Annotated in this window: 45 protein-coding genes and 1 riboswitch (2 of these 46 only partly in view); of the genes, 12 read left to right on the top strand and 33 right to left on the bottom strand. The window is 64.3% G+C overall.

Annotated features, from left to right (window positions below; all coding sequences use genetic code 11):
* Window positions 1–5,672: the 5' portion of a peroxidase family protein gene (locus tag ACN0X6_RS08780; RefSeq protein WP_417703238.1), read on the bottom strand. Its footprint begins 421 nt before the window's first position; only the first 5,672 of its 6,093 coding nucleotides appear in the window; its start codon is at window positions 5,670–5,672; its stop codon lies off the left edge, out of view.
* A 558-nt stretch (window positions 5,673–6,230) separates the two neighbouring features.
* Between ACN0X6_RS08780 and ACN0X6_RS08775 the strand changes: the two genes are divergently transcribed.
* Window positions 6,231–7,703 carry a sensor histidine kinase gene (locus tag ACN0X6_RS08775; protein ID WP_417703237.1) on the top strand — a complete coding sequence of 491 codons (1,473 nt, stop codon included), beginning with the start codon at window positions 6,231–6,233 and terminating at the stop codon, window positions 7,701–7,703.
* Between the two features lie 11 nt (window positions 7,704–7,714).
* On the opposite strand, the gene ACN0X6_RS08770 is transcribed toward ACN0X6_RS08775, so the two are convergent.
* Together ACN0X6_RS08770 and ACN0X6_RS08765 are read right to left on the bottom strand one after the other, a co-directional pair.
* Window positions 7,715–8,383, bottom strand: a complete 669-nt coding sequence (locus tag ACN0X6_RS08770; RefSeq protein WP_417703235.1) for a response regulator — start codon at window positions 8,381–8,383, stop codon at window positions 7,715–7,717.
* 75 nt (window positions 8,384–8,458) lie between these two features.
* Complete coding sequence (locus ACN0X6_RS08765) at window positions 8,459–20,806, bottom strand: peroxidase family protein (RefSeq protein ID WP_417703233.1); 12,348 nt, start codon at window positions 20,804–20,806, stop codon at window positions 8,459–8,461.
* 668 nt (window positions 20,807–21,474) lie between these two features.
* Between ACN0X6_RS08765 and ACN0X6_RS08760 the strand changes: the two genes are divergently transcribed.
* The 3 genes from ACN0X6_RS08760 to ACN0X6_RS08750 are packed head-to-tail and all read left to right on the top strand — an operon-like array spanning window position 21,475 to window position 25,912.
* The gene (locus tag ACN0X6_RS08760; RefSeq protein ID WP_417703231.1) at window positions 21,475–23,214 is read left to right on the top strand and encodes a type I secretion system permease/ATPase; all 1,740 of its coding nucleotides are present in this window, start codon (window positions 21,475–21,477) and stop codon (window positions 23,212–23,214) included.
* Window positions 23,215–23,220: 6 nt separating this feature from the next.
* A complete protein-coding gene (locus ACN0X6_RS08755; RefSeq protein WP_417703229.1) occupies window positions 23,221–24,567 on the top strand; it encodes an HlyD family type I secretion periplasmic adaptor subunit in 1,347 nt (448 codons plus the stop codon).
* Window position 24,568: 1 nt separating this feature from the next.
* Window positions 24,569–25,912, top strand: a complete 1,344-nt coding sequence (locus tag ACN0X6_RS08750) for a TolC family outer membrane protein (protein WP_417703227.1) — start codon at window positions 24,569–24,571, stop codon at window positions 25,910–25,912.
* A gap of 39 nt (window positions 25,913–25,951) precedes the next feature.
* Here ACN0X6_RS08750 and ACN0X6_RS08745 read toward each other — a convergent pair whose 3' ends face one another.
* The 4 genes from ACN0X6_RS08745 to ACN0X6_RS08730 form a co-directional block, all read right to left on the bottom strand.
* Window positions 25,952–26,476, bottom strand: a complete 525-nt coding sequence (locus tag ACN0X6_RS08745; protein ID WP_417703225.1) for a DUF2937 family protein — start codon at window positions 26,474–26,476, stop codon at window positions 25,952–25,954.
* Between the two features lie 4 nt (window positions 26,477–26,480).
* Entirely contained in the window at window positions 26,481–27,254 is a 774-nt protein-coding gene (locus tag ACN0X6_RS08740) for a class II glutamine amidotransferase (RefSeq protein WP_417703224.1), read from the bottom strand.
* 4 nt (window positions 27,255–27,258) lie between these two features.
* Complete coding sequence (locus tag ACN0X6_RS08735) at window positions 27,259–27,705, bottom strand: HIT family protein (RefSeq protein WP_417703259.1); 447 nt, start codon at window positions 27,703–27,705, stop codon at window positions 27,259–27,261.
* 63 nt (window positions 27,706–27,768) lie between these two features.
* Entirely contained in the window at window positions 27,769–28,242 is a 474-nt protein-coding gene (locus tag ACN0X6_RS08730; protein WP_417703222.1) for an MFS transporter, read from the bottom strand.
* Between the two features lie 105 nt (window positions 28,243–28,347).
* Here ACN0X6_RS08730 and ACN0X6_RS08725 point away from each other — a divergent pair, with 105 nt between their 5' ends.
* On the top strand, window positions 28,348–30,390 hold the full coding sequence (locus tag ACN0X6_RS08725) for a S9 family peptidase (RefSeq protein WP_417703220.1): 2,043 nt from the start codon (window positions 28,348–28,350) through the stop codon (window positions 30,388–30,390).
* 33 nt (window positions 30,391–30,423) lie between these two features.
* Here ACN0X6_RS08725 and ACN0X6_RS08720 read toward each other — a convergent pair whose 3' ends face one another.
* On the bottom strand, window positions 30,424–30,738 hold the full coding sequence (locus ACN0X6_RS08720) for a hypothetical protein (protein WP_064494547.1): 315 nt from the start codon (window positions 30,736–30,738) through the stop codon (window positions 30,424–30,426).
* Window positions 30,739–30,822: 84 nt separating this feature from the next.
* Here ACN0X6_RS08720 and ACN0X6_RS08715 point away from each other — a divergent pair, with 84 nt between their 5' ends.
* Complete coding sequence (locus tag ACN0X6_RS08715; RefSeq protein WP_417703218.1) at window positions 30,823–31,164, top strand: YajD family HNH nuclease; 342 nt, start codon at window positions 30,823–30,825, stop codon at window positions 31,162–31,164.
* A 143-nt stretch (window positions 31,165–31,307) separates the two neighbouring features.
* A complete protein-coding gene (locus tag ACN0X6_RS08710; RefSeq protein WP_003461669.1) occupies window positions 31,308–31,778 on the top strand; it encodes an RNA methyltransferase in 471 nt (156 codons plus the stop codon).
* A 35-nt stretch (window positions 31,779–31,813) separates the two neighbouring features.
* Here the strand turns inward: ACN0X6_RS08710 and ACN0X6_RS08705 are convergent, their stop codons facing one another.
* The 5 genes from ACN0X6_RS08705 to rnd all read right to left on the bottom strand — a co-directional run bounded on the left by ACN0X6_RS08705 (window position 31,814) and on the right by rnd (window position 36,133).
* Window positions 31,814–33,040, bottom strand: coding sequence for a hypothetical protein (locus ACN0X6_RS08705; RefSeq protein ID WP_417703216.1), 1,227 nt, complete (start codon window positions 33,038–33,040; stop codon window positions 31,814–31,816).
* Between the two features lie 100 nt (window positions 33,041–33,140).
* Window positions 33,141–33,590: a YcgN family cysteine cluster protein gene (locus ACN0X6_RS08700; protein WP_417703215.1), complete on the bottom strand. Its 450-nt coding sequence runs from the start codon at window positions 33,588–33,590 to the stop codon at window positions 33,141–33,143.
* 183 nt (window positions 33,591–33,773) lie between these two features.
* Window positions 33,774–34,706 carry a D-2-hydroxyacid dehydrogenase gene (locus ACN0X6_RS08695; protein ID WP_417703213.1) on the bottom strand — a complete coding sequence of 311 codons (933 nt, stop codon included), beginning with the start codon at window positions 34,704–34,706 and terminating at the stop codon, window positions 33,774–33,776.
* A gap of 3 nt (window positions 34,707–34,709) precedes the next feature.
* Window positions 34,710–35,003 carry a YcgL domain-containing protein gene (locus ACN0X6_RS08690; protein ID WP_160018322.1) on the bottom strand — a complete coding sequence of 98 codons (294 nt, stop codon included), beginning with the start codon at window positions 35,001–35,003 and terminating at the stop codon, window positions 34,710–34,712.
* Window positions 35,000–36,133 (bottom strand): ribonuclease D, encoded by a 1,134-nt coding sequence (rnd, locus tag ACN0X6_RS08685; protein WP_417703211.1) that lies wholly within the window; start codon window positions 36,131–36,133, stop codon window positions 35,000–35,002. The genes ACN0X6_RS08690 and rnd overlap by 4 nt, the downstream gene beginning before the upstream one ends.
* A 268-nt stretch (window positions 36,134–36,401) precedes the next feature.
* Between rnd and ACN0X6_RS08680 the strand changes: the two genes are divergently transcribed.
* Window positions 36,402–37,463 (top strand): SMP-30/gluconolactonase/LRE family protein, encoded by a 1,062-nt coding sequence (locus tag ACN0X6_RS08680; RefSeq protein WP_417703258.1) that lies wholly within the window; start codon window positions 36,402–36,404, stop codon window positions 37,461–37,463.
* Between the two features lie 165 nt (window positions 37,464–37,628).
* Here the strand turns inward: ACN0X6_RS08680 and ACN0X6_RS08675 are convergent, their stop codons facing one another.
* Window positions 37,629–38,309 (bottom strand): spermidine synthase, encoded by a 681-nt coding sequence (locus ACN0X6_RS08675; protein ID WP_417703210.1) that lies wholly within the window; start codon window positions 38,307–38,309, stop codon window positions 37,629–37,631.
* A gap of 134 nt (window positions 38,310–38,443) precedes the next feature.
* The gene (gdhA, locus tag ACN0X6_RS08670) at window positions 38,444–39,781 is read right to left on the bottom strand and encodes an NADP-specific glutamate dehydrogenase (RefSeq protein WP_417703208.1); all 1,338 of its coding nucleotides are present in this window, start codon (window positions 39,779–39,781) and stop codon (window positions 38,444–38,446) included.
* A gap of 332 nt (window positions 39,782–40,113) precedes the next feature.
* On the opposite strand from gdhA, the gene ACN0X6_RS08665 reads away from it, so the two are divergent.
* The 4 genes from ACN0X6_RS08665 to ACN0X6_RS08650 all read left to right on the top strand — a co-directional run bounded on the left by ACN0X6_RS08665 (window position 40,114) and on the right by ACN0X6_RS08650 (window position 43,358).
* Entirely contained in the window at window positions 40,114–40,968 is an 855-nt protein-coding gene (locus ACN0X6_RS08665) for a sulfurtransferase (RefSeq protein WP_417703206.1), read from the top strand.
* 200 nt (window positions 40,969–41,168) lie between these two features.
* A complete protein-coding gene (locus tag ACN0X6_RS08660) occupies window positions 41,169–41,648 on the top strand; it encodes a hypothetical protein (protein WP_417703204.1) in 480 nt (159 codons plus the stop codon).
* Between the two features lie 150 nt (window positions 41,649–41,798).
* Window positions 41,799–43,058 carry an OmpP1/FadL family transporter gene (locus ACN0X6_RS08655; RefSeq protein ID WP_417703202.1) on the top strand — a complete coding sequence of 420 codons (1,260 nt, stop codon included), beginning with the start codon at window positions 41,799–41,801 and terminating at the stop codon, window positions 43,056–43,058.
* A 63-nt stretch (window positions 43,059–43,121) separates the two neighbouring features.
* The gene (locus tag ACN0X6_RS08650; RefSeq protein ID WP_417703201.1) at window positions 43,122–43,358 is read left to right on the top strand and encodes a response regulator; all 237 of its coding nucleotides are present in this window, start codon (window positions 43,122–43,124) and stop codon (window positions 43,356–43,358) included.
* 45 nt (window positions 43,359–43,403) lie between these two features.
* On the opposite strand, the gene ACN0X6_RS08645 is transcribed toward ACN0X6_RS08650, so the two are convergent.
* From ACN0X6_RS08645 to glp, 18 genes are all read right to left on the bottom strand, one after another.
* Window positions 43,404–43,955, bottom strand: coding sequence for a glutathione peroxidase (locus ACN0X6_RS08645; RefSeq protein ID WP_417703199.1), 552 nt, complete (start codon window positions 43,953–43,955; stop codon window positions 43,404–43,406).
* 62 nt (window positions 43,956–44,017) lie between these two features.
* Window positions 44,018–44,143, bottom strand: a complete 126-nt coding sequence (locus tag ACN0X6_RS08640) for a hypothetical protein (protein WP_417703261.1) — start codon at window positions 44,141–44,143, stop codon at window positions 44,018–44,020.
* Complete coding sequence (locus ACN0X6_RS08635; protein ID WP_417703197.1) at window positions 44,140–45,345, bottom strand: MFS transporter; 1,206 nt, start codon at window positions 45,343–45,345, stop codon at window positions 44,140–44,142. The genes ACN0X6_RS08640 and ACN0X6_RS08635 overlap by 4 nt, the downstream gene beginning before the upstream one ends.
* A gap of 52 nt (window positions 45,346–45,397) precedes the next feature.
* The gene (locus tag ACN0X6_RS08630; protein WP_417703195.1) at window positions 45,398–45,802 is read right to left on the bottom strand and encodes a MarR family winged helix-turn-helix transcriptional regulator; all 405 of its coding nucleotides are present in this window, start codon (window positions 45,800–45,802) and stop codon (window positions 45,398–45,400) included.
* Window positions 45,803–45,875: 73 nt separating this feature from the next.
* Window positions 45,876–46,607: an adenosylcobinamide-GDP ribazoletransferase gene (locus ACN0X6_RS08625; RefSeq protein ID WP_417703193.1), complete on the bottom strand. Its 732-nt coding sequence runs from the start codon at window positions 46,605–46,607 to the stop codon at window positions 45,876–45,878.
* Window positions 46,604–47,176 (bottom strand): alpha-ribazole phosphatase family protein, encoded by a 573-nt coding sequence (cobC, locus tag ACN0X6_RS08620; protein WP_417703191.1) that lies wholly within the window; start codon window positions 47,174–47,176, stop codon window positions 46,604–46,606. Before cobC ends, ACN0X6_RS08625 begins: the two co-directional genes overlap by 4 nt.
* Window positions 47,176–48,231: a nicotinate-nucleotide--dimethylbenzimidazole phosphoribosyltransferase gene (gene cobT / locus ACN0X6_RS08615; RefSeq protein WP_417703190.1), complete on the bottom strand. Its 1,056-nt coding sequence runs from the start codon at window positions 48,229–48,231 to the stop codon at window positions 47,176–47,178. Before cobT ends, cobC begins: the two co-directional genes overlap by 1 nt.
* Window positions 48,228–48,749, bottom strand: coding sequence for a bifunctional adenosylcobinamide kinase/adenosylcobinamide-phosphate guanylyltransferase (cobU, locus tag ACN0X6_RS08610; protein ID WP_417703189.1), 522 nt, complete (start codon window positions 48,747–48,749; stop codon window positions 48,228–48,230). Before cobU ends, cobT begins: the two co-directional genes overlap by 4 nt.
* Window positions 48,750–48,827: 78 nt before the next feature.
* Window positions 48,828–50,279, bottom strand: a complete 1,452-nt coding sequence (locus ACN0X6_RS08605; protein WP_417703187.1) for a cobyric acid synthase — start codon at window positions 50,277–50,279, stop codon at window positions 48,828–48,830.
* A complete protein-coding gene (gene cobD, locus ACN0X6_RS08600; RefSeq protein WP_417703186.1) occupies window positions 50,279–51,289 on the bottom strand; it encodes a threonine-phosphate decarboxylase CobD in 1,011 nt (336 codons plus the stop codon). The genes ACN0X6_RS08605 and cobD overlap by 1 nt, the downstream gene beginning before the upstream one ends.
* Window positions 51,282–52,190, bottom strand: coding sequence for an adenosylcobinamide-phosphate synthase CbiB (gene cbiB, locus ACN0X6_RS08595; protein ID WP_417703185.1), 909 nt, complete (start codon window positions 52,188–52,190; stop codon window positions 51,282–51,284). Before cbiB ends, cobD begins: the two co-directional genes overlap by 8 nt.
* A 3-nt stretch (window positions 52,191–52,193) precedes the next feature.
* Entirely contained in the window at window positions 52,194–52,847 is a 654-nt protein-coding gene (gene bluB / locus ACN0X6_RS08590; RefSeq protein ID WP_417703183.1) for a 5,6-dimethylbenzimidazole synthase, read from the bottom strand.
* Window positions 52,844–54,136 carry a cobyrinate a,c-diamide synthase gene (locus tag ACN0X6_RS08585; RefSeq protein ID WP_417703181.1) on the bottom strand — a complete coding sequence of 431 codons (1,293 nt, stop codon included), beginning with the start codon at window positions 54,134–54,136 and terminating at the stop codon, window positions 52,844–52,846. Before ACN0X6_RS08585 ends, bluB begins: the two co-directional genes overlap by 4 nt.
* Window positions 54,136–54,747 (bottom strand): cob(I)yrinic acid a,c-diamide adenosyltransferase, encoded by a 612-nt coding sequence (gene cobO / locus ACN0X6_RS08580; RefSeq protein WP_417703179.1) that lies wholly within the window; start codon window positions 54,745–54,747, stop codon window positions 54,136–54,138. The genes ACN0X6_RS08585 and cobO overlap by 1 nt, the downstream gene beginning before the upstream one ends.
* A gap of 189 nt (window positions 54,748–54,936) precedes the next feature.
* Window positions 54,937–55,146: riboswitch (cobalamin riboswitch) on the bottom strand.
* A gap of 33 nt (window positions 55,147–55,179) precedes the next feature.
* Complete coding sequence (locus tag ACN0X6_RS08575) at window positions 55,180–55,500, bottom strand: hypothetical protein (RefSeq protein ID WP_417703178.1); 321 nt, start codon at window positions 55,498–55,500, stop codon at window positions 55,180–55,182.
* Between the two features lie 6 nt (window positions 55,501–55,506).
* On the bottom strand, window positions 55,507–56,031 hold the full coding sequence (locus ACN0X6_RS08570) for a C40 family peptidase (RefSeq protein WP_417703176.1): 525 nt from the start codon (window positions 56,029–56,031) through the stop codon (window positions 55,507–55,509).
* Window positions 56,032–56,115: 84 nt separating this feature from the next.
* Complete coding sequence (locus ACN0X6_RS08565) at window positions 56,116–56,736, bottom strand: C40 family peptidase (RefSeq protein ID WP_417703174.1); 621 nt, start codon at window positions 56,734–56,736, stop codon at window positions 56,116–56,118.
* A 148-nt stretch (window positions 56,737–56,884) separates the two neighbouring features.
* Window positions 56,885–57,671: the 3' portion of a gephyrin-like molybdotransferase Glp gene (gene glp, locus ACN0X6_RS08560; protein ID WP_417703172.1), read on the bottom strand. Its footprint extends 428 nt past the window's final position; only the last 787 of its 1,215 coding nucleotides appear in the window; its start codon lies beyond the right edge, outside the window — the gene reads right to left on this strand; it ends in the stop codon at window positions 56,885–56,887.

Here is a 57,671-nt window from a genome sequence, read left to right as displayed (position 1 = left end):
CCAGCACCGCCATACAGCAGGTCATCGCCCTCCATGCCGTTGAGCACATCGTTACCTCCCAACCCTCTGAGGGTATCGTTGCCCACGCCCCCCACCATCATGTTGGCCAGGCCATTACCACTGGCTACCACGGCGTTGCTGCCAACCTGGACGAACATCTCCACGTTGGCACCCAGGGTGTAGCTGGAGGCAGTGGAGTACAGGGTATCGATCCCCGCGCCAGCTGCCTCGACCACCACATCGCCAGGCTGGTCGACATAGTAGCTGTCGTTTCCCGCCCCACCGACCAGACGGTCGACGCCGGCGCCGCCATCGAGCACATCGTTGCCTGCACCGCCGGTGATGGTGTTGGCCAACGCGTTGCCGTAGCCGACGAAGTTGCCGCTGCCGATAAAGGTCAGGTGCTCGACGTTCTCGCCCAAGCCATAGCTGAGCAGCGTGGTGCGCACGGTATCGGTGCCGGAGCCGACGGCCTCGATCACCTGATCACCGAGGTCGTCGACGACATAGATGTCGTTGCCCAGACCGCCGAGCATGACATCGGCACCGAGACCGCCATTCAGGGTGTCGTTGCCTGCGCCACCGTCGAGGATGTCGTTACCGGCAAGACCGTTGAGCACGTCATTGCCGCCCAGGCCGAGGATATGGTCGTCCAGCGCGGTGCCATTGAGCGTATTGGCCGCATTGGTGCCCATGATCACCGCACTGGCCACCACAGCGGTGGCCGCCGAGGTCAGCGACTCGACGGTGCCGCGGTTGTCGGTGTAGCTGACCTGCACCCGCACCTGCTGGCCGGCCTGAGCCGCCGTCAGGGTGAAGGACTGCGCGGTGGCGCCAGCGATAGCGCTGAAACTATCGCCGCTGCCGACCTGCCACTGGTAGGCGAAGGTCACCCCGACCAGACCATCGGCATCGGCGATCTGCGCGGCGGAAGCGATCAGCACCTGGCCGACGCTGGGCGAGGCGTTGCTGAGTTGCGGCAACCCGGTGGGTGCATCGTTGACGTTGAGCACCGGCGCGGTGACCTCAGACACCAGGCTTTCCGGGTTACCCCAGTCGTCGTTGAAGCTGACCACCACACGCAGCGCCAGCCCAACCTGGGCGTCACCGGGCTGGAAGCTCTGCCCCGTGCCGACCTGCACCCACTCACCGGCCACCAGCGCCTGCCAGGCGTAGCTGAGCACGGCGAACTCGGTGCCATTGGGGTCGCTGACGGTGGCGGCTGCCAGCAACATGTCGTCCTCGGCCGGCGCCATGTTGCTGATCGACACCGTGCCCTCGGCCGGCCGATCGATCAACCAGACCACCTGGTCGGCGAACTGCAGCCGTTCGATGTTGCGGATCAGGTCGGAGCCGTCGGTGCCGACGTTGTCAACCACCAGATAGCTGCCAGTGCCGTCGAACGTCTCGATCATCTCGTAGTTGGCGAACGCGCCGCTGAACACTGCGGTGTCGATATCGCCCTGCTGATTGCCGTCGAGAATCTCGCGCACGATATGCAGCTGGCTCGGGTTGATCTCACCGCTGAACAGCCGTGCCTGGATGTCCTTCATGCTATCGGCGCTGAACAGCTCGATACTCGGGTCGAGCGTGCTGCGCACGCTGATGCGTACGTTGAGCCAGGCGTCACCATCGATCACATCGTTGCCGGCACGGCCCTCGATCACGTCGTTGCCACCGCCGCCGAGGATGATGTTGCCGCCGCTGAATACCACCGGGTCGTTGGCATCATTCGGGTTGTCGCGTGGCTCGGCCATCATCCCGAGCACGGCCTCCAGCCCGGCGATACGGTTCATCCCGGAGAGGGTCAGCTCGTGGTTGAACAACGAGTTCTCGCCGGCCGTGGTGGCCTCCACGCGGTCGTCGCCGAACAGCTGATCGTCGTGAATCCAGCCGGACAGGCCTTCGACCTGATCGAAGCGGTCACGCAGAATGTCCTCGAAGTCGGTGGCGAATATCGGCGTGTTCAGATCGGAATAGGCCGCCAGGCCATTGCCCTTGTGGATGGCCCAGTCGAAGCCCCACATGCCCTCGTTACGATGGACGCCTGGGCCCTGGACCATGATGTCGTCGCCGGACTCGCCGTCGTAGTCGTTGTCGTTGCCGCCCCCCATCATCACGTCATGGCCGATGATCGGGCTGTTGAAGAACAACTCCGAGTTGTCGCCGGCCAGGGTGTCGAAACCGGCACCGCCCTCCAGCCAGTCGTCGCCCTCGTTGCCGAGGATGAAGCTCGGCCCGTCGCCGCTGAAGACGAAGTCATCGTCACGCCCGCCGAAGATCTCCTTACCGTCCGGCCCGCCATAGATGAAGTCCTTGCCGGCGCCACCGAACACCAGGTCGAGGCCGGGGCCGGTGTGGATCACGTCGTTGCCATCATCGCCATGGATCACATCGGCATCGCCGATATCGGTGATGATGTCGTCACCGGTGCCGCCGAAGATATGGTCGATGCCGTAACCGCCTTCCAGCCGGTCGTTACCGCCGTCGCCCCAGAGGGTATCGTCACCGGCCCCGCCGACCAGGATGTCATCACCGTTGGTGCCGCCCAGCACTACATGGGCATCGCCGGTGTAGCGCAGGTAATTGCCATCCGGTCCGGCTGTGCCTGGATTGTCACGTATCACCAGTGGCGCCAGGGCGTCGAGGACCGGATTGCTGCCCACCGGGTCGGCCTCCTGCTGACGGTTCATGTCCAGTTCGAGGATATGATCGACGCGCTGGAACAGCGTCCCCGGCAGGTGCGAGGCATTGGGATCGCCCAGGTCGGTGTTGCGCATCACCAGCGCGGCGAAGCTGTTGGCCTCCAGTTCGTTGAGCAGGTTCATGCCCTGGGTACGGCTGAGGTAGTAGAACCGGTCGCCGTTCTGCAGGTTCTCCATCTGCACTTCGAAGACGAAGTTGAAGGTGGAGCCGAGAATGCCGCCGAACGGCATGTTCTGCTCGGCCAACCCGCCGATCCAGAAGTCCACCAGATCCAGCCCGCCCTTGTTCACGGCATACTCGCCGCGCGCGTTGAGGAAGTCATCGCGGTCCGCCGGTGCGCCCGCTCCTCCCAGTACCAGTGCCATGGCGGCATCGCGCTTGGCCTCCAGGGTGGTGGCCGAGGTGATGCTGCTGTGTGTGCCGTAGGCGGCGATAAAGTTGATGATCGAAGCCGGCGTCTTGATGTTCAGGGTGAAGTCGATCCAGCTGTCGTAAGGCTTGAGCTGGCTATCGCCGGTCATTTCGTAGAACTGCGCACGGGCGTTGTTCAGCGAGGGAACCCCGGTGTCGCGACCACGGGCGATATTGATCGCCGCCAGGTCCAACGGCAGGCCCACCAGGTTGTTGCGCAGCGCCTCGGTGACGAATTCGTCGATCTCGTTGCCGGTCTGCCGGGTCATGCCGCGGATGATCGAGCCTGCGGCCTGATCGGCGCTGAGGGTACCGCCCTGGGTGAACTCGATGGGATTGAGGAAGGCCTCGATCAGGCCGATGTCGCTGGACTGCATGCTGTTGTCCAGACGCGCCACCGTCTCGTTGAGCATGGAGTGACCGAAGCGGTACACCACATGGGCAAACTCGGCAACGATGGCCGGATCGATATCCGCCGTGTTGGAGAATACGAACACATCCACCAACGGCTGCACGGTGCGGGCGAATTCCTCGAACACCAGGTGCTGGTACTGCATCTCGTTGACGAAACGCGCGGCCTGGAACAAGCGCTCGCCATTCCAGATCAGCCCGTCGACGCTTTCCGGCACAGACTCCACCGGCAGCAACAGCCATTCGTTGATAAAGGCCAGATCGCCGCTGTCGATAATGCTCTGCTTGTTGGCCTCGACCAGGCGATTGTGCTCGGAGTGGAACACATGGTGCACCGCAGTCAGGCCGATGTTCTCGTTGCCGCGGCCGTCACCCGTGATGAAGTGGGCATCGAGCAGTTCGTTGTCGTATTCGAGGTTGCGTCCGGTCATGGGGTTGACTGCCACGGCATTGCCGGCCACCTCATCGGCATCGGCCAGCAGTTGACCGCCGACTACTACCGGTACCGCGTTATGGGCGATATCGTCGAGGAAGGCATGGCCGGTGCGCACGGCCCCCTGGGTGCTGACGGGATTGTCCGGGTCGCCTTCCACCTGAACAGGCGGATTGCCCGGCATGATCAGCATGGCGAAACCATTCTCGCCACGGATGAACTGACCGTACTCGTCAGTGGCCAGCAGCGGCACGTTGGTCACGTCGGCATCGGTGAGTTCGATGCCGAGCATCTCGCGGGCCTGCGCCTTGATATCGGCCCAGGTAGCCAGGCCACCATTCTGGCCGTCGAGCATGTGCCCGGTAGCCACCGGCTTGCCGTCTACCATCACGTACTCGCGCAGGAACACCTGGTGCGAGGCGTGCGAGGTGTAGGTCTGGTTCTGGTCGATGAAGGGCGTGGTCTGGTTGGTGTGTTCGCGAATATCGTCAGCCGTGCCGAGAACGCCATCGGCACCGGGTTGGTTGGTAGCGCGAGTGAGCACCATGAAATTGCTCTGCGAACCCTCGACGTACAGCGGATCGTCCGGCTGCAGCGGGATGTATACAGTGCCACTGCCGCCCTTGTTGACCAGATCCAGGCCATGGTCGAAGAACTGGCCGAACAGGGTCATCCACGAGTTGAACGGCGCGGTCAGGCCTTCGTCCGGAGCGATATTGGGGATCAATACCGTGCCGTTCTCCACCACGATGCCAAACTCGTCCAGCAGCGTATCCAGCGCCGCCGAAGCGGCAACCACCGCAGCATCGTCGGCGGCAGCCTCGGCCAGTACGGCCTGGTGGGCAGCCGTGTCGCTGGCCAATTGCGTGGCAGCTTCCTGTGCCTGCTGGTTGGCGGCCTGCGCGGTAGCAGCAGATTCGGCGGCCACCGTGGCTTTGGCATTGGCATCAGCCTGGGCCTGGGCGGTGGCGATCGCTGCACTGAGGAAGGCCGCCTGGGCAGTGCCTTCGTCCGGCGTACCAATGGCCGCCATGTAGGCCTGCAGGGCCAGGCTCTGCACCTCCACCGCGCTGGCGACCACAGCCAGCGCATCGCTGTAGACCTGGGCATCCTGATCAGCCAGCGTTTGGGCGTCCGCGGCCGTGGCACTGGCGTCCTGAGCCGCAGCCGTGGACGTGGCCAACGTAGCTGCGCTGGCCTGTACCTGAGCGTTGTTGCCAGCTGCGGCGCTTTCGGCCGTTTTCAATGTGTTGTGCGCCTGCATGACCAGCAACGCATCGGCATAGGAGTTTTCCGCGCCTGCGTAATCCAGCGCCGCAATCACCGCCGCCATGTTGCCCAGGCTCTGGTCGACGATCAGGTTGCTGATCGTGCGCGGCTGCGAGTCGACCACATAGCCGTTGGTCTGGGCATAGCTGGTGCTTTGGCTGCCAGTGGGGAAACCGGGAGGAGCGCCCGGCCCATCGATACCATTTTCGGCATCGCGGAACACCGGATCGAGCAGGCGGGGCATCAGTTGGTCGGCCGCGCCATAGTACTGTTGGCCCGGCACCAGGTTGTTGTAGGTGCCATCGACGGTGCGCAGCCCCCAGGGCAACAGGGGGTTGCCGACCAGGTCATAGAGCGACTCGCCGGCGGCGTGGGCTTCGGAAATCTTGATCTGCTGGAGAATGAAAACAAGATCGGCTTGATTGACGGTTAGAGTGGCCATCTTTGTTCCCTCAATGCTGAGTACGACTGACGTTCAGGTCAGGAAAACCACATGCATACGGCAACATTGCAACGGCGTGGTCGGACGTTGGCGGACAAGTTCGGAAGTGAGAGGGGATGTGGCAGCTAACAGCTGCCACATCCCCCGCGACAGGTGACAAGCTTCGAGCTCGCCGATCATTCAGGGTGGTGGTGGGCCGTGAAAACGCAGCGCGAACGGATCGGCTGGGCTGTCCACCGAGCGACTTCTGACAATGAGGCGCAAAGCCATGGTTTACCTTCCCGGATGAGCAGGCTCGACGTTGCGCGCCCTCTCCTGCGCGACGACTCCAGCACGCTCACACTCGACTGCAAGGGCCCTGCGGGGGGCCTGGTCAAGCTAAGGTCCAGCCGATGCCTGCACCGCTCTACGGGCATCGTCGCTACTCCAGTCGAGGCGGCAACCGCTATAAAAGCCACCCTGCAGCGCATCCTGGACTAGCTTGTTGAGACAGGCGTCGACTGATTGCGTCGATTGCCTGCCCACAGCGCTTGTCAGCATCATCGGGGAGCACGGCGAATGGCCACAGAGGCAAAGGTCGAATCAAATTCGAAGACTTTCGTCGAGCCTGCCGACCAGACCATGGTCGAATCGCCCGACACCTGGCCCAAGCGCCTCTGGCATCCCCTGGCCGGGCTCAACCGCTCGACCCAGTTCATCCTGCTCGCCGCATTGATCCTGGGCCTGAGCATGGCCTTCGTCGGCAGCCTGGTCAGCCAGCAGGTCAAGCTGGCGGCCGCGCACAGCGCCGGCGAAGGCGCGGCCATCTACATGGAGGCGTACCTGGACGAATACGTGCAGGAACTGGCCTCGGCCAGCACGCTGAAAGCCGAGAGCGTGCAAGCCATCGACAACCTGATGAGAGACACTTCGCTCAAACAGCACATCCTCTCGGTGAAGATCTGGCTGCCCGATGGACGCAACGTCTACAGCACCAGCAAGCGACCGGTGTTCTACTATCACCCCGCCGGGCCCATTGCCGAGGCCATGCAAGGCAAGGTGGTAACCCGCCTGAGCCCGCTGGATCATGACGAGCATGCCTATGAGCGCAGCTTCGACCGGCCGCTGTACGAAACCTACGTACCGCTGCGTGAGTTCGGTAGCAGCAAGATCATCGCCATCGGCGAGTTCTACGAGATGGAGCACGAAATCGGCAGCATTCACCTGCAGGTCTGGGCGATCATCGCCGCTGCGACCCTGGCCATGCTGGTGCTGCTGTTTCTCATCGTCCGCCACGGTGACCGCATCATCAGCAAACAGCAGACGGCTCTGCGCCAGCAGATGCATGCACAGCTGGCGCTGCATCAGCAAAATGCCACCCTGCAACGACGCATTGCCACTGCCAGCCAGGAATTCGCCACGATCAACGAGCTGACCCACAGACGCCTGGGCGCCGACCTGCACGACGGTCCGGCGCAGCTGCTGACCCTGATTCTGCTGCGCCTGGATGAACTGGCGGCGTTGTCGACTGGCATGACCAGCGAGCCTCTGGAGACCATCCGCAATGCCGCCCAGGAAAGCCTGCGCGAGATTCGCGGTATTTCCCGTGGCCTGGCCCTGCCGGAAATCAACGAACTGAATATGGAAGAGCTGCTCAAACTGGTGGTGCAACGCCATGAGCAACGCAGCGAAACCAAGGTGCAGCTAGAACTTGGTGAGTTGCCCAAGACGTTGAGTCTGCCCTACAAGATCTGTGTCTACCGTCTGGTACAGGAGGCGTTGAACAACGCCTTCCACCATGCCGGCGGCCAGGGCCAGTTGCTCAGCGCCGAGTGCAGACAGGGCGTGCTGGAAGTACAGGTGGCGGACGCTGGCGCGGGCATCGATCAGGGACTTCAGGCCGCGACAGGGTCACATCGCTCGCGCCTGGGACTGGTGGGCATGCGCTATCGAGTGGAGTCTCTGGGCGGGACGTTCGAACTCGAATCGGCCCCCGGGCAAGGCACCCGGGTCACGGCCAGGTTCGATTTACGCGACGACGATAACCGCTAGGGTCTGTGCCTTCACGGCGCACCGATGCCCAGGGTCCAGGTCTTGTGGCTTTCCCAATAGCGGCGCACAGCTGCCACCGCCTCGACGCGATTGCGCGCATGCAGCTTCTGCATCACGTTGGTCATGTAGTACTTCACCGTCTTCTCGCTCAAGCCCAGCTTGGCCGCCACCTCGCGATTGGTCAGGCCGTTGGCGACCTCACGGATGATCTGTTCTTCGCGGTGGGTGAGGTCTACCCCGCGCTGCTCGGTCTGGTGCTTGCGAAAGTTGCTCAGCAGGCGTGTCGCCAGCGCCGGGGTGATAAAGGTCTCCCCCCTGGCCACGGTACGGATCGCCTGAATCAGCTCGGGACCACTGACGCCCTTGAGCACATAGCCCTGGGCACCACCCTCCAGGGCCGAGTACGCATCGTCCTCAGACTCCGACACCGTCAGCATCAACACCTTGACCTTCGGCTGCGCCTTGCTGATGGCACGCACCGCAGCGAAGGTATCGCCGGGCATGTTGACATCCATCAGCAGCACATCGGGCTGACAGCGCGCGGAAATTTCCCGCGCCTCGTCGGCGCAACCGCCCTGCTCCACCACCTCGAAGTCCTCGACCCGGCCCAGGGTCGCAGCGACCCCCTGACGCAGCATTGGATGGTCGTCGACTATGCCTACCTTGATCTTGTCGCTCATCGAATATGCTCCCCTCAAGGTTTATACCCTTGTCGCCATGGTGCCTGGACAGGTCCAGGCACCAGGCTTTCCGACTCAACTCAACTGGAAGTCCGCCGCCGTCACCGTGGTGTGGTTGACGACTCCGACCAGGGTGATGGTGCCGCCATCGACGCCATTGATGGTCACGACCGTGTCGTTTCCGGCATCGCCGATGGCGACCCGGCTGGCGAAGGTATCCAGCGTCAGGCCAAAGGCTGCGATGTTCAGCAGATCCTGGCCGCCAACCGGATTGGCATCGAAGCCGATGAGGGTGTCGTTGCCGAAGTTCGGGCCGAACACCAGGATGTCGTTGCCCTGACTGGCATTGATGACGTCATCACCAGCCCCGCCGGTCATCATGTCGTTGCCCAGGCCACCGTTCAGCACATCGTTGCCATCGCCGCCCTCCAGCAGGTCGATGCCGTCACCGCCCAACAGGGTGTCATTGCCGGCCTCGCCATACAGCAGATCGATACCGGCGCTCCCCATCAGGGTGTCGTTACCTTCGCCGCCATACAGCACATCGTTGCCACCTGCACCATTGAGCGTGTCGTTGCCGATGCCACCGAACATCATGTTGGCCAGACCATTGCCGTTGGCATTGGTAGCGTTGGCTCCGACATGCACCAGGATTTCCACATTGGCTCTCAGGGTATAGGTGGCGCTGCTGGAGTACACCGTATCGATGCCAGCGCTGGCAGCTTCGACCGTCACATCCCCAGCGGCATCGACGTGGTAGCTGTCGTTACCCGCACCACCGACCAAGCGGTCGACGCCAATTCCACCATCCAAGGTGTCATTTCCTGCACCACCGGTGATGGTGTTGTTGAGGGCATTACCTGTACCGGTGAAGTTCCCTGCGCCGATAAAGGTCAGATGCTCCAGGTTATCGCCCAAGGTGTAACTGGCCAGCGTGGTGCGCACCGTGTCGGTTCCTGCACCAACACCCTCTACAACCTGGTCGCCCAGACTGTCGACTACATAGGTGTCGTTGCCGACCCCACCGGTCATGAGGTCGTCACCTTCGCCACCGTTGAGCGTGTCGTTGCCGGCACCACCCTCCAGGACGTCATCCCCAGCCAGACCGTTGAGTACATCGCTGCCCGTACCGCCGACGATCTGGTTGGCCAGCTCATTGCCATTACCGGTGAAGGCGCCGCCGTTGATCTTGATCAGGTTCTCGACATTGGCGCCCAGGGTGTAACTGGCCAGTGTCGTGCGGACCGTGTCGATGCCCGCATCGGCTTCCTCGATCACCTGATCGCCGGCCGCATTGACCACGTAGGTATCGTTGCCAGCACCGCCACTCATGCTGTCGTTACCCGCACCGCCGTCGAGGAAATCGTCACCGACACCACCGCTCAAGGTGTCATTGCCGGCACCGCCAAGCAGCGTATCGTCGCCATCGCCACCTTCGAGCAGGTCGTTACCCGTTCCACCGTCGAGGGTATCGTTGCCCTCCATCCCCAGCAGGGTGTCATTGCCGCCCAGGCCATTGAGCACATCGCCGGCGACTTCGCCCTGCATCACGTTGGCCAGCGCATTGCCGTTGGCCAGGGTACTGGCACCGCCGCCATGGATCAGGTTCTCGACATTGGCATCCAGGGTGTAGTTGGCCAGGGTCGAGTGCACCGTGTCGATGCCAGCGCCTGCCGCCTCCACCACCAGATCGCCGGCATTGTCGACATGGTAGACGTCGTTACCGGCGCCACCGACCATGCGATCTGCACCCTCCCCACCATCGAGCACATCGTTGCCCGCACCGCCAGTGATGGTGTTGGCCAGAGCATTACCCGTACCGACGAAGTTACCCACGCCGATGAAGGTCAGGTGCTCAAGAACCGCTGCGAGGTTATAGGCATTCAGCGAGGTGCGGAGAGTATCGGTGCCACCGTCCTCCTCCTCGATTATCTGGTCGCCGAGGCTGTCGACCACATAGGTGTCGTTCCCTGCACCACCGGTCATCAGGTCGTCGCCTGTGCCACCATCCAGGGTGTCGTTGCCCAGACCACCGTCCAGCACATCATCGCCGGCCAGGCCGTTGAGCGTGTCATTGCCGCTGCCGCCGACGATATGGTTGGCCAACGCATTGCCGGTACCGTTGAAGTTGCCGCCATTGACCTTGATCAGGTTCTCGACATTGGCCCCCAGGGTGTAGCTGGCCAGCGTCGTGCTGACCGTATCGGTACCGCCATCCACCTCCTCGACCACCTGATCGCCTGCGGCATTGACCAGATAGCTGTCGTCTCCGGCACCACCGGCCATGGTGTCGTTGCCGAGACCGCCGTCGAGCAGGTCGCTGCCATCGCCCCCCTGCAGGCTATCGTTGCCGGCGCCACCGTTGAGCACATCATCGCCAACCCCACCGATGAGGGTGTTGGCCAAGCCGTTACCGGTGCCGCTGAAGGCATCCGTACCGAGGTAGGTCAGGTGCTCGACATTGGCGCCCAGGGTGTAGCTGGCCAGCGTGGTGCGAACCAGGTCCGTACCGCCTCCGGCGCCCTCCACCACCTGATCGCCAGCATCGTCGACCTCATAGGTGTCGTTGCCCGCTCCGCCGATGAGGATATCGGCCCCCAAACCACCGACGAGGGTGTCATTGCCGCCGCCGCCGTTGAGCGTATCGTTGCTGTCGCCCCCCTCGATCACGTTGGCCAGCGCATTACCGGTTCCAACGAACGGGCCCGCACCGATGAAGCTCAGATTCTCCACGTTGGCGCCCAGCACGTAGCTGGCCAGAGTGGTGCGCACGGTGTCGTTGCCGGCATTGGCCGCCTCGATGACCTGATCGGCGAAGTTATCCACCCTGTAGGTATCGTCGCCACCACCACCGCTCATGCTGTCTGCGCCCACGCCACCATCGAGCAGATCATTGCCGGCACCCCCCTGGAGCATGTCGTTTCCGCCACCGCCATTGAGGCTGTCATTGCCGGCTCCGCCTGCCACCTGGTTGTCCTGATCGTTGCCACTGCCGTTGAAGTCCCCTTCTCCGACGAACGCCAGATTTTCCAGGTTATCGCCCAGGCTGTAGCTGTTCAGGGTAGTGAGCACGGTATCCGTACCGCCACCCAGTTGCTCGATCGCCTGATCGCCCAGGCTATCGACCACGAAGGTGTCATTGCCGGCACCACCGATCATCTGGTCGTCGCCCTCGCCACCATTGATCAGGTCATTGCCGGCACCGCCATCGAGGATGTCGTTGTTGGCCAGCCCGAAGAGGCTGTCGTTACCGCCCAGCCCTTCGAGCAGATCGACACCCGGCGTGCCGATCATCACATCGTTGCCTTCGGTGCCTACTGCACCGAGACCGAGAACGACTGCGGACGAGGTGACGAACTCCAGCGTGTTGCCGTTATCGGTGTAGCTGACAACGACGCGGAGCGTCTGACCGGCCAGTGCCTGACCGGGAAGGAAGGTCGCGCTGTTGGCTCCGGGTATGTTGGCGAAGCTCTGCCCATCGCCGGCTTGCCATTGATAGTGCAGCTCGACGCCATCGAGCCCATCTGCATCAGTGAACGCAGGCGTTGCTTCAATCTGCTGACCGGTGACAGGTGTCAGATTGCTGAGCAGCACGGTTCCCACCGGCAGATCGTTCGGATCGCCACCTTGCACGACCAAACTGGTCGGCGCCGAGAGCACGGTTTCCAGCACGCCGTGGGCGTCCTTGTAGATCGCCTTGACGCGCAGGGCCAACCCCTCGAACTCAGGGGTCACGGTGAAGTTCGGGCCGGTGGCACGGGCAGCCTCGCCGCCGATGTTTTCCGTCACGATATCCTCGAAGGTGCCGTCACCCTCGGGGTCCACCTGCCAGTAGTAGCTGACGGGGCCGGTGATCGAACCACCCAGGTTACTGGCGCTGACGTTGTCGCCGTCGGTGATCCAGGCGGCCGAAACACTGAGCACCTGGCCGACGCTGGGCGAGCCATCGCTGATGCGCAGCGCACCTTCCACCTCGGCGTTGCGCCCTTCGACCAGCACCATGACCTGGTCGTTGAACTGGATGCGCTCGATATTGCGGATCATGTCCGCGCCATCGGCACCGACTACGTCGAGGAAACCGTCACCGTCGTTGTCCAAACCATCCAGACCGACGTGGCGTACACCGAACAGGCCATCGCCCCACTCGAGCACTTCATACTCGGACATCAACCCGGAGTAGACTGCCGTGTCGAAGGACTGCCCGAGGTCGTCCGGGTCGACCGTGCCGGACATCAGCTCGCGGACGATGACCAGTTGCCCCGGGTTGTAGGTGCCGTTGAGCATCAGCGGGATCATCGGCACCATGCTGTTGAAGCTGGCGATTTCTGCGCCGCTACCATCGTTGTTCTCACGCACGCTGATGCGCACGTTGAGCCACATGTCACCGTCGATCAGATCGTCGCCGCCGTTACCGGCAATCAGGTCGCTGCCGTTGCCACCGAGGATGATATTGCCCGCTCCGAAGGAGGTGACCTCGCCGAAGCTGGTCAACGGATCGGCCAGTTCGTTGATGAACGCCCGCAAGCCGTCGACCATGTCCATGTAGTCGTCACTGAGCACGCTGCCGTAGGCGCCGGACAGCGCAATGGCCGTGGCGTCACGGTCGTCGCCGTTGAGGATGTCGGCATGCTGCGAACCCGACAGCCCTTCCATGAACTCGAAGCGCGCCAGCGCCGACACATCGGACGGTGCCACCGGTGTTTCGTCGAAGGCGCGCAGACGGAAGTCCACGTTGACCCCGAACGGATCGTCGCGGAAGCCCGCCCAGTCGAAGCCGGAGCCGCCGACGTAGCGGTCACCCTGGCCGCCGTTGCCGAACATGATGTCGTCGCCACCCTCGCCGTCCATGCGGTCGATGATGCCGAACTCGCCGATGAATACGTCGTGGCCGATCACGTCGTCCAGGCCGAACTCATTGAAGTTGTCGCCGCCGTTGCCGTCGGGACCGCCCAGTTCCAGCCAGTCGTTGCCTTCGTTACCGAACTGCGCCTCGTTGCCACGGGTGCCGAGGATGAAGTCGTCGCCCGGGCCGCCGAACACCTCGGTGGAATCCTCGCCGGAGACGACGAAGTCCTTGCCGTGGCCGGCCATCACCAGATTGATGCCATTGCCGGCATGCACCACGTCGTTGCCTTCGCCGGCGCGGATGATGTCGTCACCGCCCATGTCGGTAATGATGTCGTCGCCGGCCCCGCCCATGTGCAAGTCGTTGCCGAAGCCGCCCTCCAGACGATCATTGCCGGCGTCGCCCCACAGGGTGTCGTCGCCGATGCTGCCGATCAGGGTGTCATTGCCGTCCGTGCCGCCGAGCACCACGTGCTCGTCGCCGTTGTACTGCAGGAAGTTCGGCCCGCGAATCACTTCCGGTAGCAGCGGGTCGCCGCTATCCGGATCGGCGCGGCCGTCGACGCCCAGGCCGGTGTACTGCTGAGCCTGGTTCACTTCGAGGATAAAGCCCGGCGTGGAGAAGATATCCCCCGGCAGGTGGGTGGCATCGGTGTTGGCCATGACCATGCGCGAGAAGAAGTTGTTCTCCATCTCGGTGAGCATGTTCAGGCCAGCCAGCCGTTCCAGATAGTAGAAGCGGTCGGCATCCTGCAGCGCCTCCATCTGCGTCTCGAAGACGAAGTTGAAGCTGGAGCCGAGCATGCCGCCGAAGGGCATGATCTTCTCGGCCAGGCCGCCGATCCAGAAGTCGATGGCGTTGACCCCGGTGGTTGCCGCCGGGCCATTGAGGAAGGCCATGCGGTCGACGCCTTCGGCGTCCGCATCGAACAATCGGCCCTCTGCCGTACCGTCATCGATCAGTGCCGTGCCGCCGAATACCAGGGCGAAGGCCACCGCGCGTTTCTCGGCCAGAGTATCGACATCGAGTGCCTGCAGGGCGGCATGCGTACCGTAGGCCGCGATGAAGTTGACCAGCGAGGTCTGGTGCTTGAGGTTCATGGCGAAATCGATCCAGCTGGTGTACGGCTTCAGCTGGCTATCGCCGGTCATTTCGTAGAACTCCTGGCGCGCCGCATTGAGCGACGGCACCCCGGTCTCGCGACCGCGTGCCAGGTTGATGGTGGCCAGGTCCAGCGGCAGGCCGAGCAGGTTGTTGCGCAGGGCCTCGGTGACGAACTCGTCGATCTCGTTGCCCAACTGCCGGGTCATGCCGCGCGCCAGGGCGCCAGCGGCCTCTTCCGCCGAGACGCTGATGTACTGTTCATTACCCGGCCCTACCGGCTGCAGCGGATCGAAGTCCGGATTGTTCAGCTGGTTGAACATCAGTGGGTTGAGGAAGGCCTCGATCAGCCCCAGTTCGCTGGAGACGAAGTTCGGATCGAAGCGATCCACCGTCTCGGTCAGCATCGAGTGGCCGAAGCGGTACACCACGTGGGCGAACTCGGCCATGATTGCCGGATTCAACGTGCTGTCGTACACCTGGGTGGCGTTGAAGAACACGTCCACCTGCGGCTGCACCTTGCGCGCGAACTCCTCGAACACCAGGTGCTGATACTGCATCTCGGTGGCGAAACGCGCGGCCTGGAACAGTCGCTCGCCATTCCACAGCAACCCATCCGGGCTGTCCGGCAGACTATCGACCGGCTCCAGCAACCACTGGTTGATGAAGTCGATGTCGTTGGAGGCCAGCACCACATCCTTGGTATGCGTCACCACGCGGTTATGCTCGGCGTGGAACACATGGTGGATGGCGGTCAGGCCGATATTCTCGTTGCCACGGCCGTCGCCGGTGATGAAGTGGGCATCGAGCAGCTCATCATCATAGGTGTTGCCGCTGCTCTGCCCATCGCCGAGGGTCAACCCCACTGCCGCATCACCGTCGGCGGTCTTCAGTGCGCCGGTCTGGCTGTTGAAGGGACTGGCGTTGTGCGCGATATCGTCGAGGAAGGCGTGATTGGTACGAATCACATCATTGGGTACCGCCACCCCGCCAGGCCCGGCAGAGACCAGACCGCCGCCCGTGACGAACTGCGGATAACCGTCGGGGCCGGGGATGAACTTGCCGTACTGGTCGGTCGCCAGCAGCGGCACATTCACCACATCGGCATCGCTCAGCACGATGCCCAGCATGTCGAGCGCCTGAGCCTTGACCTCGGCCCAGGTCGGCAGGCCGCCATCGGCACCATTGAGCAGGCGCCCGGTGGCCACCGGACCCTCGTCGGTCATGGCGTATTCACGCAGGAACACCTGGTGCGACGCATGCGAGGTGTAGGTCTGGTTCTGGTCGACGAAGGGCGTGGTCTGGTTGACATGCACATGCACGTCGTCCGAGGTGCCGAACTCGCCATCCTCACCGGCCTGAACCGCCTGATTGGTGGCCCGGGTCAGGACCATGAAGTTGGCCGAGCCGCCCTCGACATAGAGCGGGTCGTCCGGCTGCAGCGGGATGAACACCGTGCCGTTGCCGCCCTTGTTGACCAGGTCCAGGCCGTGATCGAAGAACTGGCCGAACAGGGTGAACCAGGAGTTGAAGCCGGCCGACAGTCCTTCGTCCGGTGCGCTGTTGGGGATAAACAGCGGCATACCTTCCTCAATGGCCACCCCGTTCAGATCGAGCAGCGTGCCCTCGGCATAGGGATTGCCGTCCGGGTCCAGGTCGGTGGTGCCATTGGCCAGGAAACCAAGCTCGGCATCGACATAGGCCTGCACCGCCGCCAGGTTGGTGATGGTCTGGTCGACGATCAGGTTGGAGATGGTCCGTGGATCGGCATCCACCACGTTCCAGGGCGCGCTGGGATCGTTCGGATTGGTCACATCGGCCGGATCGTAGGCATAGTTGCCGTTGCTGAATTCACCGCCCGGAATGCCCGGTCCATTGAAGTCGATGGTGTCGCCATCCGGGTCGTTGATGAAGTCCTGCGTCGTCGAGGTCGGGAACGGCTGATCTGCCGCACCGAAGTGCTCCTGCCCGGAGACCAGGTTGTTGAACGTACCATCCACCGTGCGCAGGCCCCAGGGCAGACGCGAGTTGGGGATGATGTCCATCAGCTCCTCACCGGCGGCATGGCGCTCGGCGATGATGATCTGGTCGAGGATGAACTGCAGGTCGGAGCGAATCATCCGCAGACCGTTGCCGGGGCTGACTACCTCGCTTTCCACCGGCAGCGGAGCCGGCGGCAACGGCAGTTCGCCGCCCGCCACCGGGTCTGTGGCCGCCGAGGCCACCCGCTCCAGCACGCCGTTATCGTCCTGGTAAATGGCGATCACGCGAATCGCCAGACCGTCCAGGTCGGGGCTGACGCGATAGGAGACGCCATCCTGGGTGGACGGCCGCGCACCGCCTTCTTCGACGATATCCTGGAAGGTACCCGAACCCGGATCCGCCTCGTATTGCCAGATATAGCTGACCGGCCGACCGTTGATCAGGCCATTTGCATTGTCCTCGTCGCCGACGCCTGCAGCGGAAACCCGCAGCAGCTGACCCACGGCCGGAGCATCGACGGGGTCGCCATTGACGTCGAGAATCTGCAGCGCGCCGGTGGGCGAGAAGTTGCCGCCCTGTTCGCTACCCGCCACTTCCTCGACGAACACACCGCCGACCAGCACCAGGGCGCTGTCGGCGAACTGAATGCGCTCGATATTGAGCAGGCGGTCGGTGCCCTCGTCGCCGACGTTGTCGGTGACCGTGGTCATGCCGGCCAGTGTGGTCACCGTGTAGTTTTCGCGAAGCCCGCCGTACAGCGCGGTGTCGAAGCTATCGGCGCCATCGAGAATCTCGCGCTGGATCACCAGTTGCCCAGGGTTGTAAACGCCGTCGAGCATCAGCGTGATCATGTCCTTCATGCTGTCGAAGGACGCGATCTCATTGCCGGTACCGTCGTTGTTCTCACGCACGCTGATGCGCACGTTGAGCCAGCGATCACCGTCGATCAGGTCGTCGCCGCCGCGACCTTCCAGCACGTCGCTGCCGCCGCCGCCGAGGATGATATTGCCACTACCGAAGGAGGTCTGCGGCGCCCCGAAGAACTCGGTTAGCATCTGCTGCAGGTTGGTGATGCGAGCGATGCCCTCGGCAGTCAGCAGACTGCCCTGGGCACCGGCCTGGGCGATCAGCGCTGCGTCGGCGTTGTCGCCGCGCAGGATATCGGCCTGGGCCGAACCGGACAGGCCTTCCACCTCGGCGAAGCGGTCGAGGATACCGGCATTGGATGGCGCCACCGGCGGCTCGACGAAGTCGTCGACGATCAGGTCGACCTTCACCCCGACCTGATCGTCCTTGTACACCGCCCAGTCGAAGCCGGAGTTGCCGTCGAAGTGATCGGCGCCTTCGGAGCCGATCATGATGTCATCGCCGCCCTCGCCTATCACCTCGTCGAAACCGGGCCCGCCGACGAACACGTCATGGCCGTTCACGGTATCGGTGGAGAACGGCTCGAGGTTGTCGCCGGGGGCGCCGTCCTGGGTGCCGATCTCGATCCAGTCGTCGCCCTCGTTACCGGCGGTCTGCAGATTACCCTTGGCACCGAGGATGAAGTCGTTGCCGGTGCCGGCGAAGACCTCCGAAACGTCCTCACCGGTGATGATGAAGTCGTTGCCATGGCCGCCGAGGATCAGATTGAAGCCGTTGCCGCCGTGGATCACGTCGTTGCCGTCGCCACCCTTGAGCACATCGTCACCGCCCTTGTCGGTGATGATGTCGTCGCCGGCGCCGCCTTCGATCATGTCGTTGCCGTCGCCACCTTCCAGGCGGTCATTGCCGCCATCGCCCCACAGGGTGTCGTCGCCGATACTGCCGACCATCACGTCGTCGTCAGCGGTGCCACCGAGCACCACGTGCTCGTCGCCGGTGTAACGCAGGTAGTGGGTGTCGACCTCCGGCGTCTGCGGGTTGTCGCGGATGACCAGCGGGATCAGCGGATTGTCGCCAACCGGGTCGGCGCTACCGAGCCCGTCGTTGAACTGCGCCGACTGATTCACTTCGAGGATCAGCCCCGGCCTGGAGAAGATATCCGCCGGCAGGTGCACCGCATCGGTATGGCGCATCACCAGCTTGGCGAAGGAATTGTCCTCCATCTCGGTAAGGAAGTTGAGGCCGTCCAGGCGCGCCAGGTAGTAGAAGCGGTCACCGTTCTGCAGCGCCTCCATCTGCGTCTCGAAGACGAAGTTGAAGCTGGAGCCGAGCATGCCGCCGAAGGGCATGATCTGCTCGGCCAGGCCGCCGATCCAGAAGTCGATGTCGTTGACCCCGGTGCTGGCCGCCGGCCCGCTGAGGAAGGCCATGCGCGCGTCGTCGGAGATCGCGCCGCCACCGAGCACGATATCCATGGCCGCAGCACGCTTGGCCGCCAGCGAGGTCACCCCGGTGATGCTGGCATGCGTGCCATAGGCGGCGATGAAGTTGATCAGCGACTCCGGATGTTTCAGGTGCAGGGCGAAGTCCAGCCAGCTGGTGTAGGGACGCAACTGGCTATCGCCGGTCATGGCGAAGAATTCGGCGCGCGCCTCGTTCAGCGACGGCACGCCCGTGTCGCGGCCCCGGGCGATATTGATCGCCGCCAGGTCCAGCGGCAGGCCGAGCAGGTTGCTGCGCAAGGCGCCGGTGACGAACTCGTCGATCTCGTTGCCCAGTTGCCGGGTCAGACCACGGACGATGGCACCGGCGGCCTCTTCGGGCGACAGCGTGCCGTTATCGTCGAATGCCAGCGGGTTGAGGAAGGCCTCGATCAGCCCCATGCTGCTGTCGTTCTGGAAGCTCGGATCGAAGCGATCGACCGTCTCGGTCAGCATCGAGTGACCGAAGCGATACACGGTGTGAGCGAACTCGGCCATGATCGCCGGGTTGATGCTGGCATCGTAACCGTTGGGGATGAGGAACTCGTCCACCAATGGCTGCACCTTGCGCGCGAACTCCTCGAACACCAGGTGCTGGTACTGCATCTCGGTGCCGAACTTGGCGGCCTGGAACAGCCGTTCGCCGTTCCATACCAGAGTCGACAGATCGGCCGGAATCGCACCGACCGGCTGCAGCAGCCACTGGTTGAGAAAGGCGATATCGCCATCGGCGGCGGCCTGCAGGGCCACGTCCTTGGTGTGTTCGACCAGGCGGTTGTGTTCGGCGTGGAACACATGGTGTACGGCAGTCAGGCCGATGTTCTCGTTGACCCGGCCGTCACCGGCCATGAAGTGGGCGTCGAGCAGTTCGTCGTCGTAGCTGCCAGCCAGGCCGTCGTTGACCCCGGCCACGTCATCGGCATCGGCCACCAGCGGCGCGCCGGTCTGGCTGTTGAACGGGTTGGCCGAATGGGCGATGTCGTCGAGGAAGCCATGACCGGTGCTCAGCGCCAGGGACGCGTCCACGGGTGCAGCCAGGCTGGCCTCGACCAGGCCACCAGCCGTGACCAGTTGCGGCATGCCGCCTGCACCCGGGATGAAGTTGCCATACTGGTCGGTTGCCAGCAACGGCACCCGGCCGACGTCTTGATCGTCCAGTTCGATGCCCAGCACGTCGCGGGCCTGCGCCTTGAGCACGCCCCAGGTCGCCATACCGCCCAGCTCCACGTCGTCCTCGGTGCCGAAAATGCCGTCGCCGCCCAGATCTCGGTTGGTCAGCAGTTTGCCGGTGACCATGGGTTGGCCATCCACCAGCACATAGGCCCGCAGGAACACCTGGTGCGAGGCGTGCGAGCTGTAGGTCTGGTTCTGGTCGACGAACGGCGTGGTCTGGTTGACGTGCACACGGTTACCGTCCGCGTCCACCTCGACGCTGGCACGGGTAACCACCATGAAGTTGGTCTGCGGTGTGGCCGGGTTGTACAGCGGGTCGTCCGGCTGCAGCGCAATGAAGACGAAGCCGTTACTGCCCTTGTTGACCAGGTCCAGGCCATGGTCGAAAAACTGGCCGAAGAAGGTGAACCAGGTGTTGAAACCGGCCGAAAGCCCTTCGTCCGGCGCAGTGTTGGGGATGAATAACGATTGGCCGGCAGGAATCGCCACTCCGTCGAGATCCAGTACGGTGCCAACGGGATAGGGGTTGCCATCCGGGTCCAGCTGGCTACCGTCGGCCAGCATGCCCATCCCGATATCAATGAAAGCCTGCACCGCCGCCGGATTGCTGATGGTCTGGTCGACGATCAGGTTGGAGATGATCCGCGGGTCGGCATCGGCCACATTGCCGGTGGCGCCGTAGTCGGTGTTGGTCACCTCTCCGCCCGGCGCACCGCCGTTCATATCGAAGGTGTCGCCGTCCTGGTCATTGCGAAACTGCTGGTCCAGCAACAGGAGGAAATCCTGGTCGGCGGCACCCCAGAAGGTACGGCCCTCCACCAGGTTGTTGTAGCTGCCATCCACTGTACGCAGCCCCCAGGGTACCTGGGAGTTGGGCAGCAATTCACTCAGGCTCTGCCCGGCGGCATGCGCCTCGGCAATGAATATCTGCTGAAGGATGAACTCGAGATCGGACTTGATGAAATTGGCCATTTCCTTGCACCTCGGATACCCAGCAACTGAATGCGCGAAGTCGGAGGAATCCCTGGCAAAGAAGCAACCCACTCCGTCCGTTGCGCATCGCGCAATCGTCAGAGCGTTCCCGGGATAGAGGCCAGACGCTGCCACGCCGACATGCTGGGCTGATCGGCGTGCAATCAGTGCTTGGTATGTCCCTATGCTGACGCCGGCAAGAAACCTTGCGTCAGAAATCAGGCACCCTGAGACCCGTGCAATTGCGGGTCGGCGAAATGCCCTGGCAAAGACGCCTCAGGCGTCCGGTAAAGCGTGATTCCGATGGTGATCGCCCCCATGCCGGAGCTCGCCAAGGAGAGCCGTGTCGACTTCTTGGCTTGGATCACACGACTAGACTTAAGTCCTAGCCAATAGGATTGTCAAGATACCGTCAGTCGCCTCATAGACCCTCAGACATTTATATAAGCATTTATTGAATAAAGATTTTTTTTGACGAAACAAAACGAAGCATCGAAAAAATAAGACGCTTGAATCCCTTGTACATCGACGAAAATCCCATCTATACCTAGAGAGCGATACCTTAGGAGACAAAAAAACGTCTCCAATAGACAGTCCTGCACAACAATCGTCGAAAAGCCGTCACCCCACGCAGGACGCCCAGCGAACATGCAGTGCCGGAGGGTCCCATGGACGTCCCGCAGCCCCCGCGTTCCGAGCTGGCCGAGGTGCTGTTTCGCCTGCGCCGCACCTTCTACGCCCTGGCCGCCTTCAGCGGGGTGATCAACCTGCTGATGCTGACCCCGGCCGTTTATATGCTGCAGGTCTATGATCGCGCCCTGGTCAGCAGCAACGTCACCACCCTGCTGATGCTCACCGTGCTGGTGATCGGTCTGTATGTACTGATGGCGCTGTTGGAGGTGGTGCGCTCGAGCGTGCTGATCCGCGTCGGCAACCGTCTCGACATGATGCTCAACAAGCGCATCTTCGGCGCCGCCTTCGAGCGCAACCTGCGCCGCGCCGGCGGCAACCCGGCACAGGCGCTGCAGGATCTCTCGCAGGTTCGCCAGTTTCTCACCGGTAACGGCCTGTTCGCCTTCTTCGACGCCCCCTGGACCCCGATCTTCCTGCTGGTGATCTACCTGGTACACCCACTGCTCGGCCTGATCACCCTGATCGGCTCGTTACTGCTGGTGGGCCTGGCCTGGCTGACCGAAGTCAGCACCCGCAAGCCGCTGGCCGAGGCCAATCAGGCCTCGCTGGTATCCGGCAGCTTCGCCAACAACAACCTGCGCAATGCCGAAGTGATAGAGGCCATGGGCATGCTGCCGGCGATTCGTCAGCGCTGGTTCGGCAACCACCTGAAGATTCTCGAGCTGCAAACCCTGGCCTCCGACCGCGCAGCCTACATCGCCGGGGCCAGTCGCTTCGTGCGTGTCACCCTGCAGTCGCTGATCCTGGGCGCCGGCGCCTTGCTGGCAATCCAGGGCACGATCACCCCGGGCATGATGATCGCCAGCTCGATCCTCTCCGGTCGTGCCCTGGCGCCGGTGGAGCAGGTGATCTCGGCCTGGAAGCAACTGCTCTCCAGCCGCGCCGCCTGGGCCCGGTTGTCCGGGCTGCTGAGCGATTTTCCTGCGCACAAGCCCTCCATGCCGCTACCCAAGCCACTGGGCATGCTCCACGTGGAGAACGCCTTCGCCAGCGCACCGGGTTCGCCCACGCCGATCCTGCGCGGCGTCAGTTTCAACCTGGCGCCCGGCGAGGCTCTGGGCATCATCGGGCCCTCGGCATCGGGCAAATCCACCCTGGCACGCCTGCTGGTCGGCGTCTGGCAAGCGCAAGGCGGCAAGGTGCGCCTGGACGGCGCCGATATCTATCAATGGAACAAGGCCGAACTGGGTCCCTGGCTCGGCTACCTGCCGCAGGACGTCGAGCTGTTCGAGGGCAGCGTCGCCGAGAACATCGCGCGCTTCGGCGCAATCGACAGCGAGGCAGTGATCCTGGCCGCCAGGCAGGCCGGCGTGCACGAGATGATCCTGCACCTGCCGCAAGGCTATGACACCCACCTGAGCGCCGACGGAGGCTCGTTGTCCGGCGGCCAGAAGCAGCGCATCGGCCTGGCCCGCGCGCTCTATGGCGAGCCCTCGCTGATCGTTCTCGACGAGCCCAACGCCAGCCTCGACGACGTCGGCGAAGCGGCGTTGCTGCAAGCGCTGCTCGACCTCAAGCAACGCGGCAAGACCCTGGTGCTGATATCCCACCGCCCCACCGTGCTGAGCATGGTGGACAAGGTGCTGGTACTGCGCGAAGGCGCCGTGCAGATGTTCGGCAGCCGCGATGAGGTATTCGCCGCGCTGCGCCAGGCCAACGTGGTCCCCACCGGCAAAGGGGCGCCGACCCTGGCCTCGGTACGGGCCAAGGAGTGACATGTCATGTCCGATCTGCAGTTCGAAAGCAAGGGGCTGATACTGACGGATAGCCCCTGCACCGTTGACATGGACGACGGCAAACCCAGTCGCTGGGGCTTGTCGCTGGTGCTCGCCGGCTTCGGCGGATTCATTCTCTGGGCCATTCTCGCGCCACTGGATGCCGGGGTGGTGGCCAATGCCACGGTCAACGTCACCGACAACCGCAAGACCATCCAGCACCTGACCGGCGGTTCGGTCGGCGCCATCCTGGTGCGCGAGGGTGATCTGGTGCAACGCAACCAGCCGCTGATCGAACTGGACGCCACCCGCGCCATTGCCGAACAGGGCATGGTCCGCGCGCAGTACATAGTGGTCAGCACGGTGAAAAGTCGCCTGCAGGCCGAGCGCGACGGCGCGGCACAGGTCGAGTTCGACCCTGAGTTGCTCAGCCGCTTCGCCGACGACCCACGCCTGCATGCCTCCGTCGCCCTGCAGCAGCGGCTGTTCACTACCCGCCGTAGGGCGTTGACCGGCGAAGCCGAGATTCTCCGCGAGAACATCCTCGGCGCCGAGGAACAGCTCAAGGGCCTGCGCCAGGTCCAGTACTCGCGCAGCGCGCAGATCAGGCTGCTCGACCAGGAGCTCGACGGCGTGCGCAGCCTCGCGGCGGAAGGCTATGTCACGCGCAACCGCATGCTCGAACTGGAACGCAACGCCGCCGAACTGAGCGCCTCGCTGGCGCAGAACATCGCCGACACGGGGCGTACGCGCAATCAGATCGCCGAACTCAAACTGCGCATCCTCCAGCTTGAACAGAATTACCAGCAGGAAGTGCAATCGCAGCTCAGCGATATGCAGAAAGAGGCCGCCGCCCTCGCCGACCGCCTGCGGGCACTGGACTACGAAGTCACCAACACGGTGATCCGCTCGCCCATCGACGGCGTGGTACTGGGGTTGTCCGCCTCCACCATAGGCGGGGTGATCCAGGCCGGTTCGCGGATAATGGACGTGGTGCCGGCCAATGAACCGCTGCAGGTCGATGCCATGGTGCCGGTGCAGGCCATCGACAAGATGCAACCCGGACTGCCGGTAGACATCGCCTTCCCGGCATTCAACCACGCGCAGACGCCGAACATCCCCGGTCGCGTGCTGACGATTTCCGCCGATCGCCTTATCGACGAGGCCAACAAGCAGCCCTACTACCTGGCCGAGATCGAGGTCACCGCCGAAGGCATGGACAAGCTGGGCAGCAATCGCATTCGCCCCGGCATGCCGGCCACCGTGACGATCAAGACCGGTGAACGCAACCTGATGAGCTATCTGATGAAGCCCATGCTCGACCGTATCGACGGGGCCTTCAAGGAGCAATGACATGCTCGTACGCCAGCTCCTGTCAGGCCTGTGCTGCCTGATCAGCCTGCCCGCCCACTCCATGGACCTGTTACAGGCCTGGGAATTGCTGCAACTGCAGGGCCCGACCTATCGTGCGGCCGTCCACGAACGTGCAGCCGGTCTGGAAAACCCCGCCATCGGCAGAGCCGGGCTGCTGCCGCAGGTCACGGCCAGGGCCAGCAAAAGCCAGGTCGACGGCACCCAGGAGCAACAGAATGTACTTGGCCGGCGCATCGAGAACGATCTGGACTACGACTCGGAAAACCTCAGCGTGCAATTACGTCAGCCGCTGTACAACCGCCAGAAAATGGTCGAGTACCGCCAGGGCAAGCAACGCGCCAGCTACAGCGAAGCGGTGTTCGACGCCAAGACCCAGGGCGTTGCCGTACGTCTGGCCAGTCGCTATTTCGATGTGTTACTGACGCGCGAGACCATCGACCTTTCGCGCGCCAAGCTCAAGGCTTTCGAGCAGCAGGTAGCGGCCGCCAAGCGCCGCTTCGATCTGGGCGACGGCACCATCACCGACGTCGACCAGGCCACCGCCCGACGTGACCTGGCGCAGGCCGGCGTGATCGAAGCCGAGGACAATCTGGTGGTCGCCCTGCGCCTGCTGCAGGAGTTGCTCGGCAACAACCTGGATCAGCTCTCCACCCTGCACGCGGACTTTCCAACCCCGCCCCTGCAACCGGACAACCTGCAGGACTGGCTACAAAAGGCGCAATTGAACAATCCCTCGCTGCGCGCGCGACAGCTCAATCACGGCCTCGCCGAAGAGGAGGTCAAACGCGCCAGCAGCGCTCACTGGCCCACGCTTGATCTGGTACTGGGCTATACCGATAGCGAGAGCGATTCGCTGTCCACCATCAACCAGACCAACCGCTACAGCTCCATCGGCCTGGAATTCACCATGCCGCTTTACTCCGGCGGCGGAGTCAGTGCACGGGTGCGCCAGGCCACCGCGAGCCGTGAACAGGCCGGGGAAGAAGTCAATGCCAGCCGCGAGGAGGTGTTCTCCGCCACAACCCGTGAGTTCCGTGGCGTGCAGAGCGGCCAGGCGCGCATTCGCGCCCTGCAGCAGGCCGTCATTTCCAGCGAGCGGGCGCAGGATTCGGCGCGCAAGGGCTTTCTCGCAGGCTCAAGTACCAATGTGGATATCCTCAACGCCGAAGAACAGGTGTTCATCGCCCGCCGCGACCTGCTCGAAGCCAAACTGCGCTATCTGCTCGCACGCCTGCAGCTGGCCGCGGCGGTCGGCCTGCTCGGCGAGGACGATATCCTCCAGGTCAATGCCTACCTGGGGCCGGAGCTGGCACTCGACTATTGAGCGCCGTGCTCAGCAATCACCGGTGTTCTGCCCGGATATTCAGCGCCAGTGACGCTGCTGCGCACGCCGGGTCTGCCCTGCGCCGAACATCCAGCCGCACAGCACCACCAGCAGCTCCGCCAGCCAGGCCAGCAGCAGCGCGCTGATCACGCCCCAGAGAATCGCATCCGGGGTAAACAGCACCTGATAACGGTATGCCTGCAGGGTTTCCTCGAACAATGCCTGATCCGCGCCGCTCGCCAGGTGCCAGGCCTGGGCGTACCAGGGGCCCTGCATGGCCTGCCATTCGCGTTCGAGCAAGGCCGAGCGCTGCACCAGGTGCGCCACGCTATTGGCATCGCTGCGCATCACCGGGTCGTCGCTGACACGATAGTGCGCGACCAGCGCGTCCATATCGCCCTTGAAGAAATTGCGCGCAGTTTCCTGAAAGCCTTTGAGACTCTGCTGCGACTCCAAGCGATGAGCCTCGACGCGCTTGGCGTAGTCATCGACGAAGCCCGGCACCTGCACGCCGAACAACAGGCCAAGAGCGAACAGCGTCAGGCGCAGGTAACTTCTGAGCATGGGATCAGGCCTTGCCGTCAGTGATGCATTCGCCGCGGCGCCACAGGCGCCATTCGCCCGGCTGGTACAGCGACCATTGTTCGTTGTCGGTCAAAGGTTCGGTGGCAATCACCGTCACCACGTCGTTGGGCGTGGTTTGCGACTGGAAATCCACCTTCAGGTCGGCGTCCTTGAGTTGCGCGGGGCCGAACGGCGCGCGGCGGGTGATATGCGCGAGCTTGGTCGAACAGAAGCTGAACAGCCAGTCGCCATCGCTGAGCAGGCAGTTGAACACGCCGAGCTTGCGGTAGCTGGCACAGGCCGCCACCAGCACCGGCAGGAGCATTTCCACCGATACCTGCTCGGGAAAGGCGCGACGCACGCGGTTGAGCAGATCGCAGAACGCCGCCTCGCTGTCAGTTTCGCCGACCGGTCGGTAGAAGGTGGTGGAACCTTCCAGGCCCGCCAGTTGGCCATTGTGCGCGAAACACCAGTTACGCCCCCACAACTCGCGGCTGAAGGGGTGGGTATTGACCAGGCTGACCTTGCCGACATTGGCCTGGCGGATATGGCCGATCACCACCTCGCTCTTGATCGGGTAGCGCTGCACCAGCTGCGCCACCTCGGATTCGCTGCTCGCCCGCGGGTCCTGAAACAGACGCAGACCACGCCCCTCGTAGAAGCCGATGCCCCAACCATCGCGGTGCGGCCCGGTGCGGCCGCCACGCTGCATCAGCCCGGTAAAGCTGAACACGATATCGGTGGGTACATTGGCGCTCATGCCGAGCAATTCGCACATCGAATCAATTCTCCTTGCCGAGGATCAGGCGCAAGCGATCGGCTTCGTCCTGCAGGCGCGCGTCGAGGCGCTTGCGGCCCATTGGCAGAAAACGCACCAGCAGTCGCCAGAGCAATGCCGGCAGGTCACCCGGCCGACGCGGAATCAGGTGTAGATGCAGATGGGGCACGTGCTGATTGGCATCCGGGCCGTCGTTGATCAGCAGGTTGATGCCATTCTTGCCAAAGCCCGCCTCACGCAGTGCAGCGGCCACACGCACGGCCAAGGCCAGCAGACCCTCACGAACCGCTGGCGGCAGCTCACCTAGAAACGGTGCATGCAGGCGACTGACGATCAGCACATGGGCCGGACGCATCGGGAAGATGTCCAGCAGCACGATGAAATCGTCGTCTTCATACAGACGATGAGCCGGTAGCCGTTGCTCGGCAATGGCACAGAACACGCAATCCATCGGGCCTCCCTTGCACAAGGCGTTCATGCTGAACGCCTGGGCCGACAGGCGCAAGGGGTCAGATCAAATACGCGGTTCCATACGGCCAGAGCGATCGCGCTCGTAGTCGCGAATCGGCAGGTCGTCGTCCTCTTCCATACGTTCGCGCAGGGTGCGCGGGTCTTCGTCGGGCTCGGCTACAGGTTCGCTCTTGCGCCCCTTCCACCAGCGTTCGATGGGCCAGCGAACAGCGACGAACACCAGGTAAACGGCAAGCGCGATCAAGCTGTAGAGCGCCAGGTCGGCGACCGCGCGCCAGGCGTTGTTGCCCACCTTGAGCAGTACGTCCATGGCGGTGACCGCGAGGGCGGGCGCGAACAGCTCGCGTACCGGGTCGACGATGGTCGGGCTGAACAGCAGCACGGCCATCAGCACCGCGAGCGGCTCGCGCAGGTAGCGCCACATCCAGCTGGTCAGGCGCATCCACACCAACAGGCAACCCAGGGCGGCAATGCCGTAGGCCGCCCAGGCCAGGAGGTAGTCGTTTTCAGTCATCATAAGCAGGCGCCGGCGTGGCAGGTCAGGCAAAGGGGCGCTTATGATAACGGCTTTTGCCCAGCGCGGCGCCCCTGCCGTCGCCCTCTCGTTCTCTGGAGCCACGTCATGTCCTCTGCCCCCATCGCCCGCCAGGAAGCCGGCAACGATCCCTATCACTGGCTGGAAAACCGCGACAGCGACGAGGTGCTGGCGCATCTGCAGGCAGAAAACGCCTACCTGGACGCCGTGCTGGAGCCGCAACGGGCCCTGCGCGAGCAGCTGTTCGAGGAAATCAAGGGGCGCATTCGCGAGACGGATCTGTCACTGCCGACGCCCTGGGGCGACTACCTCTACTACCAGCGCACCACCGCCGGGGACGAATATCCACGGCACTACCGTTGCCGCCGCCCTGCCGATGGCTCGCTGGACGTCGACGCGGCCAGCGAAACGTTGCTGCTCGACCCCAACGCGCTGGCCGGCGGCGGCTTTCTTTCCGTCGGTGCGTTCAGCATCAGCCCTGACCAGCAGCGCCTGGCCTACAGCCTCGACAGCAGCGGCGACGAAATCTACCGCCTGTTCGTCAAGGAACTGGACAGCGGCCAGATCAGCGAACTGCCCTTCGACGACTGCGACGGCAGCATGACCTGGGCGGGCGACAGCCAGACGCTGTTCTTCACCGAACTGGACGACACCCACCGTCCCTACAAACTCTACCGTCACCGCCTCGGCGACGCCGCAGCCCACGCCGTATTCGAAGAAGCAGATGGCCGCTTCTTCCTGCATTGCTACCGCGCAAGCTCCGAGCGCCAGTTGATCCTGCAACTGGGCAGCAAGACCACCAGCGAAGTCTGGGTGCTCGACGCGCAGCAGCCGCAGGGCGACTTCAGCTGCCTGGCACCGCGTGAGGAAGGCCACGAATACGATGTCGATCACGGCATGCTGGACGGGCAGTGGTGCTGGCTGATCCGCAGCAACCAGAGCGGCATCAACTTCGCGCTCTACCGCGCCACCGAGGCGCAACCGCAACGCGCGCACTGGCAGCAGATTCGCGCCCACGACCCGCAGGTGATGCTCGAGGGCGCCACGCTGAACCAGCGCGCGCTCACCCTTGCCCTGCGCGAAGGCGGCCTGCCGATTCTGGAGGTGCAGCCGCAGGGCGCTGACGCCTATCGCGTGCAGCTACCGGATGCGGCCTACAGCCTCTATGTGCAGGACAGCCTGGAGTTTCACAGCCCGGTGATCCGCCTGCGCTACGAAGCGCTGAACCGCCCCGCGCAAGTGCGCCAACTGGAACTGGCCACGGGCGCTCAGCAGGTCCTCAAGCAGACACCGGTGGAAGGCCCATTCGATGCCGACGCCTACGAAAGCCGCCGCCTCTGGGCCACTGCGACTGACGGCACGCAGATACCGATCAGCCTGGTGGCGCGCCGCGAGGTATTCGCCGCAGGCAAACCGGCGCCGCTCTATCTCTATGGGTACGGCGCCTACGGTGCGAGCCTCGACCCCTGGTTCTCCCACGCCCGCCTGAGCCTGCTGGATCGCGGCTTCGTCTTCGCCATCGCGCACATACGCGGCGGCGGCGAGATGGGTGAGGCCTGGTACCGCGCCGGCAAGCTCGAGCACAAACACAACAGCTTCGGCGACTTCATCGCCAGCGCCGAGCGCCTGATCGCCGAAGGTCTGACCACCACCGCGCAACTGGCGATCAGCGGCGGCAGCGCCGGCGGCCTGCTGATCGGCGCCGTGCTCAACCAGCGTCCCGAGCTGTTCGCCGCTGCCATTGCCGAAGTGCCTTTCGTCGATGTGCTCAACACCATGCTCAACCCGGACCTGCCGCTGACCGTGACCGAGTACGACGAATGGGGTGACCCGAATCAGCCCGAGGTATTCGAGCGCATCAAGGCATACGCGCCCTACGAGAACGTGCGCGCCCAGGCCTACCCGCCCATCCTCGCCGTCGCCGGCTACAACGACAGCCGCGTGCAGTACTGGGAAGCGGCCAAATGGGTGGCCAGACTGCGTCGCGACAAGACCGACGCCAACCTGCTGCTGCTCAAGACCGACCTCGGCGCGGGCCATGGCGGCATGAGTGGGCGTTATCAGGGCATCAAGGATGTGGCGCTGGAGTACGCCTTCCTGTTCCGTGTGCTCGGGATGGCACACCCGTAGGAGCGGAATGCCGCCCAACCGCTCCTACGCCGATCACTCCGCCTTGCGCTGCCCGTCCAGCCCCTGGCTATTGCGGCGCAGTTGCTCATCGAGCTGCGGAATCGATTGATCGCCAGTGGATTTCGGCGCAGTCCCTGGGGGCGTTTGTCCCTGGGGCGGTGGTAAGAGGGGCGCCGATCCCTGGCGCTTGATCGTAGTGGGCGTGGAAGGCTGGCCGTAAGGCTGTGGCGTCGCAGTGCCCGGCGCACCTGCCCCAGGCGCGGACGGCATGCGCATCGGTTCCTGAGCCCAGGCCAAGCCGCCAAGGCTGGAGGCCAGAATCATCACGGCGAACATAGGCAAGCGCATGACATATCTCCTGTGCAGCTGGCTTTCGTTCTATTCTGGCAACATATCCAGTCAAGCGTTCACCTCCCGATAACAGGTTCTGTCATGAGCACCAATAACAACCGCTACTACCTGTCCGCCCAGGCCGAAGAGGGCTACCGGCAGAAAGCGCTGAAAATGTACCCCCATGTCTGCGGCCGCTGCGCCCGCGAGTTCTCTGGCAAGCGCCTGAGCGAACTGACCGTGCATCACCGCGATCACAACCACCACAACAACCCGGCCGATGGTTCCAACTGGGAGCTGCTGTGCCTGTTCTGTCATGACAACGAACACTCGCGCTACACCGACCAGCAGTATTTCGCCGAAGGCTCCACCGCCAGCCCTCAGGCTGCCAAATCGACCTACAAGGCCTTTGGCGATCTGGTCAGCCTGTTGAAAAAGGACTAGCAGGCCGTTGAAAAACGTAGGCGACGACTGCATGGATGCAGGAGGTAGAGCGACGCAGGAAGCCAAAGCCGAGGTAGTTTTTCAACAGCCTGCTAGGGGCCGGCGGTTAGCACCGTATAATCGGCGTTTTTGCGAGTGCCACCGTGGCCAACAAACGATACGCCTGCATCGGCCTGTTCAACCCGAAATCACCGGAAAACGTCGGCTCCATCATGCGTGCGGCGGGCTGCTATGACGTCAGCTCGGTGTTCTACACCGGCACCCGCTACGACCGCGCCAAGGATTTCATCACCGACACCAAGAAAGTTCATCAGGATATCCCGCTGATCAACATCGACGATTTGCGCAAGATCCTGCCGCTGGGTTGCACCCCAGTGGCGGTGGAGCTGGTCGATGATGCACGCGCCCTGCCCGCCTATACCCATCCCGACCGGGCGCTGTACATCTTCGGCCCAGAGGACGGCTCACTGCAGCAGGAGATTCTCGACTGGTGTGGCGCTGAAGTCGTGTACATCCCTACTCAGGGCTGCATGAACCTGGCCGCGACGGTCAACGTGGTGCTCTACGACCGCCTGGCCAAAGGTAACAATACTCGCTCCGGCCCCTTGTTCTGACTCGAACCAGCAGACAGGGAGCGAAGCGGTAACACTCAGCGCAGCAAACGCGTATCCAGCGTATTCGACGGGCCGCCGATGACGTTCTCGGTGATATCGATGAAGTCCTGGGTGCTGACCTTGTCCAGACGCATCAGCCCACGGGTGACGTCGTCCAGCGACAGGTTGCCCTTGTCCTTGGTCTTCTGGCGGATTTCCCGGTCCAGCTCCTGCAACAGCAGCACCGCACGCGCGGTGACAGCGCCGCTGGCATTGTCGGTACGCAGGCTGTTGACCGGTTTGCTCCAGCGAATCAGCTGCTCGCGGATCTTCTGATAACGGTCTTCGCTGATACCGCCCGCGCGGCGCATCAGTTCGATGGCGTAGTACTCTGCCAGGCCTTCGGCGATCCAGTCACTGCGCTCGCGGCCATAGATGCGGCCGAACACGTGCACCAGTTCGTGCACCAGTGAGCTGGTGCCGTTCTCGCTGACCAGGGGACGGTCGGCGTGCATGTAGTAGGAATTGGCCGCCGACAGGCCGCCACGCCACATCGGATTGCCAGCGCCGACGATCAGCAGTTTGTCCGGATCACGCGGGAACACCTGCTGCATCTGCGGCCAGACGAAGGTCAGGAACGTCATGATATCCATGCGCCGCATGCCCTCGCCGATTGGCGCGGAGATGGCCACTTCGCTATCGCCCAGACGAGTGCGTCGGGTACCCAGCTTGCCAGCGAGCATCCAGCCGGTCGGGCGGTCGAACCTGCGCTGCGGGTTGTCGATGCGGAAGCGGTTCTTGCCGATGCGCGGCCAGCCGGTCTCGACGCTCTTCCAGCCCTTGGGCAGATCGAACTGCAAGCGCGCCACCAGCTCGGTCTTGTCCTGCTGATCGAGCTTGGCCGCCGGAATCAGGTCGTCGCCCCTGAACAGCGCCCAGTCGTCGGTCATCCTGGCGTCGTAGCGCCCCGGCTTGCGTTCGCTGTCGATCAGCACGCGGTAGCTGAGTACGCTCTTGCCCTCGCCCGGCTGCCACTTGCCGCGCCCGGCGGTCTCCTGCGACCACTGGCCGTCAGCCTTGAAATCGCTGAAGCGCCCGTCCTCGCCAAGATTGAAGTCGAGGCTGCGCACCCGCTCGCCTTTCTCCAGGGTAATGCTGACTTCCGCCTGATTGCTCTCGGGCAGAAAGCGCACCCGGTAATCCAGATCGACCTTCTGCGTGGCGGCGAAGGCCGGCAGACTCAACAGCAGCAGAGACGCGTACAACGGCAAGCGAAGGGACATCGAGCAAACTCCTGATGCGGCACGTGGCAACTTGAGACAGCTGCGCCGCAGGGCAAATTCCATGGACGGGGGACAGATTTGCCACGAAGCCGCGCGGCAATCAACCCGCGCGGAAAATCAGATGATCTTCCCAGTCGTCTTCGGCCACGCTGTTCTCACTGAGCATGCGCCCCGACTGGGAAATTCGCTCGGCGTGCACAGCGTCAGGGTCGCCGCTGACCAGGTGGTGCCAATGCGGCAAATCCTTGCCTTCGCTGACCAGGCGATAAGCACAGGTCGGCGGCAGCCACTGGAACTGATCGGCCTGCGCCGGGGTGAGCTGAATGCAATCGGGCACATGCCTGACCCGGTTGGGATAATCGCTGCAGCGACAGGTCTGCAGGTCCAGCAACTTGCAGGCGATGCGCGTGTAGTAGACGGCGCCGTCGTCTTCATCCTCGAGCTTCTGCAGGCAGCACAGACCACAACCGTCGCACAGCGATTCCCACTCGAGCTGATCGAGTTGGGCGAGGGTCTTGCGTTTCCAGAAGGGTTCGAGGTCGGCAGCCATGGCAGCAGTATGCACTCAAGCGGAAAAAGCGCGGCAGTCTAGCTTGAGGCCCAGCCCCGGCCAAGCGGCGCATGCCGAACGGCGCCATCAGGGATTGATCATACGAGCCAGTCATCGCCGCTGGCGGGTTGCACCCGCCCTACAGATCTGCACCCGTAGGGCGAGTGCAACCCGCCAAGTGCCTCAATAACCGCGAGCGAAATCCACTTCACCACGCAACGCCTCTGACGCTTGCCAGCGCGCCAGGTTGTCGATGAACAGCTCACTCATCAGCGCCGGATCGGTAGGCGCCGAGCTGTGGCCGGTGAGCAACAAGCGTGGCGCTGTCCAGAACGCATGCCCGGGCGGCAGCGGTTCTTCGCGACAGACGTCGATCACCGCGCCGGCCAATTGGTTCTGCTCCAGCGCGGCCACCAGATCGGCCTCGACCACGGCGACGCCGCGCCCGGCATTGATCAGCAGCGCCTGCGGACGGAAGCGGGTGAACAGGCGGGCATCGTACAGATCGCGCGTTGCCGGCGTGTCCGGCAGCAGGTTGACCACGTAATCGGCCCAGGCGACCAGGTGCGGCAGCTGCTCCATGGCCGCCACTTCGAAAAAAGGCGCCTGCTCACGCGCCTGACTGGCGACACCACGCAGCTCCACGCCGAAGGGCTGGAGGAAATCGGCGACGGCCTGACCGATATCGCCGCAACCGACCACCAGCACCCGTCGCCCACGCAGGCTGCGTGGCTGGCTGTTGTCCCAGCGCTGCGCGACCTGCGCCGCCAGCCGGGCGAACAGGCGCCGCTCATGGGCCAGCAGATGCCCAAGCACGTATTCGGCCATCACCTGACCGAAGATGCCGACGGCGCGGGTCAGACGGTAATCACGTGGCAGATCCGCTGCCAACAGCGGCGTGACCCCAGCCCAGGTCGACTGCAGCCACTGCGGGCGCGCTCCGTCGTGCAACAAGGGCGCGAGCAGATCGGGCTGCCCCAGCCACAGGTCGCAGTCGCCGGCGACCGCACGCAGCTGTTCGAGCTGCGCACCGGCCACCAGTTGCAGTTCAGGGCAGGCGCTGCGAATGCGCTCGGCATAGAACGCATGATCCTCTTCGGCGATCAGCAGGCGCATGGCTTACACCGGATCGTTACGGCGCAGCAGCTCGTCGGGCAGATGCTGAATGTATTCCTCCTCGGGAGGCGGCATCTGCAGGTGATAGCCCTGCTTGTCGAGATTTTCCAGCACGGTGGCGATGTCTTCCCGGGACAACTGCCGCTCCGGGCTGAGCACCAGATCGAAGGCGTGCGCAGGCGGGCCGAAAACGGCGAGCAGCCCCTCGGGCACACGCTTCAGTGCATCGGCCTTGAGCACGTAGAGATACATCTCATTCTTGCGCGGGCTTTTATAGATGGAACAGATGCGTTTCACGCAGATTCTCCTTCAGCGGCCAGACAATCCAACAGGGCCTGCCCCATCAACTCCCGGCGCCAGCCGCGCAGGGAGTCGGGCAATTGGTACGGACCATCGGGATAACCGCTTTTCAGCAGGGCTTCCAGGGTCTTCTTGCGCAACATCAACTCGGGCACGATATCCAGGCGCTCACCCTCGCGCTGGCCGACGGCACGCAGCTTCTTCAACAGCGCAGAGGCTTCTATCGGCAGCGGCTCGGGCAAGGCTTCGGGCCACTGCCCGGGCGGCAGCGCTGCGGCATCACGAATCAGCTGCAGCAGCGTCTCTCCGTCCTGACGCACGGTTTTCGGGTGCATGTCCTCGATCCGCGCCAGCGCTACCAGATTGTCCGGCTGGGTACGTGCCAGCGGCCACAACGAATGCTCACGCAAGACGCGATTGCGTGGCTGGTTGCGCGCACGCGCCTCGCGCTCACGCCAGGCGCACAGCGCGCGCAGCACGGCCTGCTGCTGACGCGAGAGTTTCCAGGCCAGCTTGGCATCGCGCCAGGCATCCTCCGGCGCGACTTCACGCCCGAGATTGGCGACCAGCTCGGCACCGTCTGCCAGAATCCACTCGACCTTCTGCGGCGCCAGGCGGGCCATCAGGGCGTGGTATACCTCGACGAGATGCAGCACGTCCTCGGCGGCGTAACGCACCTGCAGTTCGGACAGCGGCCGCTGCAACCAGTCGGAGCGGGTCTCGCCCTTGGGCAGCTCGATATCGAGCAAGGCCTGCACCAGGCGCGAGTAACCCATGGAGAAACCGAGGTTGAGGTAACCGGCCGCCAGTTGCGTATCGAACAGCGGTGCCGGCAGGCTGCCGGTCAGGCGCAGAAAGACCTCCAGGTCCTCACTGCACGAGTGCAGCACCTTGACCACGCCCGGCGCTTCGAGCAGCGCGGCGAACGGCCGCCAGTCGCCGATGTGCAAGGGGTCGATCAGATAGGCGCCATCGCCAGCGCTGACCTGCAGCAACCCGGCGATGGGATAGAAGGTGTCGACGCGCATGAACTCGGTGTCCAGCGCGACGAAGGGCTGCGCCTGCCAGGCGGCGCAATGCTCGGCCAGGCTGGCGTCGTCGAGAATCCAGTGAATGTCTTTAGCCACGCGGCTCTCCCGTTAACGGGCATGCCGCACAGGCACCCCGCATTATCAAATGCCTACGCGGCATACCCGCCCCCTCATCCGGCGCTTCGCGCCACCTTCTCCCGGAGGGAGAAAGGCCCTAAGGAAGGCGTCGCTACGCGACTCTCACGCTAAGAATGCCGCGCAGTATATATGCCCACGCCATCGCACGGGGCAGCGACCTGCCGCCGATCACGGGAACTGTGTAATCTGTGCCGCGCACTACCTCCGACCCGGAAGAACAACAATGCTGAAGAAACTGCTTGCCCTGCTCGTCATGCTGCTGGCCGCAGCGGCCAGCTACCTGGCCCTTACCCCCAGCCCGATCGATCCGCTGCCCTGGGATGCCGACCCCGCCCCGGCGATGACGGGCGCACTGGAGCCCAACGACACCCTGATGAAGGCCGAACTGCTGGCGCGTGGCCAGGTGCATGGCCCGGAAGACACCGCAGTAGACGGCCAGGGCCGGGTATACGCCGGCCTGCATGACGGCCGCATCGTTCGTGTGCTGCAAGATGACAGCCTGGAAACCTTCGCCGACACCGGCGGCCGCCCGCTGGGCATGAACTTCGACGCCAGTGGCAACCTGATCGTCGCCGACGCCTACAAGGGCCTGCTGAGCATCGACCCGCAAGGCGCGATCAAGGTACTGACCACCGAGGCAGAGGGCTTGCGCTTCGCCTTCACCGACGACCTGGACATCGCCAGCGACGGCACCATCTACTTCAGCGACGCCTCGTCACGTTTCGAACAGCCGGACTACCTGCTCGACCTGCTCGAGGCCCGTCCCCACGGCCGCCTGCTCAGCTATGACCCGGCCAGCGGCGAAACCCGCGTATTGCTCAAGGATCTGTATTTCGCCAACGGCGTGGCCCTGTCGGCGAACGAGGACTTCGTGCTGGTCAACGAGACCTATCGCTACCGCATCACCCGTTACTGGCTCAAGGGCGACAAGGCCGGCCAGCACGACATCTTCATCGACAACCTGCCCGGCCTGCCGGACAACCTGCAGGGTGACCGCAACGGCACCTTCTGGGTCGCGCTGCCGACACCGCGCAAGGCCGACGCCGACTTCCTCCATCGCCACCCCTGGCTCAAGGCGCAACTGGCCAAGCTGCCGCGCGCGCTGTGGCCTAAGGCAATCCCTTACGGCTTCGCCATCGCCCTCGACGAGAATGGCGAGATCATCCGCAGCCTGCATGACACCAGCGGAACTCACCTGCGCATGGTGACCTCGGTGAAACCGGTAGGCGACTACCTGTACTTCGGCAGCCTGGACAACGACCGTATCGGCAAACTGCAGATTCACTGAGAGTCTGCCCACGATCTTTCGACGCGATTCCACCTGCGAATAACAGTAAAAAGGCGAAGCGGTCATTCGCGGTGGTGCGCCCAGTTGGTGGGCGCAAGCCCACCCCAGGGTAGGGTGGGCCGGGCGGCGATCCGCTTCAGCCCACCAAATCGAAAGGCTGCGGGCTCAGACCTTCTGGGCAATCCAGATGGTGTGCCGCGTGCCCCGATTGCCATGGGCATACACCTGCACCGCCTCGCCCTTGAAACCGGCCTTGCGCACCTTCTCCGAGAATGCCCGGTCGGCGCTGGACGACCACACTGCCAGCATGCCCTTGGGCCTCAGCGCCTTGGCGCACTGACGCAGGCCGTCCATGCTGTACAGCCAGTCATTACCCTTCTGGGTCAGTCCTTCGGGGCCGTTGTCGACATCCAGCATGATCGCGTCGTAGCACTGCTCGGCGGCCTGCAATACCTTGGCGACATCCTCCTGAATGATCAGCGCACGCGGGTCATTCAACGGATAACCGGATTTCGCCCCGAGCGGGCCACGGTTCCACTCGATCACCCCGGGCACCAGCTCGGCCACCGCCACCTCGGCATCCGCGCCCAAGTGCTGCAGCGCCGAGGCCAGGGTAAAGCCCATACCCAGACCACCGATCAAGACCCGCACCTGTGGCCGGCCGGCGATCTGCTTGCAGGGAATCGCCGCCAGGGCATCTTCCGAGCCGTGCATACGGGTATTCATCAGTTGCCCGCCATCGCCGCCGGCGATCTTGATGACGAAATCTTCGCCGTATTCGAAGAGGTTCAACGCACCCTTGGTACCCGGGATCGCAGCGGTATCGAGCAAGACAAAACGTTTCATGCAGGGCGAAGGCCTGTGTAGCGAGCGTGAGGGCAGGCAGCATGCCTGAGCCTGAATCGCTCGAGCAACACAGCCCCGTCAGAAACGACGAGGCCCCGTGTTCGCACACGGGGCCCCTGTCTACTGCAATGCGTTCAGACCACGCCTTGCGCCAGCATGGCATCGGCGACCTTGACGAAGCCGGCGATATTGGCGCCCTTGACGTAATTGATGCGGCCGTTCTCTTCACCGTGGTGCACGCAGGCATGGTGGATGTTCTGCATGATGCCGTGCAGACGCTCGTCCACCTCGCCGGCGCTCCAGTGCAGGCGCATGGCGTTCTGGCTCATTTCCAGGCCGCTGGTGGCCACGCCACCGGCGTTGGAGGCCTTGCCCGGCGCGTAGCAGATGCCGGCCTCGACGAACAGGTCCACCGCCTCCAGAGTCGAGGGCATGTTGGCGCCTTCGGCCACGCAGATGCAGCCATTCTTCAGCAAGGTGCGAGCGTCCTCACCGTCCAGTTCGTTCTGCGTCGCGCAGGGCAACGCGATATCGCACGCCAGGCCCCAGGGACGCTGACCCACGAGAAACTGCAGGCCATAATGCTCGGCCATCTCGCGCAAGCGACCACGGTGCACGTTCTTCAGCTCCATCAGGTACTGCCACTGCTCGTCGCTGAGACCACCTTCGGCATACAGCGTGCCTTCGGAGTCGGACATCGAGATCACCCGACCGCCCAGCTCCATCACCTTTTGCGCGGCGTATTGGGCGACGTTGCCCGAGCCGGAAATGGCCACGCGCTTGTCCTCGAACCCCTGGTCGATACGCTTGAGCATCTCCTGGGCGAAGTACACGCAGCCATAGCCAGTGGCTTCCGGGCGAATCAGGCTGCCGCCGTAGCTCAGGCCCTTGCCGGTCAGCACCGAGGTGAACTGGTTGGACAGGCGCTTGTACTGGCCGAACAGGTAACCGATCTCACGACCGCCGACGCCGATATCACCGGCCGGCACGTCCAGATCGGCGCCGACATGACGGTACAGCTCGGTCATGAACGACTGGCAGAAGCGCATCACCTCGCCTTCGCTCTTGCCCTTGGGGTCGAAGTCCGCACCGCCCTTGCCGCCGCCCATGGGCAGCGAGGTCAGGGAGTTCTTGAATACCTGTTCGAAGGCCAGGAACTTGAGCACGCCCAGGTTCACCGAGGGATGGAAACGCAGACCGCCCTTGTATGGGCCGATGGCGCTGCTCATCTGGATGCGGTAGCCGCGGTTGACCTGCACCTGGCCACGGTCATCGACCCAGGGCACGCGAAACAGGATGGCGCGCTCCGGCTCGACCATGCGCTCGAGAATGCCGGCCTGGCGATAACGCGCATTGGCTTCGAGGAAGGGCCACAGGCTGCGCACCACCTCCTCCACCGCCTGGTGGAATTCCGGCTGATCGGGGTCGCGCTGCTTCAGGCGCGCCAGGAAAGAATCGACGGACAACGACATACGGCACCTCGACACCACGAAAACAAAGTGGCCGGCACTCTATCAGGCAGCAAAGCACCAAAACAGATCAAAATGTCGCTTTGATGAAACTTTTTAGTGCATGACTCCACATGCAAAGATTGGAAGGCCTCTGGATCGCCATTCACTTGATCAAGGGGCGCCCCAAATAATGGCCTTAAACGCACGCATATCGATCACGCATATCGAATCGAGGCTCACCACTGGCACTGCAGCTTTGCCGAATGAGCTGAAAAGGCGCCTTGTTGGCGGAGTATCGGATAGCAGGCCAGGCGGTATGATGCCGCAAACCCTGCTACGAAACAGGAGGCGCCATGCCACTCGCTCAACTGATCAGCGCGGAACACCTTCAACAACGTCTGGGACAGGAAAACCTGCTGATCCTGGACTGCCGTTTCGCCCTCGAAGGCCCGGCCTACGGCCGTCGCAGCTACCTGGACGGACATATCCCGGGTGCGCATTTCCTCGATCTCGAACAGGACTTGTCCGCGCCCGTGGTCAAGGGCGTCACCGGTCGTCATCCGCTGCCCGACCCCAGCGCCCTGGTCGAGCGCCTGCGCAGCTGCGGCCTGCGGGCCGACAGCCAGGTGGTGCTGTACGACGACGGCCCTGGCGCCTTCGCCGCACGCGCCTGGTGGTTGCTGCTATGGCTGGGCAAACGTGAGGGCCTGTACCTGCTCGATGGCGGCCTGAAAGCCTGGCGTGAAGCTGGCCAGGAACTAACCATGGCGCCACCGAGCAAGGCTCCCGGTGATTTCTCCGCGCAACCCGACAGCAGCCTGCTGCTGACTGCCGATCAGCTGGCCCAGCGTTTGGGCAACCCGGACCTGACCCTGCTCGACGCACGGGCACTGCCGCGCTTTCGTGGCGAGGTCGAGCCGCTCGACCCGATCGCCGGACACATTCCCGGCGCACAGTGCGCGGCATTCACCGACAACCTGGGTTCCGATGGCCGCTTCCTTCCGGCAGAGGCACTGCGCGAGCGCTTCGACGATCTGCGCGGCGAGCGCCCAGTGGAAAATCTGGTGGCTTACTGCGGCTCCGGTGTCACGGCCTGCCACAACCTGTTCGCCATGAGCCTCGCTGGTTACCCGCTGGCACCGCTCTACGCCGGTTCCTGGAGCGAGTGGATCAGCGATCCGGCACGGCCGATTGCCACTGGCGACTGACCGGTGGTTTCTAAGCACTAATCGAAATATGCCCAATAACTCAGATCTGGAATCAATTTAAAAACAGTCCTTTACGGCTGAAATATCGCACTAGACTTGAAAATGAGCGGCTAACCCTGCTCCCGGTGGGGCCTTTATCGAAAAACCACTAGAAAAGCTGCCATGCGCCCGGCCCCACCGGTACCCTCTGCGAGGATGCCATGGGAATTGCCGCCTGCGATCTCAGCCAACATGTAATCCGCCCTACCCTGCTCTATCTCGAACGCCATAGCGCCACGGCCGAAGCGCTGCTGCTGGGGGCTGCGGCCTGTCAGTCGGCACTGGGCAGCGCGCTGGACACCCCGCAAGGTCACGGCCTGTACCGCATCAGCGAACAGCGCCACCAGATGCTCTGGGACCAGCATCTGGCCTTCGACCCGGAGCTGGCCAGCCGCGTACGCGGCCTCGCCAGCCAGCACGCCTTTCTTGAAGCGCCGCACGTGGAGCTGACGGTCAACCTGCGTTATGCCACGGCCATTGCCTGGCTGCTGGTCGAACGCGAGAAACTCGAGTTACCGGCCGCCGATGACCTGCTGGCTCTGGGCCGAATCTGGTGCAAGGTTTTTCAGCCACAGGCTCGCCAGGATGACTTTCTCGATGCCTGGCAACGCTGCGTCGAGCCCGTCAGCCAGGTAGCCTGACCGAATCGCCAGAAAAATCAGCGTGGAAAATCCACGCATTATCAAAACAATTGTCAGACAATCCGCTCTATTTCGGGAACTTCAGCGTCTTGGCAGGGGTCAGGAAAAACTGTAGCGTGCGCCCCCTCGCCTCACCACAGGAGCTTCCCCGTGAGCAAACGTCTTCTCAAGACCGGTCTTGCCATCGCCATCACCGCCACCTCGAGCCATGGTTTCGCCAGCGGCTTCGCCCTCAACGAACAGAGCATTTCCGGCATGGGCACCTCCTTCGCCGGGCGCTCATCATCCGCCGATGACGCCAGCACCCTGTTCGGCAACCCCGCCGGCATGGCGCGCCTCAAGCGCGAAGAAGTCTATGCAGGGGCGGCGGCGATTCATGCCAAGAGCGACATCGACCAGGTCAGCGCCCGCTCCCCGGCCGGCTCGATCAGCGGCGGCAACGACGGCGACATGGTGCCGACCACTGGCGTCCCCATGGGCTACTACGTCAAGCCACTGGACGAGAAGGTCGCCTTCGGTATCGGTGTCTACGTGCCCTTTGGCCTGATGACCGACTACGAGAGCAGCTTTCAGGGCCGCTACTACGCCGACAAGAGCTATGTGCGGGTTATCACCGTGCAGCCGACCCTGAGCTATCGCTTCAACGACAAGCTGTCGGTGGGTTTCGGCCCGACCTTCAATCACATCGAAGGGGAACTGACCTCCTCGCTGTTCACGCCGCTCGGCGATGGCAAGGTGAAGGTCAAGGGTGATGACGTGGCAGTGGGCTTCAATGCCGGCGTGCTCTACGAGTTCACCCCACAGACCCGCGCCGGCCTGACCTACCACTCGCGCGTCAAGTACGAACTGGAGGGTGACACCCGTGTCGAAGCGTCGCCACTGGCAGGCATCGCCGGCAAGTACGACGCCAATCTGGACCTGACCACGCCCGAGTCGGTCGACATGTCCATCACTCACGATCTGAGCGATGCGCTGACACTGTATGTCGGCAGCACCTGGACGCGCTGGAGCCGCTTCAAGGAAATCCGCGTGGAGAACGACTCCGCGACGCTGCCGGCCAACCTCTCCACCATCGTCGAAGAGCAGAACTGGCACGACACCTGGGCCCATGCGGTCGGTCTGGCGTACAAGGTCAGCCCGCAGTGGACGCTGCGCACCGGTATCGCCATCGACCAATCGCCGACCAACAACGTCGACCGCTCGCCGCGCGTGCCCTCCGGTGACCGCACCATCTTCAGCGTCGGCGCCGGCTGGAGCCCCAACCAGGACATGACCATCGACGTGGCCTACTCCTACCTGCAGGAAGAGTCGGTGGACGTGAACCACGTCAGCGCTACCCGTGGCACCTACCGTGCGCGTTACAAGAACAGCGCTCACGGCCTGGGGGCTTCACTCAGCTACCGCTTCTAATCGAGGCGCGGCATTGGCCAGACTCACGCGGCAGAACAACAATAAAAGCCGCGTGAGAGCGTCATGACTGCCCTCTGCACCATCCTGCCCGACAATCTTCGCCTGCTGCTGGTCGACGACCACCGCATCTTCCTCGACGGCCTTTCCCTGGCCTTGTCGCCACTGAGCCAGAACCTGCAGATCCACACCGCGCACAGCGCTGCAGACGCGGAGCAGTGTCTACGCCAGCATGGCTACGACCTGATCCTGCTCGACCTGCGCCTGCCTGACGAACCTGGCATCGAGCTGCTGCAGCGCTGACTGGTGCTCCAGCCTGTTTTTACTCAACAGACTTTGAACAGGCTCTCAGGGCTGCGAAGCGATCGCCTTTTCCACCGCTGCAATCAGCTCGGGATCATCCGGCTTGGTCAGGCTGGAGAAACTCGCCACCACCTTGCCCTGACGGTCGACCACGTACTTGAAGAAGTTCCAGCGCGGCTGCCGACTCTGCTCGGCCAGACCCTTGAACAACGGGATGGCATTGGCACCGGAAACCGGCTGCGGCTCGGTCATGGCGAAGGTCACGCCGTAGTTGACGTAGCAGACGGTGGCCGTCTCCTTGCTGTCGGCGGATTCCTGGCGGAAGTCATCGGACGGCACGCCCAACACCTCCAACTCCTGATCCTTGTAACGCTGGTACAGCGCTTCGAGCCCTTTGAACTGCGGGGTGAAGCCGCAGAAGCTGGCGGTATTGACCACTACCAGCGGCTTGCCGGCGTACTGACAGAGATCGATGCTGGCGTCCTTGCTGCGCAGTTTGGGCAGCTCCCCCTGGAGCATGGCCGGACAGTCGGCAGCCAGCACCGGCAGCGCCAGGCTGGACAGCAACAGGGAACAGGCAAGACGGCGAAGAGACATGGCAGTGACCTCAGGCGATGACGCGATCTCACCACGCTACTCGCAGGCCCAGCCGCAAGCAACTAGCAGATACCGACGCCCAACTGCAGCAGAGCCAACCCACCCTGACGCCAGCCCCACCAGGCCAGTGCCAGCAGCAGGGCAAGGCCCAGCGTCAGACCGGCGAAGAGCAATACCTTGTGGCTCACGCCGGCGCACCTTGCAGACGCGCCACCGGCACCTCACGCACCGGCCAGTTCAGCGCGGCCGCCATCACGCTCAGGCCGATGGAAATCTGCCAGACCAGGTCGTAGCTGCCGGTGGTGTCGTAGAGGTAGCCGCCCAGCCAGCCACCCAGGAAGGAGCCGATCTGGTGGAACAGGAAGACGATACCGCCAAGCATCGACAGATTACGCACGCCGAACAGGGTCGCCACGGTGCCGTTGGTCAGCGGTACCGTGGACAGCCACAGCAGCCCCATGGCGATGCCGAACAGGTAGGCGCTCCACTGCGTCAGCGGCGCCAGCAGAAACAGCGTGATGACAACACCGCGCAGCAGGTACAGGATGCTGAGCAGGCGCGGCTTGGCCATGCGTCCACCGAGCCAGCCGGCGATGTAGGTACCGAAGATGTTGAACAGCCCCACCAACGCCAGCACCGTGGTGCCCGTCAGCGCCGGCAGGTGGTGATCGACCAGATAGGCCGGCAGGTGCACGGCGACGAACACCACCTGAAAGCCACAGACGAAGAAGCCCAGCGCCAGCAGCCAGAAACCGGAGTGACTGGTGGCCTCACGCAGCGCTTCGAGCAGCGTCTGTTGCGGGCCATTGCTCGCCGGTGGCGGCGTCTCCTTGATCATCACTGCCAGCGGAATCATCAACGCCACCAGCAGCCCCAGGGCCAGCAGTGCCGCCGACCAGCCGAGCCAGCCGATCAGACCGAGCGTGCCCGGCAGCATGGCGAACTGACCGAAGGAGCCGGCTGCAGCAGCGATGCCCATGGCCATGCTGCGCTTCTCCACCGGCACGGCGCGGCCAACCACGCCGAGAATCACCGAGAACGACGTACCGGACAGACCGATGCCGATCAGCAGGCCTGCGCTCAGCGACAACGACAGCGGCGAGTCGGCCATGCCCATGCACACCAGACCCAGCACGTAGAGCACGCCGCCGATGACGATCGCCTTGCGCGCACCGAAACGGTCGGCCAGCGCGCCGGTGATCGGCTGGGCCAAGCCCCAGATCAGGTTCTGCAGGGCGATGGCGAAGGCGAACACTTCACGGCCCCAGCCGAACTCGGCACTCATCGGCGGCAGGAACAGGCCGAAGCCATGGCGCGTGCCGAGCGACAGCGCCAGGATCAGCGAGGCGCCGAGCAGCAGCCAGGTGGTTGAACGCCATGCAGTTGTCATCGGTCTCTCCAGCGGACGGTCGCCTGCGACCGTGTAGGCAGTGATGCGGCCATCAGGCCAGTTCTTCGAGCAGGCTCATCAGCTCGGCGCGGCGATCTGCGCCCAACCGGGCATTGAGCTCACGCTGCGCCTGTTCCCACAGCGGCAGCGCCTGTTCGATGCGTTGCAGGCCGGCTTCTGTGAGCCGTACCTCGCGAGCGCGCAAATCGCGCCCCTCTCCCAGTTGCACGAGCCCCTGCTCCTCCAGCACCCGCAGGTTACGCCCGAGCGTGCTGCGATCGAGCCCCATGGCGTCGGCCAGCAGGGAAATGCTCGGCTGACCGAGCCGCTGCACGTGGCGTAGCAGGGAAAACTGCGCAGCACCCAGGCCGACGACAGCCAGGGCGTCGTCGTAGCGGCGGGTGACACCACGGCTGGCGCGGCGCAGCTGGGTACAGAGACAGGAAGTCGGCAACATGAATGCAGGTATATACCCGCATCAGCGATTGGCACTCATACAGTTGCCGGCCACCTCGGCATAACAGTTGCGATCAGAGACTCAAGACCAGCGCCAGAAGCACCGTGCACTCGGCCAGTTCGACCAGCGCACCGGCCGTATCGCCCGTGGTACCACCGAGGCGCGACAGCAACGCGCGGCGCAGCCAGATGAACAGCAGCAAGCCAGTCGCCAACGCCAGCAGCCCCGGCCAGCCGAACAGCAGCATGCCCAGTAGATGCGCGCCGAGCACCCAGGGCAGTTGGCCGCGCGGCAGATGATCGACCAGGGCCTGGCCCAGCCCACCGGCCCGCACGTAGGGCGTGGTCGCCAGCAGCAGCGGCAACAGGCTGCGGCCCAGCCAGGGCAGCAGCAACAGGTAGATGCCCTGCCCGGCGTGCAAGAGCGTGGACAGTGCGGCGAACTTGAGCAGCAGCAACAGCATCAGCACCACGACCGCAATGGGACCGCTGCGCGGGTCCTTCATGATTGCCAGGGTACGTTCGCGATCACCGAAACCACCGACCCAGGCATCAGCCGTGTCGGCCAGGCCGTCCAGATGCAGGCCGCCGCTCAGCCCCGCCCAGAGCGCCAGGATGATCGCCGCCTGCAATAACGCCGGAGTCTGCCCCAACAGCAGATGGGCGAGCCACAGCAGCAGACCGAGCAGCAATCCAACGACCGGATACCAGAGCAGCGAGCGCCCCACCTGCTCGGGCGTCGGCATGCCCGGCAGGCTGACCGGCAGACGCGTGAGGAACTGCAAGGCGATCAGCAACGCGATCATGGCAACTCCGCCAGTTGCCCACCGGCATCCAGGCGCAGGCGAAAACGCTGGGCATAGCCGACGTTGACCTGCAGCAGATCCTGGCGTGGCAGGCCGCGCGCGCGCGCCAGCAGCAGGCGCATCACACCGCCGTGGGTGACCAGCAGCAGGCGCTCACCCGCGTGGCGCTGCTGTAACCGCTGCAAGGCAGCCAGCACACGCGCCTCGAACTGCAGCAACGGCTCGCCATTCGGCGGTGTGAACGCATAGGGATCGGCCCAGAAGCGGCCCAGCGCCTCGGCATCGCTGTCCATCAGCTGTGCAGCGGTACGCCCTTCCCAATCACCGAAATGCAGCTCTTGCAGATCCGCCTCGTAATGCAGCGGCAAGGCATTGGCCAGCGCGACTTCCTCGGCAAAACGCGCGCAGCGCTGCAGTGGCGAGCTGACCAGGCGATCCCAGGGGCCGGCGCCCTGCACCGCGTCGCGCAGCTGCGCCCAACCCTGCTCGGTCAGCGCATCATCCAGGCTGCCACGCAGCCCACCGCCCAGCTCGGTCTCACCGTGACGCAGCAATTCCAGATGCAGCATCAGCTCGGTCTCTCGGCGACAGCAGCTTCGGCGAAGGTCGCCATCTGCCCGTGCAGGGCACAGGCCAGACGCAGCAGCGGTACCGCCAGCGCGGCGCCACTGCCCTCACCCAGGCGCAGACCCAGCTCCAGCAGCGGCTCGGCCTCCAGCGTCTGCAACACGCGAACATGACCCGGCTCGGCGCCATGGTGGGCGAACAGCAGCCAGTCGCGGCAGCCGGGATTCAGGCGCACGGCGAGCAAGGCCGCAACGCTGCAGATGAAGCCATCGACCAATACCGCGACGCCCTGCTGCGCAGCGGCCAGATAGGCACCAGTGAGCGCGGCGATTTCGAATCCACCGAGGTGAATCAGCGCCTGCAGCGGCCCGTCGATCTGCGTGTGGTGCAGGGCCAACGCGGCATCGATCACCCGCGCCTTGTGCGCCACACCCGCGCCGTCCAGCCCGGTGCCGGGGCCTGCCAGCTCGCTCGCCGGGCAATCCAACAGCCAACAGGCCAGCGCCGCCGCCGCCGTGGTATTGCCGATGCCCATCTCGCCACCGACGAACAGGTCGCAACCAATGGCGCACGCGCGCTGGATGCTGTCGCGACCGGCCTCCATACAGACCACCAGCTGCGCCGGGGTCATGGCCGGATCACGGGCGAAGTTCTGCGTACCTGCGCCAACCTGCAGATGACGCACGCCAGGCAGCGGCGGCAATGGCTCGGCAGTGCCCAGATCGACCACCTCCAGCGCTGCGTCCAGCTGACGCGCCAGTACGCTGATCGCCGCACCGCCCGTGACGAAGTTGGCCAGCATCTGCCCCGTCACCGCCTGCGGGTAGGCGGAAATGCCTTCGGCCACCACGCCATGGTCACCGGCAAAGATGGCGATCCACAGCTTGTCCAGGCTCGGCCGCTCGCGCCCCTGCAGCGCGGCCAGATGGATGGCCAGATGCTCCAGCCGCCCCAGCGAACCGGCCGGCTTGGTCAATTGCTGCTGACGCGTCTCGGCCTTGACCCGCGCGACATGATCGAGCGGCTGACAGGGCCCTTGCCACCATTGCAGACTCATAACGCATCCCCCTTCAACACCATGGGCAAACCGGCGACGGTGAACAACACGCGCTGGCTGCGCTCGGCCAGCGCCTGGTGCAGCCAGCCGGCCTCATCGACATAACGGCGGGTCAGCTCGCCCAGCGGCACCACCCCCAGCCCGGTTTCGTTGCTGACCAGCAGGATGCGACCGGACAGCTCATCCACACAGGCGAGCAGCGCATCGCGTTCGGCTGCCAGCCGAGCCGGATCGTCCTGCAGCAGCAGATTGGTCAGCCACAGGGTCAGGCAGTCCACCAGCAGGCAGCGCCCGGGCGCGGCTTGCTCGCGCAGCACACGGGCCAGCGCCAGCGGTTCCTCGACCAGCGCCCAGTGCGCCGGGCGACGCGCGCGATGCTGGGCGACGCGGGCATTCATCTCGCCATCGAGCAGCTGGCTGGTGGCGATGTAAACGACGTCCAACCCGGACTCGTCGGCCAGCTTCTCCGCCAGCCGGCTCTTGCCGGAACGGGCACCGCCGAGGATCAATTCAAGCATCTTCACTCCCTAGGGTGCGCCATGCGCCCCATTCAATCGCTTTGCCGGTGCGCACGGCCCAGGCGGCCCCGCGACAGCCTATCCGATGCCGCAAAGTGCCCTGAGTTTTTCGCGATCCAGATGCAGTTCCACCTGATCGGCCAGGCGCTCGATATCGCGCTCGCGCAGCGCCTGGTAATCCACCGTCTGCACCTCATGCAGCCCGGCCCAGCGCACCAGTGCGGCGAATGCCGAGGGTTGCTCGAACAGCCCGTGCAGGTAGGTGCCGAGCACCTGACCATCGGCACTGAGGCCGCCGTCGCTGCGGCCATCATCGAGCTGCACGGCGCCGTTGAGACCGGGACCGCGACTGACGCCGGCATGAATCTCATAGCCGCTGACATCAGCCTGCTGCAGACACAGCCGGCCGCGCACGTTGCGCAGCTGTTTCTGCGGCTCCAGCAGCGTCTCGAAATCCAGCAGGCCGAGGCCCACGCTGCTGCCGGCCGCGCCTTCCAGAGCATGCGGGTCGTGAATCTGCCGACCGAGCATCTGCAGACCACCACAGATGCCCAGCAGCTTGCCGCCATAGCGCAGGTGGCGGGCGATGGCCGTGTCCCAGCCCTGCTCGCGCAGGCGCGCGAGATCGGCACGCACACTCTTGGAGCCCGGCAGGATGATCAGGTCGGCCGGCGGGATGGCCTGGCCTGGCCCAACGAAGGTCAATTGCACCTGCGGGTGCAGGCGCAACGGGTCGAAATCGGTGTGGTTGCTGATACGCGGCAGCACTGGCACCACCACGCGCAGCGCCTGCGCATCCTTGGCCTGCTGACGGGTATCGACGGCATCCTCGGCTTCCAGGTGGAAATCCATCAGATACGGCAGCACGCCGAGCACCGGCTTGCCGGTGCGCTGCTCCAGCCAGTCCAGCCCCGGCTTGAGCAACGCGATGTCACCGCGAAAACGGTTGATCACGAAACCCTGGATGCGCGCCTGCTCGCTCGGGCTGAGCAGCTCCAGCGTGCCGACCAGATGGGCGAATACGCCGCCCTTGTCGATGTCGGCGATCAGGATCACCGGACAATCCACTGCCTCGGCAAAACCCATGTTGGCGATGTCGCCGGCACGCAGGTTGATCTCGGCCGGCGAGCCGGCCCCCTCGACCAGCACCAGCTCATGACGCCCCTGCAATCGGGCGTGGGACTCCAGCACCGCCGCCATGGCCACCGGTTTGTAGCCGTGATAGGTCAGCGCCTGCATGTTGCCGATGGCGCGGCCGTGGATGATCACCTGGGCGCCCATGTCGCTGTTGGGCTTGAGCAGCACCGGGTTCATGTCGGTATGCGGCGCCAGGCCGGCCGCTTGCGCCTGCACCGCCTGTGCCCGGCCGATCTCGCCGCCGTCGGCGGTCACGGCGGAATTGAGCGCCATGTTCTGCGGCTTGAACGGCGCCACGGACACACCCTGACGCCGCGCCCAACGACACAGCGCCGTCACCAGTGTGCTCTTGCCGGCATCGGACGTGGTGCCCTGCACCATCAGGGTGGCCATCAGGGCGTTTCCTCGAGACTGGCCAGGATCGGTGCACATTCCAGCAGCCCCTGCTCCAGCCGCAGCCAGCCACATTCGTCCGCCGGCAGACCGAAGCGCAGGCTGTCCAGCTCGGCGAACAGGCGCACCAGGATGCCCTGCCGCGCCAGCAGCTCGGCGCAGGGCACGGCGCGACGGGTGCAGCAGAACTGGAACAGCGACGAGCCGCCGGTCGACGGCAAACCGCAGTCGCGCAGCAGCGCCTTGAGGCGCTCGCCGTCAGCCAGCAGGCGCTCGCGTTGACGGCGCTGGCCCTCGCCATCGGTCAGCAGGCTGCGCGCCACGCTACGTGCCGGGCCGCTGACGGCCCAGGGCCCGAGCAGCGTATCCAGCTCATCGAGCATCGCCTGCGCGCCCAGGACAAATCCCAGCCGCAAGCCCGCCAGACCGAAGAACTTGCCGAACGAGCGCAGCACGATCAGCCCCGGCATGTCGCTGTAGGCAGCCAGACTGTGCTCCGGCGTGCAATCGATGAAGGCTTCGTCGACCACCAGCCAGCCGCCGCGCTCGGCCAGTTCGTCGTGCCAGTCGAGCAGGCGCGCCGGCTCGATAAGGCGGCCGGTCGGGTTGTTCGGGTTGACCACCAGCAATACATCCAGTTGCGGCAGCGCGCGAGGCACCGAGCCCTCGCTCAGCTTGATCACCCGATGTCCCTCGCGTCGCCAGGCGGCAGCGTGCTCGGCATAGGTCGGCGCGAGGATACCCACGCTGCTGTGCCCGCGAAGACGCGGCAAGGCCTGGATCGCTGCCTGCGAACCGGCTACCGGCAGCAGGCTGACGGCACCGTAATAATCGCGCGCCGCCTGCTCCAGGCCGTCATCCGTTTCAGGCAGGCGCGCCCAGGCCGAGCCCGGTACGGCCGGCAGGTCCCAGCCGTAGGGTGCGACCCCGGTGGACAGATCCAGCCAGTCCTCCAGGGCAATGCCATAGCGCTGCGCCGCTGCGCGCAGACGACCTCCATGCTCAAGCAACCCAAACCTCCCAGACGATCAGGCATAACAGCCACAAACCAACGCCGGCGATGACTCTGTTCATCGCCCGTTCGATATCCCGCGCCCGCGGCGGCGGGCCTTCGCCCAGCTGCGGGCGCTCATGCACCTCGCCGTGATACTCCGCCGCGCCGCCCAGACTCACGCCCAGGCTGCCGGCACCAGCGGCCATCACCGGGCCAGCATTGGGACTGTCCCACAAGGGCGCCTGACGGCGCCAGCAGCGCAGGGCCAGGACCGTACGCCCAAGCAACGCATAGGTCAGCGCTACCAGACGCGCCGGGATGTAATTGAGCAGGTCATCGATCTTCGCCGCCGCCCAGCCGAAGCGCTCGAAGCGTTCGTTGCGATAACCCCACATGGCATCGAGGGTATTGCTCAGGCGGTACAGGACCACGCCGGGCGCGCCCGCGACGATGAACCAGAACAAGGCGGCGAACACCGCGTCGGAGCCGTTCTCCAGCACCGACTCGGTGCCGGCGCGGGCCACCCCGGTTGCGTCCAGCTCGGCGGTGTTGCGGCTGACCATCCAGCCGACGCGCTCACGTGCCAGCGCAAGGTCGCCCAGACGCAGTGCGCGGGCCACCGGCTGCGCGTGCTCGTACAGGCTGCGCAGGCCAAGGGCGAAGTACAGGGCGACAATTTCCACCGCCCAGCCAAGCGAAGTCAGGTGCACCAGCAGCCAGGTGAGCAGGGTCAGCGGCAGCACCGCCAGGCACCAGGCCGTTACCCCGTGGCTGCGCCAGCCGCCGCCAGCCGGGTTGAAGCGCTGCTCCAGGCGCCCCGCCAGGCGCCCGAAAGCCACCAGCGGATGCGCGCGCCGAGGCTCGCCCAGCACGGCATCCAGCGCCACGCCGGCGCAGGTGATCAGTGCCAGGCTCATCGTTCAGTCACCCTGCATTCCCCATCGATTCTCGAACAGCAGCTCGCTCAGCGGGCGTGGTTTGGCCCAGCCCTCTTGCACCAGCATCGGTTTTTCGTAGAAGGCCTCTACCGGCCCCAGGCACAGCAGCGCCACCGGCTTGCTGCCCACCGGCATGCCCAGCAACGCGGCCAGCGCCTCGGGGTCGAACAGCGACACCCAGCCGAGCCCGAGCCCTTCGGCACGCGCAGCCAGCCACAGATTCTGAATGGCGCAGGCCACCGAGGCCATATCCATTTCCGGCAGCGTGCGTCGTCCAAAGACATGTGCGTCGCGTCCCTCCATCAGCGCCACCGCCAGTAGCTCGGCGCAGTCGCGAATACCCTCGACCTTCAGGCGCATGAACTCGTCACTGCGCTCGCCCAGGGCCTCGGCAGTGCGCACCCGCTCGGCCTCCACCAGCGCATGAATGGACTCACGCAGGTGCGAATCACGGATGCGCACGAAACGCCACGGCTGCATCAGCCCGACGCTGGGCGCGTGGTGCGCCGCTTCGAGCAGTCGCGCCAACACCTCGGCCGGCACCTCGCCGCCGCTGAAATGGCGCATGTCACGGCGCTCGGCGATGGCGCGGTAAACAGCTGCGCGCTCCTCGGGACTGAACGCATGCTCGCTCATGGACGCAGCAGCGCGGCGGCCGCCTCCGGGCTGGACGGCAGGTAGAAGTGGATATAGCTGGCCGTGAGTCGCCCCAGGCGATAGACCGCCTCCGCCACCGGCTTGCCGTTCGGGCAGCGGCCGAGCGCCAGAGGCTGCAAGGGGCTTTGCAGCCGAGAGTGATGATAGCTGTGACCACGCAGCTCGCCTTCCGGCAGCGTCACCTGCTGCAAGGCCAGGGCGGTCAGTCGCGGTTGCAGGGCCGCGCTGCCGCTGAGCAGGCCGAGCATGCGCCCACTGGCGCCCTGCTTGTCGCGCAGTTCATCGAGCAGATAGAGCATGCCGCCACATTCGGCGAGCAAGGGTTTGCCGGCCTGATGATGGGCACGGATCGCCGCAGCCATGGGCTGATTGCCTTCCAGCTCGGCCAGGTACAGCTCCGGATAACCGCCGGGCAGATAGAGGCTGTCCACCTCCGGCAGCGCGCGATCGGCCAGCGGTGAGAAGTAGTGCAGCGTGGCGCCGAGCGCCTGTAACAGATCGAGATTGGCCTGATAGAGAAAGGCGAACGCCGCATCGCGCGCAATACCGATGCGTACGCCCGCCAGCAGCGGCGCCGGTTCATCGACCTGCGGCGCGGCGAAGCTCACCGCTGGCGGCAGGTCGACGTTGGCACTGGCTGCCAGCGCATCGGCCGCCGCGTCCAGGCGCGCATCCAGATCGGCCAGTTCGGCCGCCTGCACCAGCCCCAGGTGGCGGCTGGGCAGCTCCACCGCGGCGCTGCGCGGCAACGCACCGAACCAGCGAATACTCGCTGGCAGCGCATCGCGCAGAATCTCGCCATGACGGCCGCTGGCAACGCGATTGCCGAGCACCCCGGCAAAGGGCAAGTCTGGCTGGAAGGTGGCCAGGCCGTGGGCCAGGGCGCCGAAGGTCTGCGCCATGGCCGCACCGTCGATCACGCCCAGCACCGGCACACCAAAGTGACGCGCCAGGTCGGCCGCCGAGGGCTTGCCGTCGAACAGGCCCATCACCCCTTCGATGAGGATCAGATCGGCGTCGCCGGCGGCCTGCCAAAGCAGTCGGCGACTTTCCGCCTCACCGACCATGGCCAGATCGAGCTGATACACCGGCGCGCCACTGGCGCGGGCGTGGATCATCGGGTCGAGAAAGTCCGGTCCGCATTTGAACACCCGAACCCGCCGCCCCTGACGTGTATGCAGGCGCGCCAGCGCGGCGGTGACGGTGGTCTTGCCCTGGCCGGAAGCCGGCGCAGCGATCAGCAGCGCCGGGCAGTGACGTGCGCTCATCAGAACTCGATGCCCTTCTGTGCTTTGACTCCGGACTTGAACGCGTGCTTGACCAGGCTCATATCGGTGACGGTATCGGCCGCCTCGATCATCCCGGGCAAGGCGCCACGGCCGGTCACCACCACATGCTGCAGCAGCGGCCGGGCCTCGATATCGGCCAGCACCGCGTCCAGTTGCAGATAGCCGTGCTTGAGGGCAATGTTCAATTCGTCCAGCACCACCAGGCCGACGGCGTCATCACTGAGCAGGTGCCGGGCCACCGCCCAGGCTTCCTGCGCCTTGGCGATGTCGCGCTGGCGATCCTGAGTCTCCCAGGTGAAGCCCTCGCCCATCACGTGATAGCTGACTTCCTCGGGAAAGCGGCGGAAGAAGGTTTCTTCGCCGGTGCTGGCCGCGCCCTTGATGAACTGCACCACGCCAACCTTGATGCCATGACCCAGGGCGCGCGCGACCATGCCGAAGGCGCTACTGCTCTTGCCCTTGCCATTGCCGCTGTGCACCAACAGCAGGCCATATTCATCCTGGGCCTGGGCGATCTTTTCGTCGATCAGGGCTTTCTTGCGTTGCATGCGCGCCTTGTGGCGGGCGTCGCGTTCGGCGGTCTCACTCATGCTGTGCTCCTGCACGTCAGGCACCCGCGCCGCCTGTTCATCGAACAGTACGAACGGCAATGAGGAAGAAGATCGCGATGATCCACACGCACTCATCCAGGCGCCAATGGCTGGTCAGGCGAGCGGAAGACGAAAAAACACGAACGCCCCGGTAGAGCCGGAGCGTTGGCCGGACAGCGCCCTCCGCGATGCCGTGTAACTGCGACAGGCCGGTCTCCGGGCTTGTGAGTGAACCATGGGTTCGACGCCGCGCCTTCCCGTGCATAGCACAGTGGCTTCGAGCAGCGTTTGACTCACCTACCGTTGCGGGGGCAGCGCCGGCATTGGAACCGGCTTCCCTGTTTCACCCCTTGGCCGCCATTGACGGCAATGCGGGGCACCTGAAGCAAGGCGCGCAGGGTAGAGGCTGGCAGCCCTGCCCGTCAACGCTGCTCAGTGCCTGGGCATGAACCCGGGCGGCTTGCTCGCCAACCAGTCGACGAACGTTCGCAAACGCTCGTCGCCCAGCAGTGCCTCGCGGCTGTTGTAGGTCAGCGCCAGCTCCTTTTCGCTGAACAGCCGATGAATCTGGTTATGGCAGGCGCGGCAGACCCACAGCGTGGCGGTAATTCGTTCATGACGGGGGTAGCGCTTCTGCACATACACCTTGTCGTGCAGCGCCTTGGGAATCAGGTGGTGACGGGTCAATGCGACTGGGCGTGCGCACAGCTCGCAGAACTCGGGCTGAGGCGGCAGGCGAATGGGCTCTACCATGGCTGATCAGGGATTGCGCGCGAGCTCTGGGGTGATGACCCGCTTGGCATCGAGGTAGACACGCTGCCAGTAGACGTTGTCGAGGCTATCCAGACGCACCGTGCCGCCACTGGACGGCGCATGCACGAAACGCCCTTCGCCGACATAGATGCCGGCATGACTGACGGCGCGCCCGCCATTGGTGGCAAAGAACACCAGATCACCACTTTGCAGGGCATCGCGGCGGACATCAGGGGTGCGCATGGCACTCAGCTCACGCGTCGAACGCGGCAGGCTGATACCGGCCGCATCGCGATAGACGTAGCCGATCAGGCCACTGCAGTCGAAACCGCCTTCCGGGGTATTGCCACCGTAGCGATAAGGCGTACCGACCAGGCCAAGGGCGCGAAACAGCACGTCCTCAGTCCCGCCCTGATAAGAGGATGGAGAGACAGAAGGTGTGTAACCAGGCTGGGGAGAAGGAGCGCGACTGCTGCAGGCACTCAACAGCAGAACGAGAGCGATGAGGGCAACACGGGTCGTGACGGGCATAAGCGAGGCGATCCTGAGCCTGGATGCACTCTACTCTGCCGATTCACGACGAACGGCGCAACCCTTGGGTTACGCCGTGATCCATCAGTTTTGACGCTTGGCGGTGACCTGCTCGTCCACCGGAGCCAGCGCGAGGACGCGCTTGGCCTGCAGATAACTGCGGCTCCAGTAGCTGTTGTCGAGGCTGTCGATGCGCACACCACCGCTGCGGCTGCTGCTGGAGTGGATGAACTGATCATCCCCCAGATAGATGCCGGCATGGCTGACGCGACCACGACCACGATCATTGAACAGGATCAGGTCGCCCGGCTCCAGATCGGCGCGCGCCACCTTCGGCGCATCGAGCTTGATCAGCTCACGCGTGGAACGTGGCAGCTCCAGGCCGACTTCTTCGCGGAACAGGTAGCCGACGAAACCGCTGCAATCGAAACCGGATTGCACCGAGGTGCCGCCGTAGCGATAGCGAGTGCCGATCAGCGAGCGCCCGAGATCGAGCAGGCTGTCTGTCAGCTGCGGCATTTCATAGGGTTTGTCGTCGGTAAGCGCGTTGATTTCATCGTCAGCAGACTCCATCTGCCGAGAGAGCGAACGAGCAACTGGCTCTGTCGCGGCAACGCCTGTCTGCGGCTGTGGCGAGTGGCCGGCGCAGGCAGCGAGCAAGACTGTGAGTGCAAGAGGCACGAGGGGTGCGAAGCGTTTTAGCATGGGCACGACCGTGTCGGTTGAATTTACAAGTCGGCGACTATGCCCTCTACAAGGCTCATTTGCAAATTCTATCGTTAGAAATGTGACCCAGTAGTTTCGCCGCGCCATCTAAAGCGCCCGACCGTTCGCACGGCCGGGCGATTCAGGGCTAGCCGAGAATCTCGCTCAAGGGAATGAAGCGCAGCATATCCCCTTCGGCCAGCGTGCCGCCTTCCATCACCTCGGCCAACCCTTCGGCCCAGGCGGCGCTGCGCAGCACGCCCGAACTCTGGTTGGCATAGGGCACCGCACGGCCATTCTCCAGGCGCGCACGCAGGTACTCACGGCGCATGCCTGGCTTGGTCCAGGCAAAACCCGCCGGCACCGCGAAGCCCAATGGCTCGACCCGCTGCACACCCAGACGCCGCAACATGTACGGGCGCGCCAGCAGCCCGAAGGTAACCAGTGTCGAAGCCGGGTTGCCCGGCAAACCTATTACCGGAACGCCCTGGTAGTGGCCGAACGTCAGCGGCTTACCCGGCTTGATCGCCAATTTCCACAGCGCCAGCTCGCCCGCCTCGCGCAGGGCCATGCCGAGAAAATCTGCCTCCCCAACCGAAACGCCACCCGTGGAGAGGATCAGATCGACCTCGCCCAGCGCGCCCAGCGCTTCGCGGGTACGCTGCAGATCATCAGGCAATATGCCCGCATCGACCACGCTGCAGCCCAGCCGTTGCAACCAGGCAATCAGCAGACGCCGATTGCTGTTGTATATCTGCCCCGGGCCAAGCGCCTGCCCTGGCTCAACCAGTTCGTCGCCGGTGGACAGCACGGCAACGCACAGGCGCCGCCGCACCGACAGCCGTGCAGCACCAAGCGAGGCTGCCAGCCCTAGCTCGATCGGCCCCAGACGGGTACCGGCCGGCAGCACGCATTCGCCGATGCGGGTTTCCTGA

The sequence above is a fragment of the Pseudomonas sp. genome, from assembly GCF_048269965.1.
Classification (GTDB): Bacteria; Pseudomonadota; Gammaproteobacteria; order Pseudomonadales; family Pseudomonadaceae; genus Aquipseudomonas.
The sequence above is the reverse complement of the archived record's forward strand: the minus strand, read 5'-3'. Positions and strand labels throughout refer to the sequence as shown.

Excerpts from the sequence above, each read along its gene's own strand:
- ACN0X6_RS08775 (WP_417703237.1), top strand. The coding sequence starts at position 6,231 with ATGGCCACAGAGGCAAAGGTCGAATCAAATTCGAAGACTTTCGTCGAG.
- ACN0X6_RS08770 (WP_417703235.1), bottom strand. The coding sequence starts at position 8,383 with ATGAGCGACAAGATCAAGGTAGGCATAGTCGACGACCATCCAATGCTG.
- ACN0X6_RS08765 (WP_417703233.1), bottom strand. The coding sequence starts at position 20,806 with ATGGCCAATTTCATCAAGTCCGATCTCGAGTTCATCCTTCAGCAGATA.
- ACN0X6_RS08760 (WP_417703231.1), top strand. The coding sequence starts at position 21,475 with ATGGACGTCCCGCAGCCCCCGCGTTCCGAGCTGGCCGAGGTGCTGTTT.
- ACN0X6_RS08755 (WP_417703229.1), top strand. The coding sequence starts at position 23,221 with ATGTCCGATCTGCAGTTCGAAAGCAAGGGGCTGATACTGACGGATAGC.
- ACN0X6_RS08750 (WP_417703227.1), top strand. The coding sequence starts at position 24,569 with ATGCTCGTACGCCAGCTCCTGTCAGGCCTGTGCTGCCTGATCAGCCTG.
- ACN0X6_RS08745 (WP_417703225.1), bottom strand. The coding sequence starts at position 26,476 with ATGCTCAGAAGTTACCTGCGCCTGACGCTGTTCGCTCTTGGCCTGTTG.
- ACN0X6_RS08740 (WP_417703224.1), bottom strand. The coding sequence starts at position 27,254 with ATGTGCGAATTGCTCGGCATGAGCGCCAATGTACCCACCGATATCGTG.
- ACN0X6_RS08735 (WP_417703259.1), bottom strand. The coding sequence starts at position 27,705 with ATGGATTGCGTGTTCTGTGCCATTGCCGAGCAACGGCTACCGGCTCAT.
- ACN0X6_RS08730 (WP_417703222.1), bottom strand. The coding sequence starts at position 28,242 with ATGATGACTGAAAACGACTACCTCCTGGCCTGGGCGGCCTACGGCATT.
- ACN0X6_RS08725 (WP_417703220.1), top strand. The coding sequence starts at position 28,348 with ATGTCCTCTGCCCCCATCGCCCGCCAGGAAGCCGGCAACGATCCCTAT.
- ACN0X6_RS08720 (WP_064494547.1), bottom strand. The coding sequence starts at position 30,738 with ATGCGCTTGCCTATGTTCGCCGTGATGATTCTGGCCTCCAGCCTTGGC.
- ACN0X6_RS08715 (WP_417703218.1), top strand. The coding sequence starts at position 30,823 with ATGAGCACCAATAACAACCGCTACTACCTGTCCGCCCAGGCCGAAGAG.
- ACN0X6_RS08705 (WP_417703216.1), bottom strand. The coding sequence starts at position 33,040 with ATGTCCCTTCGCTTGCCGTTGTACGCGTCTCTGCTGCTGTTGAGTCTG.
- ACN0X6_RS08700 (WP_417703215.1), bottom strand. The coding sequence starts at position 33,590 with ATGGCTGCCGACCTCGAACCCTTCTGGAAACGCAAGACCCTCGCCCAA.
- ACN0X6_RS08695 (WP_417703213.1), bottom strand. The coding sequence starts at position 34,706 with ATGCGCCTGCTGATCGCCGAAGAGGATCATGCGTTCTATGCCGAGCGC.
- ACN0X6_RS08675 (WP_417703210.1), bottom strand. The coding sequence starts at position 38,309 with ATGAAACGTTTTGTCTTGCTCGATACCGCTGCGATCCCGGGTACCAAG.
- gdhA (WP_417703208.1), bottom strand. The coding sequence starts at position 39,781 with ATGTCGTTGTCCGTCGATTCTTTCCTGGCGCGCCTGAAGCAGCGCGAC.
- ACN0X6_RS08665 (WP_417703206.1), top strand. The coding sequence starts at position 40,114 with ATGCCACTCGCTCAACTGATCAGCGCGGAACACCTTCAACAACGTCTG.
- ACN0X6_RS08660 (WP_417703204.1), top strand. The coding sequence starts at position 41,169 with ATGGGAATTGCCGCCTGCGATCTCAGCCAACATGTAATCCGCCCTACC.
- ACN0X6_RS08650 (WP_417703201.1), top strand. The coding sequence starts at position 43,122 with ATGACTGCCCTCTGCACCATCCTGCCCGACAATCTTCGCCTGCTGCTG.
- ACN0X6_RS08645 (WP_417703199.1), bottom strand. The coding sequence starts at position 43,955 with ATGTCTCTTCGCCGTCTTGCCTGTTCCCTGTTGCTGTCCAGCCTGGCG.
- ACN0X6_RS08635 (WP_417703197.1), bottom strand. The coding sequence starts at position 45,345 with ATGACAACTGCATGGCGTTCAACCACCTGGCTGCTGCTCGGCGCCTCG.
- ACN0X6_RS08630 (WP_417703195.1), bottom strand. The coding sequence starts at position 45,802 with ATGTTGCCGACTTCCTGTCTCTGTACCCAGCTGCGCCGCGCCAGCCGT.
- ACN0X6_RS08625 (WP_417703193.1), bottom strand. The coding sequence starts at position 46,607 with ATGATCGCGTTGCTGATCGCCTTGCAGTTCCTCACGCGTCTGCCGGTC.
- cobC (WP_417703191.1), bottom strand. The coding sequence starts at position 47,176 with ATGCTGCATCTGGAATTGCTGCGTCACGGTGAGACCGAGCTGGGCGGT.
- cobT (WP_417703190.1), bottom strand. The coding sequence starts at position 48,231 with ATGAGTCTGCAATGGTGGCAAGGGCCCTGTCAGCCGCTCGATCATGTC.
- cobU (WP_417703189.1), bottom strand. The coding sequence starts at position 48,749 with ATGCTTGAATTGATCCTCGGCGGTGCCCGTTCCGGCAAGAGCCGGCTG.
- ACN0X6_RS08605 (WP_417703187.1), bottom strand. The coding sequence starts at position 50,279 with ATGGCCACCCTGATGGTGCAGGGCACCACGTCCGATGCCGGCAAGAGC.
- cbiB (WP_417703185.1), bottom strand. The coding sequence starts at position 52,190 with ATGAGCCTGGCACTGATCACCTGCGCCGGCGTGGCGCTGGATGCCGTG.
- bluB (WP_417703183.1), bottom strand. The coding sequence starts at position 52,847 with ATGAGCGAGCATGCGTTCAGTCCCGAGGAGCGCGCAGCTGTTTACCGC.
- ACN0X6_RS08585 (WP_417703181.1), bottom strand. The coding sequence starts at position 54,136 with ATGAGCGCACGTCACTGCCCGGCGCTGCTGATCGCTGCGCCGGCTTCC.
- cobO (WP_417703179.1), bottom strand. The coding sequence starts at position 54,747 with ATGAGTGAGACCGCCGAACGCGACGCCCGCCACAAGGCGCGCATGCAA.
- ACN0X6_RS08575 (WP_417703178.1), bottom strand. The coding sequence starts at position 55,500 with ATGGTAGAGCCCATTCGCCTGCCGCCTCAGCCCGAGTTCTGCGAGCTG.
- ACN0X6_RS08570 (WP_417703176.1), bottom strand. The coding sequence starts at position 56,031 with ATGCCCGTCACGACCCGTGTTGCCCTCATCGCTCTCGTTCTGCTGTTG.
- ACN0X6_RS08565 (WP_417703174.1), bottom strand. The coding sequence starts at position 56,736 with ATGCTAAAACGCTTCGCACCCCTCGTGCCTCTTGCACTCACAGTCTTG.